The organism is Scytonema sp. NUACC21 (assembly GCF_054684315.1).
Genome location: NZ_BAAFZH010000094.1, coordinates 1 through 57,671, shown reverse-complemented (window position 1 = coordinate 57,671; position 57,671 = coordinate 1). Strand labels below are relative to the sequence as shown.

At 42.4% G+C, this 57,671-nt stretch carries 34 protein-coding genes and 5 pseudogenes; 22 read left to right on the top strand and 17 right to left on the bottom strand.

The genetic code is table 11. The features are described from left to right. Positions 1 to 219 precede the first annotated feature (219 nt). Positions 220 to 342, top strand: coding sequence for a hypothetical protein (locus ACYRY3_RS26835; protein ID WP_460204672.1), 123 nt, complete (start codon positions 220 to 222; stop codon positions 340 to 342). Between the two features lie 7 nt (positions 343 to 349). Here the strand turns inward: ACYRY3_RS26835 and ACYRY3_RS26830 are convergent, their stop codons facing one another. Beyond that, positions 350 to 499, bottom strand: a complete 150-nt coding sequence (locus ACYRY3_RS26830; RefSeq protein ID WP_460204671.1) for a hypothetical protein — start codon at positions 497 to 499, stop codon at positions 350 to 352. Between the two features lie 637 nt (positions 500 to 1,136). On the opposite strand from ACYRY3_RS26830, the gene ACYRY3_RS26825 reads away from it, so the two are divergent. Then, on the top strand, positions 1,137 to 1,259 hold the full coding sequence (locus ACYRY3_RS26825; protein ID WP_460204670.1) for a hypothetical protein: 123 nt from the start codon (positions 1,137 to 1,139) through the stop codon (positions 1,257 to 1,259). A 53-nt stretch (positions 1,260 to 1,312) separates the two neighbouring features. Here the strand turns inward: ACYRY3_RS26825 and ACYRY3_RS26820 are convergent. The 3 genes and pseudogenes from ACYRY3_RS26820 to ACYRY3_RS26810 form a co-directional block, all read right to left on the bottom strand. Continuing rightward, positions 1,313 to 1,513, bottom strand: a pseudogene (locus ACYRY3_RS26820) (ISNCY family transposase); the annotation flags it as partial. Positions 1,514 to 1,691: 178 nt separating this feature from the next. Then, positions 1,692 to 2,744, bottom strand: coding sequence for a bestrophin family protein (locus tag ACYRY3_RS26815; protein ID WP_460204669.1), 1,053 nt, complete (start codon positions 2,742 to 2,744; stop codon positions 1,692 to 1,694). A gap of 336 nt (positions 2,745 to 3,080) precedes the next feature. Beyond that, on the bottom strand, positions 3,081 to 6,626 hold the full coding sequence (locus ACYRY3_RS26810) for a caspase family protein (protein WP_460204668.1): 3,546 nt from the start codon (positions 6,624 to 6,626) through the stop codon (positions 3,081 to 3,083). A gap of 1,510 nt (positions 6,627 to 8,136) precedes the next feature. Between ACYRY3_RS26810 and ACYRY3_RS26805 the strand changes: the two genes are divergently transcribed. Further along, on the top strand, positions 8,137 to 10,104 hold the full coding sequence (locus tag ACYRY3_RS26805; RefSeq protein ID WP_460204667.1) for an ATP-binding response regulator: 1,968 nt from the start codon (positions 8,137 to 8,139) through the stop codon (positions 10,102 to 10,104). 103 nt (positions 10,105 to 10,207) lie between these two features. On the opposite strand, the gene ACYRY3_RS26800 is transcribed toward ACYRY3_RS26805, so the two are convergent. Beyond that, the gene (locus tag ACYRY3_RS26800) at positions 10,208 to 10,822 is read right to left on the bottom strand and encodes a hypothetical protein (RefSeq protein WP_460204666.1); all 615 of its coding nucleotides are present in this window, start codon (positions 10,820 to 10,822) and stop codon (positions 10,208 to 10,210) included. 1,195 nt (positions 10,823 to 12,017) lie between these two features. Here ACYRY3_RS26800 and ACYRY3_RS26795 point away from each other — a divergent pair. After that, on the top strand, positions 12,018 to 12,269 hold the full coding sequence (locus tag ACYRY3_RS26795; RefSeq protein WP_460204665.1) for a hypothetical protein: 252 nt from the start codon (positions 12,018 to 12,020) through the stop codon (positions 12,267 to 12,269). A gap of 42 nt (positions 12,270 to 12,311) precedes the next feature. Here the strand turns inward: ACYRY3_RS26795 and ACYRY3_RS26790 are convergent, their stop codons facing one another. Beyond that, on the bottom strand, positions 12,312 to 12,500 hold the full coding sequence (locus ACYRY3_RS26790) for a hypothetical protein (RefSeq protein ID WP_460204664.1): 189 nt from the start codon (positions 12,498 to 12,500) through the stop codon (positions 12,312 to 12,314). Positions 12,501 to 13,070: 570 nt separating this feature from the next. Between ACYRY3_RS26790 and ACYRY3_RS26785 the strand changes: the two genes are divergently transcribed. The 9 genes and pseudogenes from ACYRY3_RS26785 (at position 13,071) to accD (ending at position 23,412) form a co-directional block, all read left to right on the top strand. Further along, the gene (locus ACYRY3_RS26785) at positions 13,071 to 13,913 is read left to right on the top strand and encodes a response regulator transcription factor (RefSeq protein ID WP_460204663.1); all 843 of its coding nucleotides are present in this window, start codon (positions 13,071 to 13,073) and stop codon (positions 13,911 to 13,913) included. Positions 13,914 to 14,811: 898 nt separating this feature from the next. Continuing rightward, positions 14,812 to 15,882 carry a 3-deoxy-7-phosphoheptulonate synthase gene (gene aroF / locus ACYRY3_RS26780; RefSeq protein WP_460204782.1) on the top strand — a complete coding sequence of 357 codons (1,071 nt, stop codon included), beginning with the start codon at positions 14,812 to 14,814 and terminating at the stop codon, positions 15,880 to 15,882. Between the two features lie 268 nt (positions 15,883 to 16,150). Beyond that, positions 16,151 to 17,401 (top strand): NAD(P)/FAD-dependent oxidoreductase, encoded by a 1,251-nt coding sequence (locus ACYRY3_RS26775; protein ID WP_460204662.1) that lies wholly within the window; start codon positions 16,151 to 16,153, stop codon positions 17,399 to 17,401. 96 nt (positions 17,402 to 17,497) lie between these two features. Further along, entirely contained in the window at positions 17,498 to 18,226 is a 729-nt protein-coding gene (locus ACYRY3_RS26770; RefSeq protein ID WP_460204661.1) for a thiamine pyrophosphate-binding protein, read from the top strand. Between the two features lie 477 nt (positions 18,227 to 18,703). Continuing rightward, positions 18,704 to 19,240 (top strand): Crp/Fnr family transcriptional regulator, encoded by a 537-nt coding sequence (locus tag ACYRY3_RS26765; RefSeq protein WP_460204660.1) that lies wholly within the window; start codon positions 18,704 to 18,706, stop codon positions 19,238 to 19,240. Positions 19,241 to 19,347: 107 nt separating this feature from the next. Next, positions 19,348 to 21,012, top strand: a pseudogene (locus tag ACYRY3_RS26760) (copper-translocating P-type ATPase); the annotation flags it as partial. Positions 21,013 to 21,186: 174 nt separating this feature from the next. Continuing rightward, positions 21,187 to 21,927 (top strand): annotated as a pseudogene (locus ACYRY3_RS26755) (prepilin peptidase); the annotation flags it as partial. 95 nt (positions 21,928 to 22,022) lie between these two features. Further along, entirely contained in the window at positions 22,023 to 22,238 is a 216-nt protein-coding gene (locus tag ACYRY3_RS26750; RefSeq protein WP_460204659.1) for a hypothetical protein, read from the top strand. A 208-nt stretch (positions 22,239 to 22,446) separates the two neighbouring features. Continuing rightward, positions 22,447 to 23,412 (top strand): acetyl-CoA carboxylase, carboxyltransferase subunit beta, encoded by a 966-nt coding sequence (gene accD, locus ACYRY3_RS26745; RefSeq protein ID WP_460204658.1) that lies wholly within the window; start codon positions 22,447 to 22,449, stop codon positions 23,410 to 23,412. A gap of 36 nt (positions 23,413 to 23,448) precedes the next feature. On the opposite strand, the gene ACYRY3_RS26740 is transcribed toward accD, so the two are convergent. Together ACYRY3_RS26740 and ACYRY3_RS26735 are read right to left on the bottom strand one after the other, a co-directional pair. Then, the gene (locus ACYRY3_RS26740; RefSeq protein WP_460204657.1) at positions 23,449 to 28,026 is read right to left on the bottom strand and encodes an nSTAND1 domain-containing NTPase; all 4,578 of its coding nucleotides are present in this window, start codon (positions 28,024 to 28,026) and stop codon (positions 23,449 to 23,451) included. Positions 28,027 to 28,269: 243 nt separating this feature from the next. After that, on the bottom strand, positions 28,270 to 29,736 hold the full coding sequence (locus ACYRY3_RS26735; RefSeq protein WP_460204656.1) for an MFS transporter: 1,467 nt from the start codon (positions 29,734 to 29,736) through the stop codon (positions 28,270 to 28,272). Positions 29,737 to 29,897: 161 nt separating this feature from the next. On the opposite strand from ACYRY3_RS26735, the gene ACYRY3_RS26730 reads away from it, so the two are divergent. Further along, positions 29,898 to 31,175, top strand: a complete 1,278-nt coding sequence (locus ACYRY3_RS26730; RefSeq protein ID WP_460204655.1) for an ABC transporter substrate-binding protein — start codon at positions 29,898 to 29,900, stop codon at positions 31,173 to 31,175. Positions 31,176 to 31,511: 336 nt separating this feature from the next. Beyond that, entirely contained in the window at positions 31,512 to 32,345 is an 834-nt protein-coding gene (gene menH / locus ACYRY3_RS26725; RefSeq protein WP_460204781.1) for a 2-succinyl-6-hydroxy-2,4-cyclohexadiene-1-carboxylate synthase, read from the top strand. Positions 32,346 to 32,605: 260 nt separating this feature from the next. On the opposite strand, the gene ACYRY3_RS26720 is transcribed toward menH, so the two are convergent. Then, entirely contained in the window at positions 32,606 to 35,266 is a 2,661-nt protein-coding gene (locus tag ACYRY3_RS26720) for an NACHT domain-containing protein (protein ID WP_460204654.1), read from the bottom strand. A 495-nt stretch (positions 35,267 to 35,761) separates the two neighbouring features. Here ACYRY3_RS26720 and ACYRY3_RS26715 point away from each other — a divergent pair, with 495 nt between their 5' ends. Next, entirely contained in the window at positions 35,762 to 36,211 is a 450-nt protein-coding gene (locus ACYRY3_RS26715) for a tetratricopeptide repeat protein (RefSeq protein WP_460204653.1), read from the top strand. A 203-nt stretch (positions 36,212 to 36,414) separates the two neighbouring features. Here ACYRY3_RS26715 and ACYRY3_RS26710 read toward each other — a convergent pair whose 3' ends face one another. After that, positions 36,415 to 37,077: a glycoside hydrolase family 24 protein gene (locus tag ACYRY3_RS26710; protein ID WP_460204780.1), complete on the bottom strand. Its 663-nt coding sequence runs from the start codon at positions 37,075 to 37,077 to the stop codon at positions 36,415 to 36,417. Between the two features lie 123 nt (positions 37,078 to 37,200). Next, the gene (locus ACYRY3_RS26705; protein ID WP_460204652.1) at positions 37,201 to 37,860 is read right to left on the bottom strand and encodes an NAD(P)H-binding protein; all 660 of its coding nucleotides are present in this window, start codon (positions 37,858 to 37,860) and stop codon (positions 37,201 to 37,203) included. Positions 37,861 to 38,067: 207 nt separating this feature from the next. Between ACYRY3_RS26705 and ACYRY3_RS26700 the strand changes: the two genes are divergently transcribed. Continuing rightward, positions 38,068 to 38,751, top strand: a complete 684-nt coding sequence (locus tag ACYRY3_RS26700) for a DUF1997 domain-containing protein (protein ID WP_460204651.1) — start codon at positions 38,068 to 38,070, stop codon at positions 38,749 to 38,751. A 61-nt stretch (positions 38,752 to 38,812) separates the two neighbouring features. On the opposite strand, the gene ACYRY3_RS26695 is transcribed toward ACYRY3_RS26700, so the two are convergent. From ACYRY3_RS26695 to ACYRY3_RS26675, 5 genes and pseudogenes are all read right to left on the bottom strand, one after another. Beyond that, complete coding sequence (locus ACYRY3_RS26695) at positions 38,813 to 39,283, bottom strand: DUF4079 domain-containing protein (protein WP_460204650.1); 471 nt, start codon at positions 39,281 to 39,283, stop codon at positions 38,813 to 38,815. Between the two features lie 654 nt (positions 39,284 to 39,937). Then, positions 39,938 to 40,492, bottom strand: coding sequence for a hypothetical protein (locus ACYRY3_RS26690; RefSeq protein WP_460204649.1), 555 nt, complete (start codon positions 40,490 to 40,492; stop codon positions 39,938 to 39,940). A gap of 141 nt (positions 40,493 to 40,633) precedes the next feature. Next, entirely contained in the window at positions 40,634 to 42,232 is a 1,599-nt protein-coding gene (locus ACYRY3_RS26685) for an ArnT family glycosyltransferase (protein WP_460204648.1), read from the bottom strand. A gap of 487 nt (positions 42,233 to 42,719) precedes the next feature. Further along, positions 42,720 to 42,944, bottom strand: a pseudogene (locus tag ACYRY3_RS26680) (cytochrome d ubiquinol oxidase subunit II); the annotation flags it as partial. Then, positions 42,932 to 43,849: pseudogene (locus ACYRY3_RS26675) on the bottom strand (cytochrome ubiquinol oxidase subunit I); the annotation flags it as partial. The pseudogenes ACYRY3_RS26680 and ACYRY3_RS26675, both read right to left, overlap by 13 nt. A 47-nt stretch (positions 43,850 to 43,896) precedes the next feature. Between ACYRY3_RS26675 and ACYRY3_RS26670 the strand changes: the two are divergent. Together ACYRY3_RS26670 and ACYRY3_RS26665 are read left to right on the top strand one after the other, a co-directional pair. Then, a complete protein-coding gene (locus ACYRY3_RS26670) occupies positions 43,897 to 44,250 on the top strand; it encodes a cholesterol oxidase substrate-binding domain-containing protein (protein WP_460204779.1) in 354 nt (117 codons plus the stop codon). Between the two features lie 422 nt (positions 44,251 to 44,672). Then, positions 44,673 to 45,965 carry a ribulose bisphosphate carboxylase small subunit gene (locus ACYRY3_RS26665; protein WP_460204647.1) on the top strand — a complete coding sequence of 431 codons (1,293 nt, stop codon included), beginning with the start codon at positions 44,673 to 44,675 and terminating at the stop codon, positions 45,963 to 45,965. 958 nt (positions 45,966 to 46,923) lie between these two features. On the opposite strand, the gene ACYRY3_RS26660 is transcribed toward ACYRY3_RS26665, so the two are convergent. Continuing rightward, positions 46,924 to 47,172 carry a hypothetical protein gene (locus ACYRY3_RS26660; protein ID WP_460204646.1) on the bottom strand — a complete coding sequence of 83 codons (249 nt, stop codon included), beginning with the start codon at positions 47,170 to 47,172 and terminating at the stop codon, positions 46,924 to 46,926. 968 nt (positions 47,173 to 48,140) lie between these two features. Here ACYRY3_RS26660 and ACYRY3_RS26655 point away from each other — a divergent pair. From ACYRY3_RS26655 to ACYRY3_RS26645, 3 genes are all read left to right on the top strand, one after another. Continuing rightward, entirely contained in the window at positions 48,141 to 48,944 is an 804-nt protein-coding gene (locus tag ACYRY3_RS26655) for a response regulator transcription factor (protein ID WP_460204645.1), read from the top strand. A 401-nt stretch (positions 48,945 to 49,345) separates the two neighbouring features. Then, entirely contained in the window at positions 49,346 to 56,245 is a 6,900-nt protein-coding gene (locus ACYRY3_RS26650) for an SDR family NAD(P)-dependent oxidoreductase (RefSeq protein WP_460204644.1), read from the top strand. Positions 56,246 to 56,415: 170 nt separating this feature from the next. Beyond that, positions 56,416 to 57,671: NAD(P)/FAD-dependent oxidoreductase (locus ACYRY3_RS26645; RefSeq protein ID WP_460204778.1), on the top strand; the 1,256-nt coding region annotated here is incomplete at its 3' end.

Genomic DNA, 57,671 nt, shown 5'->3' with positions numbered 1-57,671 from the left:
GGTGGGCTGCTAAACTTGGAAGCAGTGGCACGATACGAGGTTGATGTGCAGCAATTTAGGAGCTTCCAAGACATAAATTATCCCGGAATGTGAGGCGGACATCCCTAAGAGATCAAACAAGTAATAGCTCGTGTTGCCCGCCTTTACAACAAATAATTGGATTTTTTTATTTGGAAGCCTCTTAGTTTAAGCATTGCTATGGGCAATACCAGTGCCCTAATGCAACGCAGGCGCGGGTATGTAACGACATTTAATGAAGAAAAAGGGTTTGCCAATGCAGTCGAACGCATTATTTTGGGCAACAACGGTTCGCAGCCAGCCCTCGATCAAAACTCGAGGTAGCCAGCAATTAGTAACCAGTAGTACTAAAACAACCACTCCAGTCAAAAGTTGTCCTTGCTGCTCCCATCAACTGCTGCAACACATTCGTAATAATCGTCTGTACTGGTTCTGCCGAAGCTGTTGGCAAGAAATGCCGTTGCTGAATGCAGAAGCCCATAAATCATTTCCAGTTTCTGTTGCAAGTAATAAATTATATCATGCTTTGTCAATTGACCATAATCCCCATACTACTTCTTCCCGCCTCCGTCACCCCTCTCAATAAATTAAGTTACCCATTACCCATATCTTTACTAACTCTCTTCCCGTCCTAAACATTATCCTTATATGACTCGTAGCAGAAAATTAATCCAAGATAAAATGAAATTTGCATCATAATCTCTTCATCAATTGTAATGAATTAACAGGGATTTTTCATGTCAGATTAATTTTTGTCTCTTTCTGTTTAAATTTATAATATTAATTCTGTAATGTTGATGGAACTTACTATTAACGTCTATTTTGACTTGTATTCAGTCATAAAAGCAATTAACACCTATTAATCTGACTCGAATAGCATCCTTGAGAAGTTCATCTATAGGAGTAAAAGTGCGATTTTAAGACGCGGTTCAGACAATTAAACTCTTACAAGACGTGAACTCCTCACTTCCTTATTTAGCAAGCTTAATATCACAATCTTTCAGTCATCAAGTCTTTCCTCACCGCGTCTTTGCGTCTCTCCATCTCCGCGTCGCACTTCTTAGTGCCATTCGTTTAAGTCCCCCACCATAATCTATTGATTTGGTAGCAAGCCATTGGTGAGTCCAGAGAAAGTAGACGGGTTTCCGCGACCACCGGGACTGGCGTATAGCCCTTACGGGCATAGCCTGCGGCAACGCGAAGCGTCTCCGATAGGAGATACCCGAAGGGTAGTGGGTTGAAGCCCCTACCATACTGCACACATAGCTGCCATCTGCCATCTGCCGTCTTCACCTCCTAACACACCGGCGTAGTTTTCATTTGTCTGTGAGTAAACACCTCTATCTGTAGTCACAACTTTCGGTGGTGAACCAAAATTTTCTATATCTTGGTTAAGACTTGGGATTAATTGTTGAGTATCATGAGAATTCCCCTTGAAAATTCGATAATTGCTGATAATTCCACCGTCAACTTCATCTAACCAAACTTTATGTCCTTTCATAGCTCAAACCACCTCTGTAATGGTTTCGGGTTTCGCGCTCCTAACTAGTCTAAACTCCAGTTACACGGAAATCAGATTAAGTAACTGTAAAAACCCGGTTTTATCGAATTTACTCAATAAAACTGGGTTTTTTAGCCGCAATTGAGAACACTGGCTCGGCTTTCTAGTATCATTAAGATATGTTTGCTGTAGGGCTGTTTCTCCTATGTACTCCTAAGAGGTGCCAGTCACGAATTTCGCTAGGAGCCAGCCTGATTAATTCTTCAACATTGCGTTGCATTGTATTGCAAATTCCATTTAATGGGAGGTCATTTGGATCGTGCCCGAAAGGTTCTTCAATTTCCGATCCAATTTGTTCAATACTCAATAACGTGAAACTCACAAAAGCTATTACTAGTCCAGTCCACCAAGTTAAATAACTGGCTATTTCTAAAGGCAATACCAAGCAATAAATTAATACCAATTGCCTGAGTTTAATGGCATATATTAAAGGCAGTGGAGTTTTCAAAATCCGCTCACAGCCACCCAAAATATCTACCAGATCATCTACCAAGTTATGTAAGTTAGCCAACTGATAGATATTTAGACAATCACGGTCATACTGATGCTGTAAATAATCCCTAATCCAAAAAGCAATTTGTAGTGGGGGATGATTGGTATCTTTGAGCTTGAGATACTGTGATTCGCTCATTAATGATTCTAACTGCTTATCCAATGGCTCTGCCCTTAAATGTAACTTCATTGCAATTGTAAAAGCAACTACTAGCCGAAGGATTGCCTCTTTGTCTACCCTATCCTGTGGTGACTGCTCTTTAACTACTATGTAAATACCTTGCGATAAGTTTCGGACTGTATTCACTAAAGCTCCCCATAGCTTACGACCTTCCCAAAATCGATCGTGCGCTGTATTTGTCCGGAAAACCAATAATAAAGTTAAGCCAACATTGAAACTTATGACGGCATTGGTAAGAACACGGTTACCCTCCGGAAATGTTACAGGAAACCCAAAATAGTGAAGTAATGACACTAAAAAACCGTAGGCACCACAAAAAAGTACCCAAGGAAGAATGACTGGAATGATTGAACTTTCAAGTCTGACGACTACTTGAATCCAATGCAGTTGTTCACCTGTGTAGAGGTGATACTTTCCTCTAAAGGAATTCTTGACTTTGCTAAGAAACTTTCTGCAAGTTTCCAATGCATTTACAGGATTGGAACGGCTCATGTATTAAAATTCCAATAGTTATATGTGTTGTGTGAGATTACTGTACCGATGCTCTAGGCTGCATAACGGCTAGAGGATTAGGTACAGGAAACGAGTTCTCAATAGGTATAAATTGGCTCTTGCCAGCGTTGTAATCTGATTGCACAAGGGTTAATTGAGTATTGATTTTGGGTCAAAATCTTAGTACATATGAACGCGTTGAAAGGGCTGGCAGTGCCCACCCTACAAAAATTGGTAATTTTACTGATAAAAACATAGCCATGCTGTAGGGGCGAACGGTTGTTCGCCCTTGTAGAGAACGGTTGTTCGCCCTCCAAAAGCATTCCTCCAGTACCATTAAGAATTGCTACTTGAGACAAGCGCTTCAGACAGCGCCGCTAACCCAGCAGGATGAGTAAAGTAGGTAAGGTGATCGCAGGCAATATATGGTTGCAAGATTTTTGGTTGGGGTTTTCTGTCACTACTGACACTTGTGATACTAGTAAGAGTGACGGCAATATCATTAGGTTGTTTGAAGAAAGCTAAATCGACAACAGTATCTACCGCTTTGCCAAACAGCTTTTGCATCAATCGAGATATTGGATTGGATGTGTCGTCTGAAATCGCCGACATGAGCGATCTGTTTCCTACAACAATTGTGTACGGGACTTGAGGATCTGGATTAGTGGCGATGGCTTTGAGAAATGGCGAATCTGGCTGCATTTGCTCCAAAGAGAAATCGTTACTTTCCAGAAGCTTGAGTAACAGAGCAACAACTTTTGTGGGCCAAACAATTGCTGAGAGTTGATTCAATCCTATACCAAGAGCTGCAAATACCCAATCTTGGACAGCGGGCCAAGGGGAACCTGCGTTTGGTGTGCCTAACATCACTAAGTGTTGTACGACTTGATTTCCGCCTTCACGCTCAATAAACCACCGAGAAACCAAACCGCCCATAGAATGAGCCACAATGTGCAACTCTTTGCCATGATTCGGACCCAAACCAACTTCTTGCAGCCTTTGTCCTAAAAGCCGTGCATTCTCCTCTATAGTCGTTTGGATATTTTCGTAATCAAAAGTCAAAGCTAAGTCATAGTGTTCTCTCAAAGTTGACTCTTGACCATCTACCTTGACTTTGGCTTTGTTGATACAAGGAGCAATACTTTCCGTATCCCCAATAATACCATGAATGAAAAGAATAATGTTCTGGGCTTTGGCAACTAGCGCTTTAATATTCTCTTTGTTAGCTTCGTAAGTCACCTTATCTTGAACATCAAAGTCTGTAACCGCACGCAACAGCGGGTAATGGTATTCTCTTCCCAGCTTTTGATAGACAACTTTTTCAAAGAAAATTTTGACCGAACCTTGCAAACTGCGACTGCTGGAAGATGGTTCGGGTAATCGTTCCAAAACAATCTCAGTTTTGCCGTTGTCTGTCCTTATTCCTCTTCCTAAGGGTAAGAAAAATTTATCCTCACCGTCATAAGCAAATGGTAAGAGGTATTCATTCTCTCCTAATTCTTTGTCAACCACTAACTTCAAAGGAACTTCTCTGCTGACAGCAGTATAGTCTTCTATGTCACTCAACTCTAAAGCACTCAATCCCGGATCGCTCCCCCGGCTGCTTGTAAACTCAAAAGATTCGGTAATCCGAGGTTGTTGACGCAGGATAGCAGGCAAAATTAGGTTGCCTAAATCCCGGCTTGCTTGCGGTACTGTGGTCAAATTCACCTTAGCACGCAAACTGGGATGGGGTTGTACCTCAATTAAACCATCTTGTAATAAGGTGCTGGTGTTAGACTTAATTGTTCTGGCATCTTGGGGTCGGATGATAGTCACCGTCACTTCTTTTGTCATCCAATCATCATAAGTGCCTTGCGCTCTTACAAGATTGCGACTGGTAACGCCATCAAGCAAACGATCTAAGCTTCCTGGGTATTCTTCTGTGGAACGCGATGGTGGAGGAGGGTTCAATCCATCTTGCTGGAGTAAACTTGCATTAAATTCTGTCGTGCTCGCAATTAACTTAAAGATGTCTTTGTACTCTGTTATCCCCTGTGCCAAAAATGCTTCTGGTATGTAGAAAGCCAGTTCCTCACTTTCGACAGTCGTGACTCCTCCACTGTCACCGGGTGACAACCGGATGCTACTATTGAACTCAAACAAGTCGGCATTCACAGCGTAGTCTTCAGAAAGGAGTACGACATTGGCGTAGAGAGTTCTACGACTGCGATTTGTGATTCTCACTTGAATCACTGGTCCTTGCCACTCATCATTTTCATAGGTATACTCTAAACGGAACTCAGAGCTTGATGTGGATTCTTGCTGACCGGAGACAATGAGAATCTCTATGTCTACATCTTCCTGTTTGATGCGACTCGTAGCCGGAGTGGAAAGTTCTAAAATATTCTTCCAACGGGCAATATGTTCTAAACGGACTGCGAGATCGAAGGCAATTTGAGATGTGTAACCTTCCTGATTGGGGTTTTCTGGGATTGGGGCGATAGCAGGGCTTAGGTCTTCAGGTTGTAGAATCCAATATTGATTTTTATCAGCTACTATATAGTAATCAGCATCTGTGGCTTGGTCTACTTGACGCACGTACAATGAAGGTTTTTTACCCGCTCCAGATGTTTGTAATGCTGAGAGCGCCAACTCTATGCCCGCAGCATCACTCTCATCAGTCTTTAAGTAAACTTTCAAAGGTGGTAATGGTAAGCTAATTGCTACGGCTTTATAGCTTTGGTTGATATCCAAGCTTTCTTGGCCACGGATGATTTGCACTTTGCTCCGTTGGGGAAGCACTTTGCTCACTTTCACCTCAGCTAGAGCAGCATCTAGGTTGCGTAACTCTTCTGTTGTAGTTACCAAGGGAAAGACCGCCAGTACCGTGTCTCCCTGGTTAGAAGATTTAAGACCGTGTAGAGCACCACCATCAATGACCCAACTATTTTCATTTTTGCTATGAGTCAAACTAAAGAATACATCGCGATCGCCAATAGCACCACCTAAGAAAGCTCGATTTAATTCCTTGGGATCGGTTGCATCAACTTGCGGCGATTGTTCCTTCACTTTACCGGTGACGATCGCATTGATATTTCTTGCTAAGTCCCTGTAACTAATTTTACCATTGGTTCGCTGGAGCGTTTGTAAAAAGAAGTAGGAGAAAGCCCCTCTAGGTTCGCCGTCATCTCCTTTGTATTCCTTTGCCAACTCATAGTCTCTACAGGCAGAAAACATGATATGCTTACCTTTAGGAGGTAAAACAACACCAGTTGTCTTCTTACCCGAGCTACGAGAAGAAGTTAACAATTCATCCAATACTCCTTGGTCTTCAGCAAACAGATAGCTATTTAAATCCCGTTCCCGAGAGTCTACTGGGGCGCGACGCACCCTAATGTCTGGAGATAAATCTCTCGTTCCCGAACCGGAGTGACAGCAGTCAAGTACAATCAAGACATGAGGGTCTTGCTTTGCTACTAGAGAGATAAGATATGATAACTCCTTATCTGCAAGGTCTTTTCCATTTGCCGAGCGGCTATCGTAGCAAATCAAACTTTCATTAAGTCGGTCTGGCTCCAAGTCCCAAAATTCCTCGGGCGCTTTCTCTTGACCCCCATGACCGGCATAGTAGAAGAGGACAACATCATTACTTTCAGCTTTACACAAATGCTCCTTAAAGCCTTTGATAATTGCTTCACGAGTTGCTTGTTCATTCGTCAGAATCCACGATTGGTCAGCTGGTTTTATCAGTTCCCATTCGCCATCTTTGGTTCGCTCTTCAAGATATGCTTGTGCTGCCTTAATATCGTTAACGCAACCTTGTAATGTAGCTATTTGGGGATTTGATGTGGGATCGTAGCGATCGATACCAACGAGCAGTGCATAAATGCTTTGAGCCATATTTATCCACCCCAGTAAAGTTTTTTATTGTAAAAGCTTGCTAAATGCTGTGTTTGTTAATAATAAATCTCTAACAATTCCTCAAAGGATGAGTAACTCATTTCGAGTCAGAGGAATTCATTATTGTACAACAGATAAATTATCCCCTTGTTGGTTGTATTTATGACAACTATTCTAAATTGTAGTTATAAAAAATACATTGTCAATAGCAATCTTAGCAAAAATACATATAATCTAGATAGATATTATGGCTTTTCGCCTTTAGGTTAGACGATCTCTTCTTTTTAAAGAAGAACGACAAAACATTCGAGCGACCCAAATTTTTATATAAATTTAGATTTGGCTTGCTTTTTATCAGCCAAAAATTCTTCAAAAAAAATTTAGATGTTCAATAGCGTTTCTCAACTGATATCTTGCACCTTCTCAAGAAAGACTACGATATCATCAGCTTTTTGGGCTTGGATTTTTGCAATTATTTGCAATAAGTTGATGGTGCAGGATATGAGGAAAGGTACAATATACACTTTTATTACCTCATACGATAGCAACCCTAAATCATCTTATTCCTAAGAGATGAGAAAATTAGTATCAATCTTTAACGCATTGTAAAAAACACTGTTTTAGGATTTTAGGATTGATGAAAGATATGAATCACCAACCATTGTCCGCATTTTTCCAGATTTTGCTTCTGAGCTTTTTGTACATAGACAGCGATAAAATCAGAATTTTAGAACCAACCGCTGTATGGGCGGCTGACCCAAATGTGTTTTAAATTTATATAGCAACTCGATCGGATGAATCCACTCCTACTACTTTGGTATATTCTCTACTTTAACTATTAATTATAAATGCCATTATGGCACAAATTTAGAGAAAAATAAAAATATATACTAAGTTATTCATTTTTTTCTAGTAAAAATACTGGTTTTTTTGCTCTCGCTTTGCACTTAACTCAAGACATTTTAGTTAAGGGTCTCTGAGAGGGATAAACCCTTTTTGATTTTTACCATAAATCAGATAAAAGTATAAAAAAATACTATTATTAGTACAGTAGCTGTAATTTGCCTATGTATGGTGTGACTGTAGGAACGAAATTGCAGGCTATTTCTCGAATAACAAAAACTTTTTCAATACGTTTAAATGTTATATATTATACATTAAAAAATGTTATTCAATATTTATCGATTGTCTTTTTTAAAGAAAGGTTTGCAAAATCTGAGTGTTTACTTCAATTGAATTTATTTTTAGTAAACTATTTTAACTTTCCATTACATAGTGAATACAAAACTGACATGGTTGACCGAAATTAATTGAATAGCAAGTTCAACAGGAGTGGTGGTTTTCATAGACGATGTACAAAAAAGCATAGGTGTTCCTCTACCTACGGCGCTGAGTGTAAAGTGCTTAGGTTGACTGGTACAGTCCAAAGCTTTTTACCTGTGAGTCACTCTCAAAGAATATAAAGAAAAACAAATTAATCAATTTTTTTAAACATTGTACAGAGGTTTCAATGAAGATTAATAACAATGAAAATACTCTCTTAATTGTAGATGACAATGCAACAAATCTAAAGATATTATTCGATTTATTATCATATGCTGGCTTCAAAGTTTTAATGACTGAAGATGGAGAAACTGCAATAAAAATAGCAGAATCTTATGAACCAGATCTCATATTATTGGATGTTTTAATGCCAAATATGGATGGTTTTGAAACCTGCCGTCGTTTGAAAAGTCATCCAGCTACTCAAAATATTCCTGTCATTTTTCTCACTGCCCTCTCACAAACAGCTGACAAGGTCAAAGGTTTAAATATTGGGGCAGTTGATTACATCATTAAGCCACTGGAACATGAAGAAGTCCTAGCAAGAGTTAACATCCATTTGAGTTTGAGAAATCTGACTAAAAAACTCACAGAACAAAATGCACGTTTGGAGACAGAAATTTGCGATCGCAAGCAAGCAGAGAAGAAAGTCCAGGAACAAGCAGCTTTGCTCGATATTACGACAGATGCAATTCTTGTTCGAGACTCAAACAATAAAATTCGTTTTTGGAATAAAGCGGCTGAACAACTTTATGGATGGACTGCCGATGAAGCAATTGGCAAAAATGCTAACGAACTTTTATACAAACCAGAAATGCTTTCTCAACTTGAGAGTATCCAAAACACCTTGACTCATGTTAGCTCTTGGCAGGGTGAACTACATCAAGTCACAAAAGCTGGCAACTCAATTATTGTTGCTAGCCGGTGGACATTAATAAATAATTTGTTTGGGGAAGCCAAATCTATCCTTACTGTCAACACCAATATTACAGAGAAGAAACAACTCGAAGCACAGTTTCTTCAAGCACAGCGAATGGAAAGCCTTGGGACTCTGGCAAGTGGCATTGCTCATGACCTCAATAATGCTCTTACTCCAATGATGATGATAATTCAACTGTTAGAAACAAAATTTGCCGATGAGCAAAGCCAGCAATGGATTTCTGTACTAGAAAAGAATGTGACACGGGCAGCAGATTTAGTCAAACAGGTCTTGTGCTTCTCACAAGGTAGTGAAGCCAAATTTATAAATTTACAGGTGAGGCATCTGATTTTGGAGGTTGAGCAGATTCTCAAACAGACATTTCCCAAAGCTATCAACATCCTCATAGATATTCCAACACCAAACTTATGGAGTATTTATGGTGACGCTACCCAACTGCACCAAGTGCTGATGAATCTTTGTATCAATGCTCGTGACGCAATGCCTGTAGGTGGTAACTTACAAATTTCTGCAAAAAATGTCTGGATTGATAGCGACTATGCAAGCAAGTATATTGATGCTAAAGTCGGTCCCTATGTTGCGATTGCTGTAGCGGATACAGGAATAGGTATTCCCAAAGAAATTGTTTCCAGAGTTTTTGACCCATTTTTCACAACAAAAAAAGTAGGTCAAGGCACGGGGCTTGGTCTTTCCACTGTCATGGGAATTGTCAAAAGCCACGGTGGTTTTGTCAGCATGGAGAGTACGGTAGGAAAAGGAACAACATTCCAGGTATGTTTACCAGTCAAGCAAGCAATAGAAGCAGACAATACATTAGCAGAAAACAATGATTTACTGCCAGGGCATGGAGAATTGGTTCTTGTTGTTGATGATGACGATTCGATTCGCGAGATGACTAAAACTTTGTTGGAAAGAAATGCTTACAGAGTTTTAGTTGCTCGTGATGGAATGGAAGCAGTAGCCTTATATACACAACATCTCCAAGAAATCCATGTTGCATTGATTGATATGATGATGCCTTCTATGGATGGTCCAACAACTATCCGAATCTTGCGAAAAATTAACCCTAAAATTAAGATTATTGGGTTCAGTGGGCTGGTTTCAAATCATGAGATGCTGAAATTTTTGGGAGGTAGTGTTGCAACCTTTTTACCAAAGCCTTTTTCTCTCGATGACTTGTTAAAAAATTTACAGCTTGTTCTCAATACAAACTAGACAGTTTGGGCGGGCATTGCCCACCCTACTAACCACTGTACGGGAAGGTTTACAGTCATATTGTTTGACTGCTATACAACAAGCTCATAGCTAAAAAACGCTCCTACTTAGTAGGATTTTTCGATATATTGATATTAATTGTAATAGCGGTACCTTGGAATTTACTACCTGTCAGGGGATGGTATGAAACAAAGCCGCGATGGGGTTGATCGAAGAGATACCCACGGGGTAAAGGCGGAACCTTACCTTGTTTAACTAGGGAAATAAAAGCTTCTAAATATCTGCGTATGCTTTGACGATTTTCCTGACCTATACTACTGACATTTTTCTCAAGAAGCATTATGAACAAGTCCAAACTACGGTTTTCTTGACCGTCAACCAGTTTACCGTTTTCTAAAAAAGAACTTGCTATGAGTTTTCCGCCAGTTTGTTGTACTTTAAACAGCGTATAGTAGCGCCATTCTTTTTTTGGATCGCTGATATAACAAACCCAAGAACCATCTGAATCTTGTACAAAGCCTTCCTGTGACAGGTAGGAAAGTGGTGAACTAGTTTGTTGACTTGCTATCGGAGGTAATAATTTTTCTACTGCATCAAAAGAGCACAGTTTCTGCTGCAGGATCGTGGTATTTTCTTGTGCTATTGCAACATAAGATACACCAGTTAACGCAAACACGTGAATAGCGAATGCGCTAAAGTATTGAATAATTATATTCATGTTTTTTACTTATTAAGTAACTAATGAAACTTTCTTGCGATCGCAAGGAAGCGCCTCTTTATAATTTCTAGAGCATCGGTACATGACTCCTTTTCCACTCTATAATTACCGATTTTTGTAGGGTGGACACTGCCCACCAGTAACCAACGTGCGGCATAGCCCTACCTGCGTCTTTAGGTAATCTTCTGGAGGGAAGAGTGTCATCTCAAAAACCCAGTTGTTTCGTAAAGACTAAGCTTGACTAATCTCTACATTAATGAAACATCAAGCTGTATCGGTACTCTAGTTATTCTATTCATTTGTCAAATAAAAATACCGGATTATTTTCTTTAAACTTTATCTATAAAATCAATCTGTAAATAACAGGAAATTTTGTTTTACTTGAGTTTAAATTAAGTGTTTAAAAATTTTCAAGATTTGGTTAAAAGTACTTTAAGATACTGTTTTTTATAAAAAGATAAAACTGGTGAAATATAGCAATCCTATTTATGAAAATTGCCCACTTGGTTACCGGGTTTCTCAAATTTCACGAGTGATGTGCTTTCTTGTTATATAGCGGTTCTCATTTGAGTCACCTACACCACCATAAATCATGTAGAGACTACTCCTTTTCTGCTCTAAAATTACCGATTTTTGTAGGGTGGGCACTGCCCACCATCTTGGCGTTGTGGTGGGCTTTAGCCCACCCTACATCTACATCTATGTGTTTAGGTAATCTTTTGGCGGGAAGGGAGTAAACATATTCATCTCTACATTGATGTCTTGCTAAAACTCTTACCAATGACTGATGACAAACGACCAATTACATAGCAGCGAATCTTCGGTCAGTGGTACTGAAATGGCTTCGCTCTACCTGCCTAAAATTACACCGTCATAAATTGTATATAAATATACCAAGTATAGCAGAACCCTGGTTGGCGGCTGATATCTTGCATATTCGAGTGGTATGGGGCGGTGGGCAGTGCTACTTGGCAAGACTTGTTTATCTCAGCGATTCGTTAAGAATTTTTACAAAAACATAGCTTTGTGTGTAAAACTAACAAGGTGATTTAGTTAAATATTTGGCACTGAAAGTCCAAAACCCCTGACTTTTGTCTGTAAACTTACCTCTATCGCTGTAACCAGTGGTATGATCTGACATGAGTATAATTCAAATCCAAAACTACTAACTGCACTATCTCTTGGAGCACCTCACTTGTGTGTCATCATAAAATCTGGTATCCTTCCGAGGGGAATTAAGCAACTCCATCAAAAATCTGCTGTGGCAAATCGCACCGTAGCAGAAGTATTTAAACCAGGGGAAGTAGTGATTGGTTTGATGGGTGTAACGCCCAAGTCCCTCCTCTACAGATACAAAACCCAAGCCCTGAACTTTGAGAAATCTGTACCGATAGTGTTCTACCAGTCAGGGACTCGCTCGTTAGGCTGCCAGCCTTATGCCTTCTAGCATTGACTGTTGCGGGTTAACGAAACGGAACCAGTCTCAGTGCTATTCAGGGCTATGTTTGGAGACAATGTGAATAAGCTTACCTTTCAGGTGCTCACTAGCCCCAGAGCCCCCAAAATCAGGTAGCTTGAGCAAGCACGAGTCAAGACGCAACACCCTGCGTTTGTACAAGCCTGCATCTAGCAACAGTACTGAATCCAAACACCCAACGAGGCTAATAACTAGGTTCATAGGGAGATGCTTTAAATGCTGGGTGAGGTGGTCTACCTCTTCCTTAAAAGTTCTGCAAGACCTTATCTCTTCAGAACAAACATTTTGGGTGAAATGACAACCGAAATTCTGGCGGTCTTTTTAAGTTTCCCCGACCTTGTGAAATGACCATAACTTTTGTTAGTTTAAAGATAAGTCAGAGGTATGAAGTATAAAGTAAACTCTACGAACGAATTCAGGCGGCAGCACGTTGCACGGAGAAATTGGATTGAAGGTTTTCCTCGATCCAAATTATGCCAACATGGCATATGCCTAGCGCGTGCTTGGCGTTTAGCTTCTTTACAGGAAGTTCGGCAAGACTTCACTGTTGTAACACCTTTCGTTGGCTTAAAATGTAGATTCTATGTTCTGCATACTGCCAGAATAAGTTCGGGAGCTTGTGCTGGATTGAGTACTTTTTTATCCTTTATCCTTCATCTTTTAGACTTTATTGTTCATATCGGGAAAGCTCTACATAGTAAAGTAACTTGTCACTATCAACAAGTGGTTTGTCACTGTACACCTGTGAATTGTCCATAAACCCGTATTTGGATGGCAAAGGAGACGGTGAAAAAAATTTTAGTGATTGAAAATAAAGCAGAAACCCGAAAACTTTTTCTTTCATGCCTAAAAGCTGAAGGTTTCCATGCTATGAGTGCTGAAAACGGCACAATTGGTGTCCAGCGGGCACAACAAGAACTACCTGATTTAATCATCAGCGAAATTATGGTGCCAAAACTTGATGGTTTCGGCGTTCTTACCAAGCTGCGCCAAAACCCTGCTACAGCTACTATTCCTTTGATTTTTGTCACTATGAAAGTCAGCCGAAGTGATATTCGCAAAGGTATGGAATTGGGAGCTGATGATTATATCACGAAACCTTGTACGGTAGATGAATTACTTAAGGCGATCGCGACTCGCTTGCAGAGACAAGCCACTCTCCAAAAGTTGTATGCTGTATCGCCCAACTCAGTTCCAGAACCTGCCCACCCTACCATCGTGAAATCGGAAAATCCTCAGTCAATTCTGCCGTCCGACCCTGAATTGAGAGAGGTTTTCCGCTTCATTGAAACCAACTACAATCAACAGATTACTCTAAGTGATGTAGCTGAGGCAGTTGGTTATTCTCCGGCTTATCTCACTAATTTAGTGAGACGCCAAACTGGACAAACTGTACAAGGCTGGATTATAGAACGCCGGATGGCAGCGGCACGTTCCTTACTCTTAGAAACTACTGAAAGAGTGGAGGATATTGCTGCCCAAGTAGGGTATTATCACACAGTTCATTTCTTCCGTCAGTTTCGTCAGTATCATGGAACAACTCCTCAAGCCTGGAGAAGGTCGCAGCTGGCTCAGCATAAAGCTCAATACAAGCAAGAGCAGCAAAATGGTTAGCTCTATCTACAGATTGTTAATTGCCACTACATTCTTTATTTAAATCAACTTGTGAACAATTACAATCTTCATTTAGGAGCGGTACAAACACATATCTTAAGTACAAGTAGAATTTACCCCCCTTATTCCCCCCTGATAAAGGGGGGAAACAAGAAATCCAATTCTCTCCCCTTTATCAGGGGAGAGCGAGGGAGGGGTGAAACGAACATAAAATCAAAAACATAAATTAAAAAACAAAAAATATAGCACTCCTAAATCATGCTTGAAAAAGCTCTAAGGCACTGCCCAACCTGTTCAATTGGTGGGCAGTGCTACCTCATAGGACGCCCGTCCCACATTCGGTGGGTCATCTATTTCTTGGAAATTCCTAAGGCACTGCCCAACGTTGTTCAACTTGGTGGGCACTGCCCACCCTACTTATATTTCTGAGTAAATGTAAACAGAAAATCAAAATAAATTTTTCACACAAAAAATTGAAAATTTTCCGGATTATTAAATATTATTTTTTAATAAAGAAAATAGCGATTTAATTTTTTATTGAATAGACTTTCCTTCGGGAATCTAATAGCAAACAGCTAAGTTTGAAAACTGTAATAGATATAATCAAGGGCATCCCTTGCTCTTGCAGATGTTCTCATTTATATAATCTTCTTCATGGAAGAAGCGAAGAACAATTTTACAGCTAACGCAGTTTCTCGACATCAAGAATGATTTGAAATCGTTCTTTTTCAAATTAAACACTAGCGAAAGAATTGTTACTTTTCAAAAGATAGTTTGTTGGCAATACCTTTTTAACTACAGTAAGCTTTAAGAGAAACAGTTGAAGGAGCCTAGAAAAGAACTGGCAGCTACTTCATCGTTAACGCAATCAATTACTTTCATTGAGGAGGGTTCATTTATGATTGTTGTCATGAAATCTGGTAGCGTATCAGAAGAAATTGAGCGTATTATCCAAGAAATCCAAAGTTGGAATATAACGCCAGTAAAATCTGTAGGTCAGCACAAAGTGGTGATTGGGTTGATAGGTGAAACAGCGGAAATCGACCCGAGGCAAATTCAAAATTTAAGCCCCTGGATCGAACAGGTTGTCCGGGTTAAAAAGCCATTCAAACGAGCTTCTTTAGAATTCCGCTCCAGTCAAACAACGGAAGTGGTAGTGTCTACACCAAATGGGCTTGTTTTCTTTGGTCAAAACCATCCTCTAGTTGTTGTAGCAGGATTCTGTTCTGTAGAAAACGAGGAGATGATTGTAGAAACAGCCCAGAGAGTGAAAGCAGCTGGAGCCCAGTTTCTCCGTGGAGGGGCATACAAACCCCATACTTCGCCCTGTACTTTCCAAGGTGGTGATAGTGATAGCGCTTTATTATTATTGGATAAAGCACGGGAAGCCACTGGACTGGGAATTATTACAGAAGTGATGGATACAACCGATCTGGAGAAGGTTGCATTTGTCGCGGATGTGCTGCAAATCGGGGAACGCAATATGCAGAATTTCTCTCTCCTCAAGAAGGTGAGTGCAACAGGAAAGCCAATACTCTTGAAGCGTGGGTTGTCAGCCACTATTGAAGAATGGTTGATGTCAGCCGAGTATATTTTGGCTGCAGGTAACCCCAATGTTATTTTGTGCGAACGCGGAATCCGTACTTTTGATAGCCAATACACGCGCAATATTCTTGATATATCTGCAATTCCAGTGTTGCGATCGCTAACTCACTTGCCAATCGCGATCGACCCCAGCCACGGTACTGGCAAAGCAGAGTTTGTGCCGACAATGGCAAAGGCGGCTGTCGCAGCTGGTGTAAATGCCCTAATGATTGAAGTTAACCCGAACCCAATCAAAGCGTTTGCAGATGGTTTTCGATCCCTGACACGAGAAGGATTTGAGGAATTAATGCAAGATCTCCCCGCGATCGCCAAAACTTTTGGTCGTTGTCCTCAACGCAGGAGACATCTGTCAGTAGTTAGCTAAATCCACTTAATTAAAACACATTTAATTTGCACGAACCCGTTTTTGAAGCTAGGAGTGGTATCGGAGACAGGAGCCGCCCAGATCGTACACTTAAATACACGCAAGCTTAGGTTTTGCACCCTTGCACAACTGTTTCACCAAAATAAAACTTCTCTATCAAGGAAAGCGATGTTCTGCCCAAATAAAAGGCTGATACTGCCTTGCTCAAAGGAGAAGCCAACCTAATTCATTGTTCTCAGAACTCTCTTTCAAGGACAAGAATTCTGTTATGCGTATTATACCAAAGTCCACTCAAATCTTAGTCATAGGTGGCGGTCCAGCTGGATCTACTGCTGCGACTCTCTTGGCTCGCGAAGGTTTTGATGTGACTCTGTTAGAGCGAGATATTTTTCCGCGATATCACATTGGTGAATCTCTCTTGCCATCAGCTTTAGAAATATTTGATTTGCTGGGTGTGCGCGAAAAAGTCGAAGCTTGGGGTTTTCAGCGCAAGCCTGGAGCTTATTTAGAGTGGGGAAACAAGAAGTGGAGCCTCAATTTTAGCGACTTGACTGGAAACCACACTCATAGCTTTCAAGTTCGTCGGGCTGAATTTGACCAATTGCTCTTAGAGCATTCAAAGAGCCAGGGAGTAAAAGTTTTTGAAGGAACAGAAATTCGTCAAGTCTCCTTCAATGGTACTCGCCCAACAAGCGCCACTTGGTCTCAATTTCACGGAGCGACTGGAGAGATTGCTTTCGATTACCTGATTGATGCATCAGGTCGTGCAGGTGTCATGTCAACACGCTATTTAAAAAATCGCCGGAACCACAATGCCTTCCAGAATATAGCTATCTGGGGCTACTGGAAAAATCTTAAAAGACTACCCCAAGCTCAAGAAGGAGCGATTACCATCGCTTCCATTCCAGAAGGTTGGTTGTGGGGAATCCCTTTAGATAAGAATATTATGAGCATCGGTGTCGTAATGCACAAAGACATTTACAAAGAAAGACGGACTAAGAAACTGGAGGATATTTATTCAGAAGCCATCCTAGACTGTCCTTTGATAGCAGATACGATCGCTCCTGGTAAGTTAGTTTCAGAGGTAAAAGTCGAGCAAGACTATTCGTACACCTCTGACTTCTTCTGCGGTCCCGGCTACTTTATGTCCGGAGATGCTGCTTGTTTCTTAGATCCCCTGCTATCAAGTGGAGTTCATCTTGCCACTTACAGCGCATTGTTAGCCGCTGCAAGTATTACAAGTATCATAGAAGGTAAGGTGACACAGGAACAGGCTACGAACTTTTACGATAAGAGTTATCGGCTAGCATATCTGCGTTTTCTCATGTTTGTATCCGCTTTCTACGACCAGAACCGTGGTAAAGATTCATATTTCTGGCAGGTACAAAAGCTCAGTCGCCACGATTTTAGCGGTGCTGACTTGAAGCTCGTGTTCTTGAACCTGGTGTCCGCAACTGGGGCTATTGACGGTTTATATGTTACTACTCAGCCACACATAGGCTTAACGTGGGTATTATAAAAGCGTCAAACACGATAGTTCTTACAGCCGCAAGCATAAGTACTTCTTTTTCATCCTTTATCCTTAATACTTCATCCTTTATTTCCGAGTTTGATTATGAAGTTAAACGATGCACTAGTTAAAGCCCTGATGTCCCTGGATGTACGCTATATCTTTGGTTTCAGTGGCGCAAATATTGAACCCCTTCACGATGCCATCTATAGATTGGGAGCTGGAAAACTCAGATTGATTATGGCTAGGAGTGAAGATGGAGCAGCTTTTATGGCAGACTGTCACGCACGGGTTCACCATACGTTGGGTGTATGTTGCTCAACCTCTGGGGAAGGTATGATGAACTTGCTTGCGGGCATTGCTGAGTCTTATACTGAGTTAGTGCCAGTGCTAGCACTAGTTGGACAGCCACCATCAAATCTTGAGGGAAAAGGAGCTTTTCAAGACTCTTCAGGTGTTGGTCGCACGGTAGATAGCATCAAACTTTGGGGTACAGTTGCTAAATACGTAGCAAAGATAACCAATCCAGAAGATTTTTGGTATCATTTAACAGAGGCTCTCAAAGCAGCATATTCCGGGCGTCCCGGACCAGCTGTGCTTTTATTCCCGCGCAACGTCTTTGAACACGAGGTAAACAGTTGTCCGCAAAACTGGGTAAATCAGATATCACGGTTCATCTATCCAACTCCTGTGACCTCAGACATGGTTCGTCCTCTTTTTGAGGAAATTCGCCAAGCTAAGAATCCCGTGCTTGTAGTAGGGCAAGGGGTGATATGTACGGCATGTGTGCAATGCGTCAACAACTCCTCTTTGAGTCGAGACTGGAATGTGTAAGCTATGCACCTGTAAATGTATCTCTCATTGCTAGGGGATTTGGCAACCCTGACAGACTGTGGGTTGGAAGTGCTGATAAAATTGAAGAATTGGTCTGTTAGGTTGGGGTTTATCACAAGTATCATCTCAATCTTCCTGGTGTTCTGGAACTCCGCCTTGTGGGCGAAGAAGCCCCACCATTTACACCTTTTCTCCCCGAATATTTACCAACCGTTGCGGTTAGTTATCGGAAATCAAAAGCACTTTCTCATACTCAACGGTAGCGCGATACGCCTGAAGGCGTTAGCGAAGCTATCGCAGCGCTAGCAACAAACACGCGTTTTTGTGACACTCAATGAAGTTGACAAAAACTTTGAACAAAGTTTCGCGCCCTACCTTTTGCCAGTACCATCACCCCACAATTACGAGGCAAAGGTAAGCAACGCCCAGCCAACCTTGGATGTGTTTATCCATTAGAACTTTTTGCTTGCAAGAACAATGAACACCACCGATAACAATATCTTGAGCCTGTTTAACGATTTACCATTCTTCTCACTCCCACAAACCCAACAGCAAAGACTGTTTTCATTTGGCAAAGTCCGTAAAGTTCCAGCTAGGGAAAGCTTAATTCAAGAAGGCACAACAGATCCAGTACTTGTAGTACTCTTAGAAGGAGCGTGTCAAGTTCGTAAACTCGTACCAGAATCGGAATTTAGCCCATTGAGAGAAGTTACCCTGCGGCGTACATTTGCACCCTCCATTTTTGGCGAAAAGTCTTTTCTTGAGAGTAGACCTCATTCCTCTTCTGTAGTGACCACAACACCTTGTCAAGTATGGGAATTAAGTTTTGAAGCTTTTCAAAAATTTCTTAACGGTGATATTAATCTCGCTATTTATCTCAAGCGCAGTCTCAGCCACGTAGTTGTACAGCGGTTGTACGAGAGTGAGACAACATTAGCCACCATACTCGCATATAAAGACACGTTTTACCAGAAATATGAAGAAATTAGTTTTGATGATGGATCTCCATCCTAACATTACTATTAGTTAGAAAGACGCGTCCCTGGTTCTCTCAACATAAAAATTGTCAATTTCTTGATGGCTGACAACTGTTGAATAAAATTTTTGGGGGTTAATCTTACATGGACACATTTAAAGATGATGTAGACCGTGAAATTGATTTTGTAAAATCACGTCGAATGACACGCAAATTTATATTTGCAAGTATCCACAGTATCCAGATTATCTTAGGCTCGATGCCAGCTATGCTTGGAGTGCGATCGGATTTCATCCCACCAGTATTGGGAAATCATTGGTTACAACTAGTATTAGCAACTCCCGTACAATTTTGGTGTGGTGCTTCTTTTTATCGTAATGCTTGGAAAGCCTGGAAATGCCATACAGCAACGATGGATACATTAGTGTCAGTAGGCACGAGCACAGCTTATTTCTATTCACTATTTGTAACTCTTTTTCCCGATCTGTTTACAGCTAGTGGTTTAACATGTGATGTGTATTATGAAGCATCTACAGCCATCATTACCTTAATTTTATTAGGTCGATTACTGGAAAACTATGCTAAAAATAAAACTTATGAAGCTATTGGCAAATTGATTGATTTGCAACCTCAAAATGCTTGTGTTATCCGCAGTGGTTTAGAAGTCAATATTCCAAGTCATGAAGTTACTGTTGGTGATGTAGTATTGGTGCGTCCTGGAGAAAAAATTCCGGTGGATGGTGAAGTCATTGATGGAACTTCTAGCGTAGACGAAGCCATGCTTACAGGTGAGAGTATGCCTGTGATAAAACAGCCGCCAGATGAAGTCATTGGAGTTACAATTAACAAAACAAGTGTTTTGATGTTTCGGGCAACAAGAGTGGGATGCAACACTCTACTGTCCCAAATTGTTAAGTTAGTACAACAAGCTCAAGGTTCAAAAGCACCAATCCAGCGCTTGGCAAATCGAGTGACAGAATGGTTTGTGCCAACCGTCATCGCGATCGCGATCGTCACTTTTCTCATCTGGTTTAATGTTATAGGCAATCTCACTCTTGCGTTGATAACTGCAATAGGAGTGCTAATTATAGCTTGTCCCTGTGCTTTAGGTTTAGCAACTCCCATATCAATCATGGTAGGAACGGCTAAAGGTGCAGAACATGGTATTTTAATGAAAGGAGCCGAAAGCTTAGAACTAGCACATAAAATCCAAACCGTTGTACTGGATAAAACTGGAACCCTAACTGAGGGAAAACCCACTGTAACAGACTATGTGACTGTCAAAGGAACAAAAGCTGGCAATGAGCTTGTACTCCTGCAATTAGCGGCGTCTGTAGAACAGAATTCCGAACATCCTTTAGGTGAAGCGATTGTCAATTATGCCCAATCCCAAGGAGTGGAATTACAAAATTTCCCCTCTCTCAAGGTCGGCAATTTTCAAGCATTTCCAGGTATGGGCGTTCAAGGTATTGTCTCAGGTTCTCTAGTCCAAATTGGAACACAACGCTGGATGGAAGAACAAGGCATTAATACCTATCCCCTACACAAACAAAAAACGATTTTAGAAACAACTGGTAAAACCCTTGTGTGGATTGCTTTAGATGGAGTTCTTCAGGGATTGATGGGAATTTCAGATGCGCTTAAACCTTCTGCACAAACGGTTGTCAAGACACTGCAAAGAATGGGTATACAAGTCGTCATGCTAACTGGAGACAGCCGTTATTCAGCAATAACGATCGCCCAACAAGTAGGTATCAAGCCAATATTTGCAGACGTCAGACCCGAGCGAAAAGCTGAGGTGATTCAGTCCTTACAAAGGCGGGCAATGGGGAGATGGGGAGATACACAGACCCGGAGAGAGAATATATCTCAACCGCAGATGCACAGCCCCCTCAACTCGGGGAATCCCCGCACCCAACAGCCTTCTCTGCTTCCCACTCCCTGGGGACCTCAAGTTCTCCCTATCCCCGCGTTCCCCTATCCGCGTGCCCCGCACCATCTGTCAGTACTTTGGCCGCCGTCTCGTTGTCCCCACTGCTTGAACCAGCTCAAGCCCTACGATAATGTACCAGTGCTAGGGTGGCTGTGGTTAAAGGGACGGTGCCGTTATTGTAAAAATAAAATTTCTCTCCGTTATCCTCTGGTAGAAGCGGTAACGGGTATTATTTTTTTACTGGTTTTTTGGGTATTTCAATTTTCATTCCTAACAATAGGTTACTGGGTATTTTGCAGCTGGTTGTTAGCGCTATCGCTTATAGATTTGGACACGATGACCTTACCCAATCCACTCACAAAGTCAGGGCTAGTGTTGGGGATCGTTTTTCAAATGATTATCGGTTATTTACCCAAGACCAGCTGGGTGGAATCCGCAAACCATTTTATGATGGCAGTTATAGGAGCAGCGCTGGGTTTATGGCTGTTTGATGCGATCGCCATCATTGGTTCAATTATCTTTCAGAAAACAGCAATGGGTGGGGGTGACGCCAAATTAGCAGCCATGATGGGTGCTTGGTTGGGTTGGAAGTATCTGCTTGTAGCGAGTTTTCTTGCCTGTGTTGTGGGAGTATTAATAGATGGGGGGCAAATGCTGCTGTCACAACGCAAATTGGGACAAAAGATACCTTTTGCTTTTGGTCCCTATCTAGCATTAGGAGCATTCATCACCACATTTGGTGGTGAAATAATTTTGTCTAGCTACTTGCGATTGTTTTTACCCACGAGTTAAGGCAAAGCTAAGCAACATCTCGTTACACTCCCGTTACACTACAACTGTTACTTTCATCACCCCATGTACCTTTAAGCTTCTGATAAGATTGTATTGTGACTTGGATTACCCTCTTAACGACAAGTGCCCGTTGGCAAGCAGAACTCATGCAACAAATGCTTGCAGCTCATCACATACCAACAAGAATTATTGATTTGGGGGTGAAGTCTTATTTAGGGGCTGGTACTCCAGCGGCTTTGCAAGTACGTTTGAAAGATAAGTGGGCTGCCTTGTTGCTGTTAAGTCCCCTTGAAGAAGAGCAAGAGACTTGAATTGGATTACGTATTTTCGTTAAGCTGGCAACCAAAGATGCACTTAAAAGGTCTGATTTGCTTACAAGACAAATTTGAACAAATAGTCATGAGTCATTTGTCAAGAGTCATTTGTCAAATTTATTTACAAAGGGCTCTTGACAAATGAGTCAGGACAACAAAAGCTATTTGACCTATTTTCGACATACTACCCTCTAATAAGATACAAATGGCAAACAACGAAGAATCACGCGGTTTAAAGTCTCTTTTAGATTGGTTTGCAAATCGACGGAAATCAGGGTCCACTCACCTGGAACGTCAAGAACGCGAGATTGCTGATGGGTTATGGCACAAGTGCCCTAGTTGTGGTGTCTTGTCCTATACCAAAGACCTCAAGGCTAACCAAATGGTATGCATTGAGTGCGGATATCACAATCGAGTTGACTGCGATGAACGCATTCGTCAGTTAATAGACCCAAACACTTGGGGACCGATAGACGAGCGTTTGCGCCCCACAGACCCCCTACAATTTCGCGATCGCAAATCCTACAGCGATCGTTTACGAGAGACGCAGGAAAAACTGAATTTAGTAGATGCTGTTAAAACTGGTTTGGGTCAAATCAACGGTTTGCCCATTGCCCTTGGCGTCATGGACTTCCGATTTATGGGTGGAAGCATGGGGTCTGTCGTAGGAGAAAAACTTACCCGTTTGATAGAGCTAGCCACACAGCGGCGATATCCCGTGGTAATTATTTGTACTTCCGGTGGGGCGAGGATGCAAGAAGGGATGCTTTCTCTGATGCAGATGGCAAAAATATCCGGAGCCCTGCAACTTCATCGCGACGAACGGCTGTTGTACATACCCGTGTTGACCAATCCTACCACTGGTGGCGTCACCGCTAGTTTTGCCATGTTGGGAGACATCATTTTGGCAGAACCCAAAGCAACGATGGGTTTTGCTGGTCGGCGAGTGATCGAGCAAACCCTGCGAGAAAAACTGCCAGAAGAGTTTCAAACAGCGGAAGATTTACTCAAGCACGGTTTTGTAGATGAGATCGTACCCCGTACTCAGTTAAAGACAACGCTAGCACAGTTGATTGCCCTGCACCAGCCACCTACACTGACAACAACTCAAACACACAATAGTGTAGTCGTGTGGGAGACAAGACCTTTGAGTTCTACTGTTGCCGAATAATACTAAACTAGTAGAGATGCGCTTAATGCGTCTCTACTAATAAACATCATCACAAATCCGTCGCCTGCGATCGTCCTGACTCATACCATTGTTCGGATTGCTGAGATAACTTCGCACCCAACTGCAACCGCGTTTTAACAAATCATCAAGATTCAAATTCCATAAAATGAGAGTTTTATCATCACTGGCAGAAGCAATCGTCTGCCCGTCAGGGCTGAAACTCACACTAGTGACTGAAGCCATATGCCCGGTGAGAGCAGTAATTAAAATCCCATCCCGTCTCCATATTTTTACGGTTTTATCAACACCGACAGAAGCGATAGTTCGCCCATCCGGACTAAAACTCACGCTATAAACCGCAGCACTATGCCCGGTAAGGGTAGTTATTAAACTGCCATCAAGAGATTTCCAAAGTTTGATAGTGTTGTCATCGCTAGCAGTTGCAATTGTTTGTCCATCAGGGCTAAAAGTAACAGAATATACCTTAGCCCCATGCCCTGTGAGGGTGGTAATGAGACTGCCATCCCGTGTCCAAAGCTTCACGGTTCTGTCCCAACTTGCAGAAGCGATGGTTCGCCCATCCGGGCTAAAAGCAACTGCTCGTACTGCTTTGGTATGCCCAATAACGGTTTTGTAGGGCTGAGTCTCAAATTCACCCCTTTGATTGCGTCGCCAAAGATTAATATTTTTGTCAGCACTAGCAGAAGCCATCGTCTTGCCATCAGGACTAAAAGTAACGAAGAGAACCTCATCGCTATGTCCCGTAAGAGTAGAGATTAAGCTCCCATCACTCGTTTTCCAAAGTTTGATAGTTTTGTCCGAACTTGCAGAAGCAATTATCTTGCCATCGGGGCTGAATGCAACTCCCCAAACCTCATCCCCATGCCCTGTAAGAGTGTTGACCAAGTTGCCATTGCTAGTGTTCCAAAGTTTGATAGTTTTGTCTTTGCTGGCAGAAGCAATCGTTTGACCGTCAGGGCTAAACGCTATCAACCGAACTGCTTGACTGTGACCCCTAAAAGTGTTGATAGAATTTCCACGAGGTCTCCAAAGTTGAACTATGCCATCAGCACTTGCAGTAGCGATGAGCCCATAGCTGTTAAAACTGATACCAGTGACTCCAGCGCTGTGCCCATTCAAAGTTGTTATCAAGCTACCATCACGCCGCCAAAGTTTTACACTCCCATCCCAACAGGTAGAAGCAATAGTCTGACCTTCAGGACTAAAGCCAACACTCGTGACCCTGTCCAGACATCCCGTAAAAATGGTATTAGATAAGGTACCATCCAATTGCCAAAGTTTTAAAGTTTTATCATCGCCAACAGAAGCAATGGTTTGTCCATCCGGGCTAAAAGCAACTGACCGAACCTCAGCGTTGTGCCCGGTGAGGGTTTTGTAGGGACGAGTTTCCAACCCACTCCCAGCATCCTTTGCGTTCCAAAGTTTGACAGTTTTGTCCGAACTAGCAGAAGCAATAATTTGCCCATCCCGGCTAAAACTGACACTCATAACCCGATCTTGATGCCCAGTGAGGGTATTTATTAAACTCCCATTGCTGACTTTCCAAAGTTTAATAGTTTTGTCAAAGCTAGCAGAAACAATTGTTTGACTATCGGGGCTGAAAGTAACGCTTCTAACGCCAGCAGTATGCCCGTTAAGAGTGGCTATCAAACTGCCATCACCGACTCGCCAAAGTTTAACAGTTTTGTCCAAACTAGCGGAGGCAATAATTTGCCCGTCTGGGCTAAAACTGACACTGTAAACATCAGCTTTATGTTCCGGTAGAGTGGTTATCAAAGTGCCATCGCGCCACCAAATATTGACAGTTTTGTCAGCACTTGCAGAAGCCAGCATTTGACCATCAGGGCTGAAGGCAACGCCCCAAACAGCTGCACTGTGTTTGGTGTGGTGGTTGAGTTCTCTCGTTCCGTACAGGATTTGTTGCAATGCTGTCACCACCTCTATCTTGGTATCAGGTTCCGCATTGCCGGATTGTTCCAGGACCCGCAGTTGTTTTGCGGCTTCTAAAGAAGCAGTCAATCCCTCCAATTGCAAATTGGAAGCAAAAATAGCTCTGGAACTAGCGCTAGCTGCTTTGATTTTAGCGTTGGTTTCGCTGATATTTGTCTGCCACCAGGCAAATCCTGCAGCACCAGCAAAAAGAAGAGCAACCACCAAACTGCCAGCTAGCCCTAAAGTCATGCCCCTACGCAGGCGATCGCGTTGCGTGCGTTCTCTGTGCCTTAACGCCAAACTCGCTTCTATAAATGACCTTTCCAAAGTCAACTCATTTGGACGCTTTTGCAACCATTCTTCAGCATCAGCCAAAGGCTTTCCCCGCAATAAACCCCCATCATCCCAGCCATTCATATGCCACTGTTGGATCGCCGAACGCAATCCCTGCTGCCAAGTCCGGAAATCCCGGTCCAGCTCAATCCACTGACGCAGGCGGTCCCATTCCCGAATCAAAGCCTCATGAACAATTTCTACAGTTTCCTTCCCCGTTGCCTCATCACGCCCCGTCACAACCAAACGATCTGAGGCAAGACGCGTCACCAAATTCCAGTTATTTTCCCCTATCTCCGCACGGGTAGCCAAACGCCGCGTATCCTCAGTTCCTTCCCCAAGACGCACTAACTGAAGGAAAATTTGTCGTGCTTGTTCTTTTTCCGACTCATTCAACCTAGCATACGCAAGTTCTGCGTAACCAGCCACTGCCGTTTTTACACCACCAATACTATTGTACGCAGCGTGAAGAAGTTGAGCATCCTGCTGTTTTGCCCAAAGTTCCTGCAGGGCAAACTCTAAGAGTGGCAAATCTCCTGCAGAGGCAGTGACTGCTTCGATAATACGTTCAGTTAAACCAGACTCCAGTGTCACCCCAAATAGCCCTGCTGGTTTTTCCACCGCTGCTTGCAGTTCTTCACGATTCATCGGACCCAGTTTTAAATCCCGATATTGCAACGCATCAGCAAAAGGGCGGTAAGAAAGAGACTGTGCTAAAAAGTCAGCCCGCAGTGTGAGCAGAAAGGTAAAATTGACCAAGTTGGTGGCTTCGAGCAATCTATCTAAGAAAACTTGGCGTTTTTGGGTGTCTTGACATAAAGTGTACAGTTCTTCAAACTGGTCTGCTACAAGCAACAGGCGTTTTCCAATATTTTTTTTTATGACGCTTTGTAAGACAAAACGCAAACCATTGTCTTCACAGCGCAGATAGTTGGCTAGCTGAGTAATTTCCTCCAACTGGTCAGATGGACTCATTTGGGGTTCTTGTTGGGAAATGAGTGCAGCAGCTAGGGAGTGAAAGGGTTTTGACCCCGGTCTAAAGGAAATAACAAGCCAATTCCCTTCTTCTCGCAAACGGGGAATCAAACCGGCGAACACAACAGAGGACTTTCCACTGCCAGAAGGACCAATCGCCGCCACTAGGGGTTTTGTATGCACCGCTTCTACCAAAATTTCCGAGAAAGCTTCTCTGCCGAAGAAAAACGGCGCATCTTCCTCTCGAAAAGCAAACAAACCACGATAGGGACACTCCCTGGTGGGACGCCGTCCCAAATCTTGCCAGGTAGAAGACATGATGGCAGGATTTTGAAAAATCACTGGTAACCAGCTTGCACAGGGAAATTGATATTCCAGTCCGTGCAGTCTCAAGCGTGCTTCCCGTTCTGCCAAGTATAAAGATTTACCACTAGCGAAAGCTGGAAGAAAATATGTCACAAAAGCTTGAGCTACAACATCTGGCACTGGTTCCCGCATCACAATAATTTGGGGAATTTGCAATTGTTGTAGTTCAAATGCCAATTCCATACCATCGCAGGAGTTAAATATTGCCAGTTGCAAGCCGTTGTCAACAGCATTTCTCAGGGCGTATCTCAGTTCTTCAATAGTTAAACTTTCTGTTTGATTAATACAAATACGACCCCTTTCTCCTTCTGTCCCGCTATGACCGGCAAAAAACAGAATATCCCACGGTTTTTCCCAGAGGTAGTCGTTGATTTCCTGGCACTTTGGTTCTACAAGGAAGGTTGTTTCAGCATTAGGTAAATTTTCCAGGACTTGTCGGTCTTGTTGAAGATCGATACCAAGACTGTTGCCTAAAATAGCTAAGATTTTAACTTTACCTGGCAATGTAGGTGTTCTCACGGTTGTCCGAGATTCCGCATCCGGTGCGCTGAGAGCAACCTCGGCAAAAGAGTTAGCATCAACCAAATCCCATAGATGCCAGGGAAGTTTTAATAATACATGATTGGAAGTACGAATGAGCACTCGTACTTCATCAGGGGGCATCAGTTGTTGCAAGCACTTGTCCCGGATGGGACGAAAGGACTCTGACAAAAGCCATTGGTTGAGTTTTTGCCGCAACTCACTTGCCGATTTATTGCAGTTGTAACGCCATTGCCTTGCTGTTTTAGTGGCTTCAATTCGGGAAGACTTACCCGCACTGAGGTAGTTTAACCTCCAGTCGTCAATTGCTTTCGCTAGATTTGAGTTTGGCGGCAAATCGCCAGTAACTTCTGCCCCCAAGCGGTTCTCATCTTCCTCTATGGTTAGCGTTACCCGCACGCCTTTTTCTAGATCGCCATCTAGCTTTAGGACAAGTAACTTCCGCATTGCCAGCACCTAACATGATTCTTCTTTTCTAAGTAAGGGTTAGTAGTTAGTCGTTAGTAGTTACTGGTAGGATTAATCTCCACTAACCACTAACTCATAACCAAACTCATTTAGAACATTTGTTCTTAACTAGGTACTGAAGTGATACTTGATGCAGAAAGTTGTAAATATTTACACAATTTAAAACATATAAGTTAATTGACACAGGTGCAATGTGTTTCATAAAATGCTAGTGACAAACATTTATTGGATTGGAACAGTTTTTTTGCGGAATATCCATAACGTTTGCATCATCTGAGTCAAAGATAGCCCTCGTTGTTCCTGCACAAAAAATAGTGGGACAAGTGCTATGAGTCTGAACAAGGCAGATACCGCAAACAACCCTGGAATGCCACCAAAGAAAGAACTCTCTGCAATAAAGCCCCCTATAGTAGTACCCAAGGCACCACTAGCACCCCCAATGGCGGCTGTGATTGCAAAGTAAATGGATTGTTGCTTGACTGGTGCAACACCCAGGTGCATATTATTGTTACACAAGTCAACTGCTGCTGCCGTACCTCCAAACAAAACGTGCAGTAGTGGTAACCACACCCAGATATCAAAAGAACTAACGTCAACCCCAAGCCATAACAACGGTGCGATCGCAACTAGAATTCCAACCGACATTAAAATTAAGCGATTGCCTACCTTATCTGATAACTTGCCCCACACAATCAGCATTACCAGATTTGCCCCAGCCTGAATGCTACCGTAAAGTGTTACCAAACTAACATCTAATTTCAACGTACCCAACATATAAAGGTTAAAATACGGGGCACTTAAGTTAACAGCCAGCATCCAGGAACTGAAATAGAAAAGAAACATTAAGAAATTAGAGTTATTTAAAATGCCTTGTACTATGTTCTCGTCAGATACAGGCTTAACATTTTCTGATTGAGTCAGTGTAGCATTTTCTAAATTAGCAGCACTGGCAGGAACATTTTGCATCCGTGGATTCATATCCGCCTGCAAAGACTGGCACCCCGTGCTCATAACTCCTGAAATAATCCCAAAGAATACAAGTATTCCATAACCTTGGAGCGATCCACCAGACCACTTAGATACCAATAAACCTGCTAAAGGAACACAAATCAAATTTGTCAGACTCGCAGCGCTGTTGCGAAAACCAAAGTACCGTCCCCGCAGCTGTCGGGGAACGAGTGTGGCTATCCAACTCAACCAAGATGCACTTCCGAGTCCTCCTAGAAGACTGGTTAACAAGACAATCGTCATCGTTAACACAACCAATTGGTCAGAATTAATCCGTCCCAAGTTCAAAGCGACAATGCCAACGACGAGAAACAGCCAAAGCAGTCGAGCAACGCCGTGAGTTAATAAAGAATAGCGAAAGCGGCTGGTTGTGCGTTCTGAGAGGTAAGCACCCAGAGGTTGGATAAGATTCACCACCATTGGAATGGCGGATATCATTCCAAAAACAATTGGGCTGGCATGCAATTCCACCAGAAAGTTGCTCAGCAAAATACCTGTGGTGGTAATTGAGAAGACTGTTGCAAAAATGCAATCTGCAGTAGAGGCTTTTAAGCTACTACGAATAGCATCCTTCTTTAAAACTGCAGGCTTGGAAGTTGGGGTCGTAGCTAGTTCTGACATTGCAATTTGAGGTATTTTTGGAGCTAAAGGAGCAGCTTTCTCCAATGGCATCGATTCCATATTTACTTCCACGGATGGATAAATTGAAAACTTTAATTTGTATTTGAAATTCTTCGTTATTCTAGCTTGCATTTCTCAACAAAAGTTTAAAAAAAGAAAAGATTAGCCCTTGGTAATAACGGCAATATATTAAGTAAAAGCATTTTTCATCTAACACACAGATGAGAACAAATCTGGGAAAATTTTTGGCACTATTCATTGCGATCGCCCTCACTGCGATCGGGTGTCAACACCTGCCAACCGCCTCCACAACACCTCATGAGGTAACCATCAAACTCGGCGGTTGGATAGCCAGCCCCACAGAGCAAAAACTTTTGAAAGAAGTATTGCGTGAATTTGAGGTGCAGCATCCCGGCATAAAAGTGAAGCATGAAGTCATCAACGACCAATACATGGATGTCATAAAAACGCGTCTCGTTGGCGAAGCAGCCCCCGATGTGTTCTACTTAGATGCGTTTGAAGCTCCTTTCCTCATGAGCCAGAATGTTTTAGAACCCCTTGATGCATACGTTACTCCCGAATTTGACTTAAGTGACTTTGAAGAAACGCTACTAAAAAGCTTTAAATATGAAAATCATATATACGGTCTTCCTAAGGACTATTCAACACTTGCACTGTTTTATAACAAAAAAGCTTTTGCTGCCGCAGGATTGAGTAACCCCCCAACGACTTGGGATGAACTCCGTACCTATTCTCAAAAGCTAACTGTAGACCGTAACCACGATAGCAGAACTGACCAATATGGCTTCGGTGAAATCCCTGAATTAGCACGTCAAGCATACAAAATGAAAGCTTTTGGCGGGCAAGTTGTAGACCAAAACGGCTATGCAGCATATGCCAGTCAGCCCAGCCTACAAGGATTGCAGCTGGCAGTAGACCAATATCGAAAAGACCGTTCCTCAGCACAAAAATCCGACGTTGGGACAAACTCAGGGAGTGAAATGTTCGGTCAAGGTCAAGTGGCAATGGTGATTGAAGGGAGTTGGACAATTCCCTACCTGACAGAAACCTTTCCCAACTTAGAGTTTGCCACCGCAGAAATACCTAGCATCAATAATAAAAAAAGTACAATGGTTTTTACCGTCGCTTACGTAATGAACCAGCGATCGCAGCACAAAGCCGAAGCATGGGAATTAATTTCCTATCTAACAGGCAAAGAAGGCATGGCAAAATGGACAAAAACCGGTTTTGCCCTACCCTCACGCAAATCCATTGCTCAAAAATTGGGATACGACCAAGACCGCCTGCGCTCTCCACTCCTAGCAGGAGTAAACTACGGTATGCCTTGGCAAATAGGAAAATATCCAGCACCCATTATGAATAACTTCGACAACCAATTTGTCAGCGCTTTGCTAGGTCAACAACCCCTCCAGCAAGCAATGCAACGGGCACAGGAACAGGCAAATCAATTAGTACAAGCGATTGCAATGGACTCGTAGGGGCGAACGGTTGTATGCCTCCAACGTCTGCCCGCTTCGCGATCGCCCTCCTATTTTTTGTCAAACCGCGTTCGCGAAGCGTGTCCGTAAGGACATAGACGCGAAGAGCACGAAGAGAAAACAAAGTAGGGTGGGCACTGCCCACCGCCTTATTATTTCGTAGGTTGGGTTGAGGAACGAAACCCAACATTTCATCGAATTGTTTTGTTTCATTAATAAAGAGGAGCAATAACGTAGGTTGGCTTGAGGCACGAAACCCAACATTTCATCGAAATTGCTCCAATATTCAAATTTGTGAGCAATACCCACCCAACAGACGAGATAAATCCTCCACTTATGAATCTTGAAAATTATCAATTTCACTACTCCTTCACTAATTCATCAAACAAACCACTGATTCTTTTTTTGCATGGATTCATGGGCAATAGTCATGAATTCGATGAAGCGATCGCATTACTATCCAATGAATTTTCTTGTCTAATAATTGACCTTCCCGGACATGGAAAAACGCAAGTTCTGGGTAGCCCTGAGTGCTATACAATGGCAAACACTGCTCAGGCTATAATTCATTTACTAGATGAGCTAAAAATTTCCCAATGCTTTTTGGTTGGTTATTCAATGGGTGGAAGACTAGCTTTATATCTCACCTTACATTTTCCACATTATTTTCCAAAAGTCGTTTTAGAATCCGCTTCTCCGGGTTTAGCAACAGAAGCAGAACAAGTAGAAAGAGTGAAACGTGACGAGCAAATTGCCAGAAAACTAGAAAGAAGTGTTGCTAGAGATGATTTTGAAACCTTCTTATCCAACTGGTACAAGCAAGCAATCTTCGGCTCAATTAAAAATCATCCTCAATTTCGACTTTTGATAGAAAGCCGCTTACAAAATAATCCAATTGAATTAGTGAAATCACTGCGTTTGATGGGAACGGGATGCCAACCATCATTGTGGGAAAAACTAAAAGAAAATACAAATCCTTTACTTTTACTAGCTGGGGAGTATGATGAAAAATTTATAAATATCAATAAGGAAATGGCTAAGGTTTGTAAATTATGTCAATTAGAAGTCATTAACAACGCAGGACATAATATACATTTTGAAAATACTTTGCCTTTTGTTAAAAGTATCAAACAATTCTTGATTAATGACGAAGAGCAAGAAGAAATATAGCGATTCTTCAATAGATGCAACAACGACAATATGTTTCTTTATACTAATTTGCTTACCCACCGCCCAACATAGATACTCCCTTTCCGGTGTAAGATTAGTAATCTTATTTTTTCTTTTTCTTGGTGTCCTTGGCGTCTTGGCGGTTATTTAATTAGATAATCTTCGAGCAGAATCGGAGTTTTTTAGGTGAGGACTTCGCTTAACATTTCCGTTTGAAACAAACTCAACTGCCTGGAGTGTAAATCTTTTGGATGTGGCTCTTAGTGTGAAGTGTGAACTGGAGGGCGATCGTCAAAAATTGCACCTCGTTGCTCTAAGTTATACTTCATATCCTCTGTAAGACCTTCAACCCTTCCAAACAAGGCATTCTTAACAATAGCACCACTCAGATTGGCACCCCTCAGGTTGGCATTGCTCAAGTTGGAATTGCTCAAGTCGGCATTAATCAGGTAGGCACCGCTTAGGTCAGCACGCCTTAGATCGGCATTAATCAAGTCGGCATTAATCAGACTGGCACTGCTTAGGTTGGCATAACTCAGGTCGGCATCCCTTAGGTCAGCATAGCTTAGGTCGGCATCACTCAGGTCGGCATCACTCAGGTCAACATAGCTCAGGTTGACACCGCTCAGGTCGGCGTATCTCAGGTCGGCATCGCTAGCTCTATGATTAACAATTCTCCAAACTAAATGCCATTTTTTATCAATTTGTGGATTCTTACCAATTTTTGCACCGCTCAGGTTGGCATCGCTTAGGTCGGTATCGCTCAGGTTGGCATCGCTCAGGTTGGCACGATTGAGGAAAAAGCGTGTTATCTCAATGAAAGCAGTGGTACTAATACAGTAACTATAGCCAATCACAAGAAGTAGTCGTTCTTTATCAAAAGAATCTTCTTTTCCGCAGGGATGGAAAAGAATTCTCTCTCTCAAATTCTCTTCATCTTTTGCATAGCAATGCAACTTTAGAAGTAAAATCAACACATTTAGACCCACGTACATATCTACTTGTCGCAGCCCCAGTTGAGGTTCTCGGTCTGGTAATTGAGTCTTTAGCATTTGCATCTTTAACTGAGGCAAGTTTTCGCTGGGCGCTGCATCAATAAATTCTCCTTCACACCAAGAAAAGTAAAATTCCTCCAACCGTTCAAACAACTTTATTGGCTGAAATATTTTATCTTCAGTCAATAATGCCATCAGATAGTCCACAATCTCAGGCGTTAAATTACCGTAACCTAGCAGATCGTAAATCTGCTTATTCATTTCATTTTTTGAAATCAAATATTCTTCACGCTGATGCCTAGTTTTCCTAATATCAGTCCAATCCAGAATACTTTCTTTTAACCGCTCTGCAAATAAAAACTCGCCAAAACTCTTATGAGCAAACTCTATAGAACCGTCTTTATCTCCAGAAGCAGGTTTGATATAGAAAGAAGTCAATAGATTATTAAAAAACCTCTCCTCATCTTCAATAGAGGTTGCACGTCTTGCCTTCTGAATCAATTCAGCAATTGGATTGTTATTGTCCTCAAGTCGTGATTGTAGCATTGTAACTGGAGCAGATTCATTCCCTGACTGTACAACGCACAAAGCTGCTTCACCCAAAGCTTGTCGCAAATAGTGTTCATCAAGTCCAGTTAAACGTTTATTTTCGTTTTCGCGCTGCTTTTCAAGTACCCAACTAACCGATTTATCGTAGATACGAATTTTTGCTTTAATCCCCTCAGCTTCAGCAAACATCTGCACATTGAGATACTTCTCTTTATGCATTCGTGCTAGTAGATAGAGAAGTAACGGCTCTCTTGCTAGGTTGTCTTTAACATCTGGTGGGCAAGATTCTAAAAACTGCTGAAAGTTGTTAGCTTCTTCTTCTCCCACTTTAGCTGCCCATTTTTTTAACCATGTTTGTCGAATCGAATAATCCATTAACTGAATTTCGGCTCTTGTCAAACTTTTGGTTTGGGCGATCAAACGGTCAATTCCTTGCAGTGCTAAAGGACGACCAGTGACCAAAAAACGATGATGACTGCTCTGTTGGAATTGCTCTACCTGCTGCAAAAATTCCTTAATTCCACCACTAGCACGTCCTTCTAGTAACAGTTCATCAAATCCGTCTAAGAAAAATAAAAACCGAGTATTTTTATCGCTCAACCAGCTTGGATTACCCCGAACAAATTCACAAGCTTCTAAATAATTTTCTAACGTTTTAGTTAGATTGTTTTCCAATACTTTAATATACCTTAATTTAATTATAATTGGGGTCAATTTTGGGTGCAGATTACTCCGAAACCAATCTGCAAACATTCGACAAAAGACGCTCTTTCCTCGCCCCGCATCTCCTTGAATAAACAAAACTTTTTTCTCTTTCTGCTTGTCATCAAGAATATTTTTAACCCATTCTTCAAGCTCGATAGAGTCTTGCTCCTTAATTAGATTACCGCTTTCATCAAGTAAATTGACCTTCAAGGGCACGTACAAGTCTCGAAATGTAATCTCTGTTTCATCAAAAATATTTTCATCTGGCTTCGGTCGAATTTCCCTTTCGAGGTAATATTCAATACCAGTCAGATTTCCCGAATTCTGCTCTTGCTGCCACTCAGGGAATTTGATGTCCCACAACCATCGGAAAGCTTGTTCCCAAGGACTTTGACCTTTAGGTTGTTTCCCCCGTGTCGCTTTGGCAAATGAACAACCATTCTTTTCTAAATCCTTACAGATGTTCTTCAACTCATCTTGGAGTTTTTGCGCTTTATCTTGAGGATCTCCATTCCAGGAAATATCTGTTGCTAGGCGCTTATTGTCTTTGCTGAAGTTTTCCGGGTCAAAGCGCTTGAGAAACGCAGACCCCTTATCACCAAAGAAGCCGTACTGTGTTGCCATTGCTTCTAAAAATTGGTGCTGTGGTTCGTTACTGGCTGAAGAATTCACGCTTTACTGGTTGTATCCGATTGTTACTTCTATTTATTTCTATTTGTAGGCAATCTTATCTCGATTTAGCAAATTTTCAGGGCGATGGCTCATCTGAGTGCTTCTGAGTTCCAAAATTCTGTGGGATGAGCTAACGGTGGGCAGTGCCCACCCTACGTTTTCTGGGGGCGATCGCTCATCTGAGTGCTTCTGAGTTCCAAAATTCTGTGAGATGAGCTAACGGTGGGCAGTGCCCACCCTACGTTTTCTCAGGGCGATCGCTCATCTGAGTGCTTCTGAGTTCCAAAATTTTATGGGATTAATGGGCTATTGCTTGTTACAAAACTTTATACGCCGGACTCACATAGTGTTTCAGTCTTTGCTCTCTAGATACATCCAATTTTGACTTCTATTTATTTCTATTTGTAGGCAATTTTATCTCGATTTGGCAATTCCTAATATGAAATAGTCTGGTTTTGACCAGCGATTTGTCCATTAATTTTTTAATTAAATTCTATGACTAGAAATCAAAATTCTCAACAACTTAGTTGGACTCTATCCGATCGCATTGCTGTAGCTGGCTTGGCTATTACAGTTTTGGCAAGTATTATTGGTGTGGTTAGTCCAGAAATTCGTTGTTCTATTGGGTTACAGTCAGAAGTTTGTTTTGCATCTCACTCTATTGACGTTAAAACCTTTTACGAGCAAGGAAAAAATTTACTTAAATTAGAGAGATATGATGAAGCACTCACGCATTTTGAGCGAGTTATCGAAATCGATTCTAGCAACGCGAATGCTTGGAGGGAGCGAGGAGTGACTTTAAATTTTTTAAACCGTCAAGAAGAAGCCATTGCCTCTTTTGAGAAAGCTCTCTTGCTTAATCCCAATGACGAACTTGCCAGACAGTATCGGAAAAAGCTGTTGCACGAGTCAAAGAAAACAATTGGTCGTTTTAAAAGGTTTTAGCATCATTACCCCTCCCTAGCCCTCCCCTTATAAAGGGGAGGGAATTCGACTTCTTATTTCCCCCCTTTATAAGGGGGGATTAAGGGGGGTAAATCCTTTATAAGGGGGGATTAAGGGGGGTAAATCCTTTATAAGGGGGGATTAAGGGGGGTAAATCCAAATATTTCTCAACAAAATATAACTATTAATCGACAGAAACCCTGCTAACCAGCACCTTTTAATTCCTCTTGCAACATTTTCTGATAAATCTGAGGTAAATATCGGCTGACAGAATTAGTTTCAATACCATATCCCAAACTCGTCCAAGTAGGAGATAGACGACGCAAAACGTCTTTGACATTTCCTTGACGCAGTTGTTGAGATATGTCAACACCCCATACCCGAGAATCGCTCAGCCAACGGTGAACTACGATATCCTGATACTCTGCTTCAAAACTATAAGAAGACCAAAACATAAACCGCGTAGGGTTTGGGTGATAGCGAGATGCAATTCTATACCAAGTTGTATTAATAACCTGATATCGACCTGCAGCTGTAGAACAGTTTCCTTTGTTTGGACCACTTACAATTGTGACGCATATCTCAGGATGGCGACTTAGGTTATTGACATGCTGTCCACCGTACAAAAGGGAATAGGGGCGGTTGCCACTGGCTTCACTGGCTGAGATGGTTCGCATGAGGGCACGAAGGTAAGGATCGCCCCCTCGCATAACGAGTGGAGGCTGTCTTTGGTTAAATATCGGATCGGGTCGCGATCGCAAGTCCCCAAAGACATACCACTGTATCAAACATATAAAGCCAAGAAGAGCAGCTATTGGTCCTATGAGTTGTTCAACGCCACCTTTCCGTTGTTCTAAGCTTTTCAGAGTCCCACTCCTTCAAATTGCCTGCTATTGTCATTCAAAATATAACAACAATATCCGACGCAGTCTTTCAGCACAAAGTTCTGTCAACTTGTAGAAAAGTGTTCTAGCACGTTTTTACCAAAATTAGGCAACGTTAGCAAATAATTCATCAAAACTTTTTGCGATCGCCTCTTCCTTGGCAACAATTTCCACAATTTTATTTTTTGCTGCTGGCTCAAAAAGGGCTTCAACACAAACTTGGGCGACCTTCTGCCGGGGGATGCTACCTTCAAACAAGGTATCAGCGCTTTGCATGACAATTTTGTCAGAGTTATCTTCATTCTTCAAACCGCCCGGTCGGACAATCGTATAGGTCAACCCGCTTTTCTGGAGGTACTCCTCAGCTTGCTTTTTCCAAACCAGAATGAGCCAGAACAAGTTCAGTGGGTGGAAAAACTGTGAAGTACACAGCGAAGAAACGAAAACAAAATGTTCAATTCCCTTTGCTTTTGCTGCTTCTACCAAATTTTTAGTTCCTTCATAATCCACTTTGTAAGGTCCGGTGGGATCGAAGCTTGGTCGGGCACCAGTGGCGCATAAAAGCACAGTGCTATCTCCTAAAGCGGTAGACAAGCTTTCTGGGTTTGACACATCACCTTGCACCAACTCAGCATCCGTCGGCAAAATACTCCTTGCTATCTCAATATCCCTGACTAAAGCACGCACGGGAATATTCCGCGCTATCAACTCTTGCACTATCCGGCGACCTGTTTCACCTGTTGCCCCTGCTACAAATGCTTTCATGGTAATTTGAGAAACTAGTACTTCTTGACACTCTCCATCGTAAATGCGCGGAGATTCTTAGTTAAATTAATTCTGTTCTCTATTTTAGAGATTCTTCATGGCAGATTTTTATGATTTAGGTAAAAATGGTGATTTAGTGCGAAACAGTTCACCCAATTTGGGAAGTATAAATTTAGGCAACTTTTTCCGCTTATAAAGAATGGTTATATGATTTCAAAAAACCCGGAATATCAGTCGTTTGACACAACTGAAGCCGTTTTTTCCGTACCGTCAACCTTAGAAGAGGTTCCGGAAACAGCACACGAAATAACCGTAGGGACACCAAGCACGTTTTACGGTTGTTACAGCGACTGTATGGAAATGCATGCTCCGTCTCAAATAGTTGCTGAATATCTAGACAATCACGCCTCATGGTTTTCGCAGTGTGGTGAACCCATGAAGGTAGAACTTCTGGGTAAAGATGCCTATGCTTTAAGCATTGGTCGTTTTGGTGCTTTTGGTTACGACGTAGAACCAAAAATCGGTTTGCAATTATTACCGCCAGAGAACGGCGTTTACCGCATCCACACTATTCCTATTCCTAACTATCAAGCTCCCGGTTACGAAGTAGACTATAAGTCTTCGCTACAGTTAGTCGAAAGCTTTACCAGTGATTCTTCCAATAGTTCTAATATAATCACGCGGGTAGAATGGGAATTGCATTTGACCGTCCACATTTACTTTCCCAAGTTTATTCAGCGACTACCTAAATCCATTATTCAATCTACAGGCGATCGCCTCCTTAACCAAATTGTCCGTCAAGTTTCCCGTCGTTTAACTCGAAAGGTTCAGGAAGATTTTCACAAATCTTTAGGCATTCCCTTTGACATCAATCCTAAGAAAAAGCGGTAAGTCAAGAGTCAAAAGTCAAAAGTCAAAAATTGACTCTTGACTAATGACTAATAACTAATAACTAAGCTTGACTGATAATTCTTTGGACAATCTGTACCCCGGTGATAGCTTGCCAAGTAAAAAGACCTAAAAGTGCAAAATTTAGGAGAATGTGAGTTGCACGCGCCCAATTTGCTCCTTTTTGCATAAAAGGAGATAGGGAAGCAGACAAGGCAATGAGAATTGTCATACCCAGCCCCGCTAGTAGGTGCGGTCCCACAAACAGCTTACCGTTATTGATGTAAGTAACAGCCATACCACCAACAGAACCTGCCACCATAAAAGCTAGCAGTATAGACCCAATTTGGTGGTGTTTGACATTGTATCTACCTTTGATTAATTCTTTCTTTTGTTCACCCTCAGCATTTCTGGTACGCTGTACTTGCAGTCCCAAATATGCTGCGTAAAGAGATAGGAGCAGTAGCGCCCACATCATGATTGGGTGGAAAAAATTTAACCAATACTTAACCGACGGCGAAAGCTCCAGATTCATCACGTTCTCCCCAATTGTTAAATCTTAATAAAAATTAGCATAATGCCACAGCTAATGGGGAGATGGGGAAATAGGGAGATTGAGAGGCAAGGGGATAAAAAGACCAGGGGGTAAGTGAATAATAAAAGTCTTGACGAGTGACTCCTAACTAATGACTAATGACTAATGACCAATGACTAATGACCAATGAGTGCCAAGTTCTCAGCTTTATCGTTCACAAACCCAACAGCAGCAGATACTAAGGCTGGTTAGTTGGAAATAATTGTGAGAAAGCTGTAAGCAATTAATTTATCCTCTAATGGACGAGGTAGAGAATTCTACCTCTGTTTTTTTATGTAATTTAAATAACAGAATTTTTACCCCTCCCTAGCCCTCCCCTTAGAAACTGTCTCTAAAGAAATGTAAAGAAGATGTACAAAGAGCGATCGCAAAAAGTGAGTATGAGTAAGAATACGGTATGTTGATGTTGTTTGTCGCACAGAACCTGAGTTTCACGTATTACCGAAACATTGGTAGTTATCGCGTACATTTGCATGGTGGAACCAATATCACGGTATTAGTTCAGATTAAACCACCAAAAATGAACATATGTGTTTGATTTAAATCAACGTTTAATTTGGACGCTTTTGAGGCTAAAATACCTGAAATCACTGTTTAAAAAACTTTGTTGTAGATACCTAAAAAATTGTTTAACTGAATATCCCAATCAACAATTAATATTTTTTGAAACCCTTGTATTTGAGCATATTTAGCTGCTGCTGCTAAAGGATTGAGTAAACAATATCCATGCCCCCAATCTGTATGAGCATGATGTCCTGGTAGACTAAAACAGTAAGCACGCTCTAATACTCCCTTTTTCATGCGATCTATTGCTTCGAGTAATCCTCCCAAGCTGTACAAATAACTAGGTAGACAATATTCTAATCCTTCACATTCACCACCACTTCTTGGCAATGAATTATCAATTTTATCAGGTTGACTTAAAGCTTTAAAAACTAGATGTTTCAGATAAATATCTCTATGAACTTGCAGATAATCAGTTAAATGAGCTTTTCGTATTGGTAGTATTGGATAATTAGTTAATTGTTGGGCTAATTCAAGTCTGACTTGGCTGTAGTATGGGAATGAATAACCTATCCAAGAAATAGTATGACTTGGTTTAGATGTGTAACAAGTATGTGGATGTAGGTAAACTGCAAATTTTGTCATAACTATTTTTTATAGGTTCATAGCAATATTTAAGTATCTTTTCTACCTAAAAAATCAGATGAAATAGGGACCTCTACCGCTCGTTATTTTTATTGTTGATTATTTTATTTTTTGGAAGTCCCTAAGTAGTTTGCAAAAAATTTAACGCTTTAATTTGTAAAGTTCTATTTCTTGACTTTGAACTTCTGGAATTTCTCTTTCCATATCTACAAAAGTTTTTTCTAAATAATAGTCTTTTAAATAATTATCCAACTTCATAGATAAATCCCATCCCTGTACTTGCTGTTTAGTTTTTATGACATAAACTGGTTTTTTTGCCATAATATTGTCTAATTCTTCCAGGGGATTAATACCAGCGATATTTGAGAGATACGAAGTTAGAAAAAGTGGAAAAGCATATTTTGTTGGAACTTTTGCTGGAACCAAACAATATACAACAGCATAATAATCAAAAACATAAATATAATCTTTTGAGCTAACTCGCTGTTCTAAGTACTTGGCAATAGAAGCTGGAGTGTTGCCCCAATTTTCTACTCCTCTCACATAGCGGAAGTAAATATATTTCCCACCTAGTTTCATTGTAGGATACAAACTATGAAATATTGGAAATCCTAAAATTAATGACAGAATTATAAATTTATTAATCTTATTTATTACATTGGCCGTTAATACCGTATTTTTAATTAAATAAGCAGTCAATAAACATAAAGGAGGTAAAAGTTGCAAAAAGTAATGGCTGTAAAAGCTTTTTGGGGAAGCAACACCTAAAAATGCCATAAATACCCATAAAAACATATACAGTAAAAGTTTAGTTTCCCTTGAACGATTTCTCTGATAGTACAATATTGTTAAGAATAGCCCCAATCCCAAGAACAAGTTTCTCTTGATTTGCATTAATAAACCCGATCCAAGGCTTACAATCGTCAATTTTGCATCAGAGATTCGCAATAAATTTGCAGTAAAATTGGCGTAGATATATTCTTGAAAGTAACCGGAAAACCAGAAATATCCTGAAACTAAGACAAAGGGAATAATAAACCCAAGCAGTAGAATAATATAACCTTGAAATATTTTTTTTAAAGTATATTTATAGCTATTAGGTTCTGAAAACCGCAAAATTATAAATGTTAATATCAGTATTCCTATAAATTCAAATATAATGACCTGTTTAATGGTCAGAGCAATACCCATTGATAAACCAATTGCCAACAGTCTTAAAAAATTTTGACGAATTGCTCTTTCAGAATTCTTAAGAAGAAAAAGTTGATGAAATGAAAATAAAGTAAAAGGAATAAAAAATAGCTCTGTGTTAGCTGCTAGTTCATCAGTCCCAACAGAAAAAACAGCATAAAATATCCCTGCTAAAAGTCCGATATCATTACCTTGACCAAAAATACTGCCTAACTTATATAGTAGCCAACAAGATATAGAGACTGCAATACACGCAACGATCGCGATTGAAACAACTGAATTCCCGAATAAAATGAGACCTAAAGCATAAAACAGGTATATTCCTATAGGCTTATTGTCCCAAGTTTCAGTATAAGGAGGCTTTCCATTTATCAGGTCTCTTGCCATCAAGAAATAAAGACCTTCATCACCATTATTGCTGACACCAAATTCAAAGAAGGAAGGAAACCTGAGAAAAAATACTAGAGCAGTGAAGAACAATAAAACTAACCAATCCCTTTGTTTAACTTGCTGTGTCTTCCTCGTTTGCTCAACTTGTTGTATTTTCATGTCCGGTAAGTAAGAGATATATGAATCTTTAGCTTGCAATAGACGGTCAAATTACACAAAAGCGTACAAGTAGGTTGGCAGAAATAAATGGCAATTTTGCTCAGTTAATAAGATTGGGTACGAACAAACTTTTTATACTATGTTGGATATATGACCTATAATAAAATCTGTCTGTGGGAAGAATTTTGTCAGACCAACTCTCAGTAGTGTTGCGATTGGTATTTAGCGATCGCCACTCATCAACCAGATACAATCCTTCCCACAGTTCAATTTCTTAGGAAAGCTCAACCAGGTAAAAGCACTCTTACAGAAATGCGCTCTTTGACAAAGTAAGAGCGCGTAGTTCATACCATTCATCTGATTTTTGAGGTGCTTTGTGCATTTGTACTAAAATTCAATTTGGTAAGGATTTTGGAAAACTTTTCGATCTACTGAAAGTTGTCAATTCTGACTCATTAATGTCCTCATGATAGAACAGTGTTAATTTTCATCCTTCGTAATGACCGCCAGTGACCTTACGGAGGAAAACAACATACTGATAGATGTTGTAGAACAACATTACGGGGATAAGAGCACCAATAAAGATAACCATGAAGACAAGCGCACTTGGGTCTGCTGCTGCTTCATAGATAGTAATCTCAGTTGGGATAATATAAGGAAAGACGACTAGTGCCAACCCGACAAAGGTAAGTAAAAAAAGGAGAATCTTCCAGTTATCCACTGCAAGATGCTCCACAACATCACGAACGCCATAAAAAACCCAATGGCAACCATAATGCGGAAGGAGTAGTAGATTAAACCTACTAAGTGGGGTCTATCTTCGGGTTTCCATTCTTTCAAGCCACGAACCGGTTCAGACAGATTTTTCTTGAGTTCTAAAATGTAGCCTAGTGCATTGGGAACTGCAATTTCCCAATCATTTTTTTCTGTCTTCTTGTTGGGTATTGCCACAAGGCTCCAATTTGCAGGCTGTCCGGCTGGAAGTGTGTCCCACTGAGCTTCCATTGCTGCTAGTTTGGACGGCTGGTAATAATACACTTGTTCGGCACTCAAATGCCCAACATAGATTTGCAGTGGAGCGATCGCGATTGCTGCTGCTATAACAATCTTCAAAGATTTAGAAAAGAAAGCTGGTTGGCGATTATTGAGAATGTACCAAGCGCTAATGCCACCAATGACAAACAATCAGGTCTCCAATGTACCCAAGAACATATGAAGAACACTCGTTGGCATGGATGGACTAAACATCGCTTGAAAGTAATCGTCAACCACAAACTTGCCATTGACCATTCTCCCTCCTGCGGGAGATGCCATCCAGGAATTTGCTGATAGAGTCCAAAAAGTTGAGAGGTTTGCGCCGATGGCAACCATAATAGTGGAGAAAAAGTGAATTGTAGGATTAACTCTTTCCCAGCCAAACACCATGATGCCCAAAAAAGCAGCTTCCAGCATGAACGCCCAAGACGCTTCAAACCCGATAACACTGCCAAAAAAATTGCCTACCGCCTCAGAAAATGGTGCCCAGTTTGTCCCAAACTGAAACTCCATTGGAATACCAGTTGCCACACCGATACCAAAGTTGAGAACATAAAGCTTTGACCAGAAGCGGGCATGGTACGGCTATACCAACCCCTGCTGAGAATTTTCCTTCAGGCTACGGTTCCATGAGCAACCGTATCCTCGAATTTACTGCTGTAGTCACTGACCCTGACTCTAAAACTGATGGCTACACACTGCGTACTTTTTCCCGCAGTGAAGCAGATGCGAAAGCCTTTGTTACCCATTTGGGGCGAGCACTCTTGGTCGAGGTGGTATTGGAAGCGATCGATAACTATAACTTGCGTTGTATAAGTCGCATGGATATAAGTGCGTCTGACCTTTTTTGTGCTCCATCCCCTACATCAAACACAAGTTTTGAGTATTTCCTCAACAATTATGGACGGGTCGAAACGATTTGGTATCCTTTCACCGACAACCCGTGGCTCAAGGTGGCAGATTGCACTACAAAAGCCCAGTGAATCTCGTCAAGTATATACACCCTATAATTATCCATTCTCAGATTGACTGAATTAGCGAATGCATAATTAATCAGCACAAGTAATTAAGTAGTCCAATTTAAAACAAACGTAAGATGTGGGGTGTGTTGCCTAGCCCAAAGCACCCCAATAGACGATATCAAGATGGTGCGTTATTGTACCCAATACTTACGAACATAAGAAAGCGGGATTGACGAAATAAGTAAAGAAAATTGATTTTTCCTGAGATAGATGAAAAATAGCCGCCAGAAAAATTAATATTGTTTTAAGGAAACTATCTGAAAAATTAAGAGTAAAGTATGAAGGCTAAAAATTAAGTAGAATTACTTATTCATTTAAAAACCTTGATACTTTATTCTTCCCTTAGCGATCCCTAGTGGGGATTGAAACAATCGGAGCCGTTCATGAGTTATTACATTTCTCCTCGCTTTTTGGACAAAGTTGCTGTCCACTTGACCAAAAACTATCTCAACCTACCCGGTATCCGAGTTCCCTTGATTCTGGGTATTCATGGTCGTAAAGGCGAGGGCAAGTCTTTTCAATGTGAGTTAGTCTTCGAGAGAATGGGCGTCGAGGTGACTCTCATATCCGGTGGTGAAATGGAAAGCCCAGATGCTGGCGATCCAGCACGTCTCATTCGTCTGCGCTATCGAGAAACAGCAGAACTCATTCGCGTGCGCGGTAAAATGTGCGTGCTGATGATTAACGATTTGGATGCGGGTGCTGGGCGTTTTGATGAAGGCACTCAATATACGGTAAATACTCAGTTGGTGAATGCCACACTAATGAATATTGCTGATAATCCAACTGATGTGCAACTACCGGGTAGTTACGACGCCACACCTTTACATCGCGTACCCATCATTGTGACAGGCAATGATTTCTCTACCCTCTACGCCCCACTCATTCGTGATGGCAGGATGGAGAAGTTTTACTGGGAACCGGATCGCAGTGATAAAGTCGGCATTGTTGGCGGAATATTTAGTGAAGACGGTCTTTCGCAACGGGAAGTTGAACAACTTGTGGATACTTACCCAAATCAGTCGGTCGATTTCTTCAGCGCTTTGCGTTCCCAAATCTATGACGAACAAATCCGCCACTTTATTCATGAAGTAGGGATTGAGCGTGTGTCCCAGCGTATAGTCAATAGCGCTGAAGAACCGCCACAATTTAGAAAGCCTGATTTTAGCTTGTCTCACTTACTTGAGATGGCTGGCTTGATGGTTGGCGAACAAAAACGAGTTGATGATTCTCGATTGGTTAGTGAGTACAATCGCCGGATGCGCTCAAACTATCAACCTGCTTCTCCCTCTCCTGTTGCAACACCAACTCATCAGCCATCAGCTAATGGTTCAACTCAGCCTGCAACATCAACAAATGGGAATGGCTACTCAACACAACAAGTATCCAACACAAAATTGCAACCTGAAACATTAGAACAAGTACGTCAGATAATAGCTCAAGGTTACAAGCTCGGTGTGGAATACGTAGATGAGCGCCGTTTCCGTACCGGTTCTTGGCAAAGTTTCGCCACAAGCCAAATTTATGGCGAACAGGATGCTATCTCAACTCTAGAATCTTGTCTGACAGAACATCGCAATGAGTACGTGCGCTTGGTAGGAATCGATCCAAAGGCGAAGCGGCGAGTTGTGGAAACGATTATTCAACGCCCGAATGGGAAAGTCGGAAGTCGGTAATCACAATGAGGTTTTAGGTTGATTGAAGCCCCGAGAAGTACACAAAACGAAGTAATTCGTAGTAAATCGAAGTAATTCGGTTAACTGACTTCACAACTTTTGCGAAGTCGGGGCTTTTGCAGCTCGAGTGCGATAGCCTCGCTCCTGCCCGGAGGGCAGATCGCTTATCTAGAATGTTTTTGACTCGAACCCCCATTATGCACCCCAGATATCACACATACAAAAAACACAAAGAAGTAGTACATATTAACTAAATGAAGAGTAGAGCGCAATAGAAATTTATTTATAAAATACGTTAGAAAATGTATTACATTCTCACTGCTAATAATTGAGAATGACTTGGATGTGTTAGCTCCCAGTCTTCATCACGCTTTGTCCGCTGTTTTTACTGTAGTTACGGTACAATTTTATTCCTTGATAATTCCCGTGTATGACAGTTAGGGTGAGGAATGGGGGTTGTAATGAATTGTGTTTGAGAACGGGCATTTTTTTCATTTTTACCCACCACCGCGTATCGTTAGTTTGCTACGAGCATTGTTTATACTTTGCGCGGATGAAGCCTCATGTAAATCATTCTAAAGACAGAAGTTGATATTATTACTGTAATATAAACTGATTGCGAGAGTCATTTGTCAGAGCAATTTATTACTGCGTATAGCAGCGACTGGTTTAGGCTCAGCTCCTGTGGCTTATAGGTTAACCGTATATAATGTAAAGCTTGTAACAACTTGTTGGTTTTTAAATTCTTGATTCTGAGTCTTAGGCAGAGTTTTGCAAGGAGTATCCAGACGAATGTCTATCTCGCATTATAACGGAGAAACTGCTGTAGAAAAGCAAGGTTAGAGCTTACGCATGGATTCCAAGGTTAAAGCTATGAGCCAAGAATTGAACTAGAGATGAGCTATAGCAATCCGGAACTATTTGTAGCAAACTAATGAGGATGGCAAGGATGCAATTATTAAAAAATTTTATCAAAATGAGAGGAGAAACTACCTCTTGTAAAAGTTTGCCTGTTAAAATGCTGAACCAAATTTCGACGCTTATTGAGCCATGAACAGTGCTTTGGGGTAATATGAAAGACAATTTTGTGTTTGGGATTGGCAAGAAACTCGGCGCGAGTTTCCATCGATTGCAGGATGCCAGACTTGCCCTTAACACCTAAAGTTTTCAGGGGAATTCCTTCCTGATTGGTAATCCATCGTACCAAAGATTCTGATTAGTGGATGTTTAGACACTCCATAATCAAATGCCACTTGCTGGCATTTAGGTCAGAACTAATTAAGCGTTGACAATATATGGTTAAATTTTTGACCTTCCTAAGGTTCACGAATAAAGTGTTTTCTCATCAATGATTTAGGATTGCTATAAAGATAAGCCGTCAAGTTATGTAGTACAGGTGAATATAGGAACTAAGTGGTAGGTAGAGTATGCCGCGATTTGCCCTCCGGGCAGGATCGAAGCTATCGCTAGTACACATTTTTAGAACTTACGTACTGTACACAAAAACTGGATTATACATAAAGTACGCGAGCGTCAGGGAAGCATTGTCTGTATCTGCAGATGAATTGCAATCTACAATCCACGTTCCATCTTATTAAGTGCATAATTTGATTTCACTTACACCTATATAAGAAGTAGGAGGGCGTATGTTCTCTAGGTTAAAAACCCTACTAAGTTGACTTGATTTATGTCTACTATTGTCGTTACCACATAATCAAATTTTTTGCAATGTGCAAGTTCAATCTTTAGTTTTTTTATTTTACAAATGCATTTTAAAAAAAATGTTAATAAACATTACAAACCCAAACATTTTGCGTAAAACTAATAAACAGGAACGGAGTTACCACAGAGGTAGCAGTTGAAGACCCGAACACCTAACTTTTAGCTATAGTCATCACTACACAAGTGCAATCTGGTAGTAACACACAGCGCTATGTCAATCATAGCCACCATAATTAATTGCACTATTTTTAGAGGAATGTAATCTATGAATGTCGCGCACCATATTCATCCTCAAGGGCTCTTCCCTCGTTCATCTTTGAAAATAACCGTTTGGATAGACATCCAGCTTAAAAGAAGAATAAGTTTTATGTCTACTTCAATAGTTGGCAGGTATTCCACTGACTACTTTGCTCATTTTTATAACTGACAATAATTAAATATCAAAGGAAGACAATGACAAAGATTTTGGTTATTGAAAGTGAGGAACAAACCCGCAACAGGTTTTTAAAATGTATGGAGAAAGAAGGGTTCGAGGGGATCGGTGCAGAAAATGGTCTTGTCGGTGTTCAGGGGGCACAAGAGCACTTACCCGATATAGTAATCAGCGAGATTATAATGCCAGAACTTAATGGTTATGGTGTTCTAAGAGCGCTGCGTGAAAACGCTGCCACAGCGATTATCCCTTTTGTTTTTGTTACTGCCAAAGCAACTCGGGCTGACATTCGCAAAGGCATGGAATTAGGAGCAGATGACTATATTACGAAGCCCTGTACATTAGAGGAATTAGTGAGGGCAGTTATAGCTTGCTTGGAAAAAAGAACTGTCCTCCAGCAGGGGTACAATGCACTGTTCCAGTCAGCCCTAAAATTACCCGAAACTCAGACTACGAAACCGACTACACCTCAATTGATATTTCCGTCCGACCCCCGGTTGAAAAAGGTCTTCCATTTCATCGAGGCTAATTATCACCGACAGATTACTCTCAACGAGATAGCCCAGGCAGTTGGTTATTCTCCTGCTTACGTCTCTAAACTAGTGCGACGTCAAACCGGACAAACCGTGCAAAGTTGGGTTATTCGGCGTCGAATGGCAGCGGCATGTTCCTTGCTTATAGAAACTTTAGAAACAGTGGAGCAGATTGCTGCATTGGTGGGATATCAATCTGAGGTTCATTTCTTCCGCCAGTTTCGCCAATATCACGGGACAACTCCCCAAGCCTGGAGAAAAGCAAAGACGTGTTGCAGCTATATTAAATAAATACGCTACTTATACCAATTCCCCATGAAGAAGAGCTTAATATTTTGCAACTAATTTACCTGTAAAGCTTACGCAATGTAGTTGTTTGTCAGCCAAGATTAAGCTCAAGTTTACAGAGAATTGGTATTACTAACAGTAGGACAATAATTGTTAGTTTTTTCACCTAAATAGTTATTGTCTATCGTTCTTAAATATTTTAAAATACGAAAAGAAAATGAAAATGAAATTTTGTCTTACTTACCCACTCCCAAGAGGAAATTTATATTTTCCTATCCTTAATGTCGAGTCAGAAAAGCGCGACATAGCCTGAAACTTTGCGGATTCCCTAAACCTTACTGAAGAATACTTTTAGCCACAAGAATCTGTTATTTTTCATAAATCCTTTTCGCTTATCCTAAATTATGGACAAACACATCGAAGCATCTGCTCCTGCTATTGCAGTTATTGGAATGGGGTGTTGGTATCCCGGTGCACGAAATCTACGGCAACTGTGGGAAAATATACTTGCTCGACGGCAAGAGTTTCGACAAACACCAGATCGGCGATTGCCGCTTTCCGATTATTACGATCCAGATTCCACAGTGCCAGACAAAACCTACGGAAGCCGTATGGCTGTCATTGATGGATTTGAGTTTGACTGGGTCAGTAAGCGAATTCCCAAAACAGTTGTAGAGACTGCAGATATTGCTCACTGGGTAGCCTTAGAAGTGGCACTGCAGGCTTTAGAAGATTCTGGCTACACACGTACAAGCGTTCCCATTGAACGTACTGGTGTGTTAGTTGGAAACACAATGACAGGAGAGTTTTCACGATCCACCAACCTGCGGCTGCGTTGGCCCTATGTGCGGCGTGCATTGATTGCGGCAGCAGAGGCAAAAAGCTTACCACCACAACTTGTAACCTCCTTAGCAGAGACGATGGAGGAGTATTACAAGTCTGTGTTCTCACCAATTACCGAGGACACGCTTTCAGGTAACCTTTCCAACACAATTGCAGGTAGAATCTGTAACTTCTTCAACTTCCACGGTGGCGGTTACACGGTAGATGGAGCCTGTTCTTCTTCACTCATTGCGGTGGCTAATGCTGCTACGGCTTTAAGCAATGGTGATTTAGACCTTGCCTTTGCCGGTGGCGTAGATATTAGCCTGGACACTTTTGAACTGATAGGATTTGCTAAGACAGGTGCCCTGACTGCCGGGGATATGACAGTTTACGACCGAAAGGCCAGTGGCTTCATACCGGGTGAGGGGTGCGGTTTTGTGGTTCTCAAGCGTTTAGAGGATGCCAGAGCCGAGGGTAACTATGTTTATGCCGTGTTGAATGGATGGGGGATATCCTCTGATGGAAAAGGCGGTCTCACAGCGCCTAGCAGCGAAGGACAAGCTGGGGCGTTGCGTCGTGCCTATGACCGAGCTCATTACAGTCCCCATACCGTCGATTTTATTGAGGGGCATGGCACTGGTACATTTGTCGGCGATCGCGTAGAACTCGAAGGTATTTCCCTGGCAATGAATTCTTACGGTGAGGCACCCCCTCGCTCCTGTGGTGTCACCTCCTTCAAATCCATCGTCGGTCATACCAAAGCGGCGGCAGGTGTTGGGGCTCTAATTAAAGCAGTTATGGCGGTAAACCGCCGTATTTTACCACCGTCGGCAGGCTGCAATCAACCAAATGCAGTATTTGAGAGTTCCGCTCGCTGTCTTTACCCAATCCTCCAAGGAGAAGTGAAAAGCCAGAAAGAGAGTTTGCGTGCAGGAGTGACCGGCGCGGGATTCGGTGGCATTAATTGTCACGTGACCCTTGAATCTGGCGATGCCCCAGCAGAGCACCTTCAACCATCTATTGAAGAGAGGTCTCTGTTAAGTTCTTATCAAGAAACAGAAATCTTCGTACTGTCTGCTCCATCTGTGTCTGATTTGCTAAGACGCACATGGACTCTGAAGAAAACGGCCCAAGAATTGAGCGTAGGCGAACTTATTGATTTAGCAGCGCACTTGACTCGCGAACTGAAACCACAGCTGCCCATTCGGGCAACGCTCGTTGCGTGTACGCCTGAGGAGCTGGTTGAACGCCTGAGTCTTTTAGAAAAATTGTTGCGTGAAACGCCCCCTTCTGAAGGCAAGGTGGTTGTCACTCCACATAAAGAAGTCTGGGTTGGCAATGCCGTTCGACACAACCGAGTTGGCTTTCTATTTCCCGGACAGGGTTCCCAGCGATTGAATATGGCTCGCTCCCTCGTAGAGCGTTATAACTGGGCACGGGAATTGGTGGAGCGTGCAGATGGCTGGTTGCGCGAGGTTGGAGGCAACCAGGTTAGCCAATTTATTTACCGTTCACTAGACCGTGCTGTTAATCAAGAACAGGTAGAAGAGTGGACGAAGGCACTGGCACAAACCGAAGTGGCTCAGCCAGCCATTTGCCTTGCTTCACTGCTTTGGATACGCTACCTCAATCGTCTCGGGGTGAAGCCAGTTGTTGTTGGTGGTCACAGCCTTGGAGAACTAACTGCTTTTCACGCCGCAGGTGCCTTTGATGAGTCAGTTCTCCTACGTCTAGCGGCAGTTCGAGGACAGTGTATGTCTGCATCTGGGAACGGCAACAGCGCAGGCGCTATGGCGAGTCTGACTTGCTCCCAGGAAATAGCTGTTGCTCTGTTAAAACAAGTCAGTGGCTATGCCGTTCTGGCAAATATTAACAGTCCGCAGCAGATGGTAATTTCTGGTGAACTGGCGAGTATTGAGCAGGCGATTGCACTTGCCACAGATCGAGGAATCCAAACACGCCGGCTTCCGGTTTCTAACGCCTTTCATTCTCAATTGGTCTGTGCTGCGGCCAACCACCTTCAACAGTACGAATTGGTACCAGAAACGCTCTCTCAGATTACTGTGCCCTTATTTTCAAGTATGGACGGGCAGCAGCCACCACAGGGACTTCCACTACGTCAATACTTTGGAAATCAAGTGGTCTCGCAAGTGGACTTTATCTCTTTGGCGAAAACGCTGATGCAAAGCTGCGACTTGCTCGTGGAGGTAGGTCCTGGGAAAGTGCTTTCCGGTCTGGTACGCGATATTGTAGGTTCAGAGCAGCCAAATTGTTTTCCTGTGGAATCGAAACCTGGGCAGGCTCAGGATCTCAACGTTATGCTGGCTGCCCTATTTGTTCACGGCGGTGAAATTAACTGGGAAGCGCTTTATGAAGGCCGTCTTGTCCGTCCCTTTGTACCCGCATCAGAACGCGTCTTTATTGAAAACCCCCTAGAAAGACCTTTCCAGGTTTCCGCAACGAGCGCATCTCCAGCAGAGCAAATGTCTGAGTTTTCGCTTCATTCAATGCTCACGCAACAGAACCAGGTGCCGTGGGAGATGCTGTCCAATTACCTTTCACAGCGTGGGAAGTTTCTTACAGAAGTCATCCGAGCGGACTTACAAACCTTGCCGGAGCTTTCGACTTGTCTCAATGGCTTAGGAATAGCGCAGTTAGATAACGTGTCCCGTGTCTCTACTCCTGAAGTACCTCTGTCGGTGCCAAAGCAAGGTATTCCAGCCAGCCGTAACCAAGCCGCTAGTATCGAAGACCTCCTTGTGAGTCTGATTGCCCAACAAACAGGGTTCCCACAAGAGAGCATCACGTTACAGATCAGACTGCTAGATGATTTGAACCTGGATTCAATTAAAGCGGGAGAAGCGATCGCGACTGCAGCTAAAGAAGTTGGTGTTGCAGGCATAATTGACCCAACAACTCTGGCTAATGCAACACTTCAAGAGATTGCTGACACGCTTCGGGTAGCTATTTCAGAAAGTAACGGGAGCAGCAACAATAAAGCTACAACTGCAGTACTGAACGGTGCAAATGGATTTCAGCATGAATCAAGGGTTACTTTAAGAATCGAAGATTTACTGATAAACCTTATTGCCCAACAAACAGGGTTCCCACAAGAGAGCATCACACTGCAGATTAGACTACTCGACGATCTCAATTTAGATTCGATTAAAGCAGGGGAAGTGATTGCTACCGCAGCCAAGGAAGTTGGAGTCGCAGGCATAATTGACCCGACGACTCTGGCTAACGCAACGATCCAAGAGGTTGCGGAGGCACTGCGGATGGCTGTGCCTGACAGTAATGGAACCAACGGTGCAACAGCAGCACTAGCGGTACTGAACGGGGTGAATGGAGCTAAGAACGGGTCAGGCGTTGCGTTGAGAGAAGCTAGCGAAGCTAAAAACCTGACTGTGCCAGTAGGAATGCCTGAGAACAAACACCAAGTTCAGGTGCGGGACTACATTGTGCAGGCGGTTGTCGAGGAAATGACACCAGTTACCCTTGGCAAACATCCAGAGGAAAAATGGCAAACTGCAAACGTACTTATCTTCTGCGAATCCAGTGAGCTAGGCATAGCGGAAGCATTGTGCGCTCAACTCCACACTCAAGGGGCTCAAGCTCAAACTGTGTCCTTCGCACAAGCCAGGGTTCAAGGGCTGATTGAAAGCATTGAGTTCACGCACTTTATTGCTGTGCTTCCGCGTACAATAGGCGGAGAGTCATCAACAGACGCTCATTTGCTTGATATGATTGAGCGTTTACGTAGCGTAGCCACTCCACCTCCAGCTGCACGTGCTTCCCGTATGCACACAACAGTAGCGTATATCCAGTTTGGTGGCGGACATTTTGGCACACAACTACCGCTACCTAATATTGAGCAATGCTGTGCGATTGGTTTTGCCGCCAGCGTCCACCTTGAGCGGGCTGATTTAAAAGTGCGAGTGATTGATTTCTCTGTTGAAGTCAGTCCAACCAAGCTAGCAGAATGTGTGGTTAAAGAACTCTCAAGTGCACACGTTTATTTGTCTGCAGGTTATGACGAGCATCTCACTCGCCGTGTTCCTCGACCTTTGGTACAAGAACCTGTAGAGTACCAAAACCGTGGAATCATTTGGACATCTAATGATGTCATCCTTGTGACTGGTGGAGGAAAGGGCATCACAGCAGAGTGTGCTTTAGCTCTAGCGAGGAATACAGGGGTTCGGATGGCGCTTGTTGGACGCTCACCGCACCCTCACGGGAACCTTGAAAGACGTGGAGGCGGAAGTACAGAGATAGCCCGTACCTTAGAAAGATTCAATGCCGAAGGATTAACCTGCCAGTACTATGAGTGTGACATTTCTGATTTTGACGCGGTAGGATCTGTGTTGAAGCAAATACGGCAAGATCTGGGGGAGGTCACAGGAGTGATTCATGGGGCTGCCCTCAACAAACCTCGTCTAGTAGAACAGGTATCTGCAGAATCGGCGTTTGATGAAGTCAGACCGAAGCTCAAAGGCGTCCTGAATCTGTATCACGCGTTTGCCAACACACCGCTGAAGCTTTTTGTTGGGTTCTCGTCAGTCATCGGCATTACAGGCATGCAACGCAATGCTTGGTATGGCTTTGCCAACGAAACTATGGATCTGATTTTACGCCGCTTTCAAGCCCAACACCCAGAAACTGCTGTGAGCACAATGGCATTTAGTGTGTGGGAAGAAGTTGGTATGGGTGCACGTATGGGCAGCGTTCGGAACCTTGCAAAGATGGGGATTAAGGCGATCCCCAAAGATGCGGGCATAGCGAGATTCCTTCATCTGATAAAGAACGACCCTGGAGATACCCGGATTGTAGTCGCAGCCCCAATGCAAGCCCTATCTGCTTTTGAGTCAAGCGGCTTAGATACTTGGTATCCACAAAGATTCTTACCTCGTGCTGAGTTAAAATTTCTGGAACAAATCCTTCTATGCGAACCAGGAGTGGAGATTGTTGCCAGAACCCACTTATGTCTGGAGCGCGATCCGTACCTGTTGGATCACCTCTACAAGGGGTCTTACCTCTTCCCAACTGTCTTTGGCTTAGAAGCTATGGCACAAGCAGTTGCCTATGTGACGGGAGAGCGGAACTTCTCGGCGGTCCGCATTGAAGATGTTCGCCTTGAGCGTCCTATAGTCGTAGATCCGGACAAAGGAGTAGACATTGAAATTCGGGCGGAGGTACCGGAACGAGAGTTTAAGAATTCTTTGCGACGGGTATATGTGGTCATCAAAACAGAGCAGACAGGATTCGCCATCAACCATTTTTCTGCTATCTTTGTATTGGGTATCGAAAACAACCCACCAAAGGAATATATCGAACTCCCAGAAGCCCCTCTAGATATTCAGCCACAGGCGGATCTCTACAGTTGGTTGCTGTTCCAGGGTCCAAGTTTCCAACGCTTGCAGCAGATTTATACTCTAAATTCCCGAGAGTGTGTATTCCAAACACAAAGAAACTCGTTCTCATTAGACGGTAAACAAGACAGTTTAAATCGGGCACAGGGACCATTCTGGCTGGGAGATCCGTATTGCAGAGACTCACTACTCCAAGTTGGACAGCTTGTCATTCCGCAAGACATTTGCTTGCCCGTCCACATCGGGAGCATTGAAATCTACCAACCAAATAGTGATGTTTCGTCTTATATAGGCGTCACTCAGCCTCAAGGTCGGGAAGGCAAACAGTATAACAATAGTGTTTTTGCCACTACTGTAGATGGGCAAGTTGTAGAAAGGCTCAATGGGTATCAATTGCGGATACTAGAGCACCGCAAAGATAATCCTACTGTGGAAGAACTGGCCGATCCCAGTCAAAGGGATGAGTGGATTCTCCGCAGAAAATTGAGCAATCAAGCCCAAATTTTGGGAGTTGCCGCCCCAGAGGTTTCCTTGACCTATGTTCCTGGTATACATGCTCTATCGCCAACAGAGCGTCACGAACGAGAACTGCCGTTATTCCACAAAACTATCAGTCAACTACTTCGCAGCGATGCCAATTTGATAGCTAAAATCCAGATGAAGTGGACGGAGTCCGGAAAACCAGTGGTTGATGGACTACAAGAGCAGGGAGTGGAAGTTTCTCTTTCCCATGATGAGCGTGTTTGTATTTGTGTTGCAGGACGAGGAGCACAAGGTTGTGATATTGAGCCAGTAACACATCGAACAAGGGAAGACTGGACGGCTTTACTAAGTAATTCGAGAGATGTGCTAATGCAACAGTTACTTGCTGCCAAAAGTTCGGTAGCGCATGCTGGTACGCGAATTTGGACGGCTGTGGAAGCTTTACGTAAAGCTACTGATGCCAAGCCGATTAACTTAGTCATCGATCGTATAGAAGGAGACAGCGTTCTGTTCTGTGATACTGCTTCCAATGGTCAACTCAAAGTCCTCACTTTCCCAGTGAGACTGACACGAGGTCTGGAAAAAATGGTTGCTTTGGTAGTGCAGGATATCAAGGCGGCTTCTTAAGCAGCACTTGTCTTGCTGCAAGCGTGAAGGTGACAAATCAAGCGTTGTGTGATGGTGTTTTAGAGCCACAGAACGAGCTTGCTCAAAGACCTCATCTGACTGAAACACCATCACCCTCAACCCCAAAATTTTACCAACTTAAACTTTTAGTAAGTGAAAAGGAAATGTCAATGAACAACACTCAGTCCCAAGTCTACGATGTTGTGATCATGGGCGCTGGCATAGCGGGAGTATCTCAAGCTCGCCATCTGTTGCTCAATATTCCAAACATTAAGGTTGCCTTAGTCGATCCCCGCCCGGAAGAGCGGACAGACAAAGATTTGAAAGTTGGGGAATCAACAGTTGAAATCTCCACACTTTTTTTTGGCAAGGAGTTGGGTCTTTATGATTACTTGATTGAAAACCATCCTCCCAAGTATGGATTGAACTTTCATTGGCCTAAACACTCGGAAACAACACAAACCATTGATGACTACCATCACATTTGGTGTACTCGGCAACCTTCGCTGGCTTCCACATTGATGAACCGTGCCAAGTTCGAACGGGACGTACTAAAAATGAATAAGGAGATGGGGGCTAAGTTCTACAATGGTCGTGTCGTTGATGTAGACCTAACCCCTAACGATGCCCTCAACACTGTGAAAGTCAAAGTTGATGAGGGGTACTTAGAACTTAAAGCAAAACATGTTGTCGATGCTGCAGGTCGCAAGTTTATCGTTGGTCGCAAGACAGACAATCTCATCTTTGATTCTGAAGACCTGTACGGGGTCAACAATGGCTCAGCATGGGTACGTGTCAAAAATGTGGATCGCACCATTTTTCACGGTGGTTATGACCCGTTAGGTGCGACATGTAGCCATTACTATGCCACCAATCATATGATGGGACACGGGCATTGGGTGTGGCTAATTCCGACAGATACTCAAACAATGGAATTGTCAATTGGGATAGCCCACCATCATCAAGTCATCCCACCTCAAACTGTCAACACTAAAGAAAAGTTTTATGCTTTTCTAGAAGCAAATCATAACCTGGTCTATCAGCTAATCAAGAGTGGAGAAGAAATCGATTTCCATTACTTGCCAAGATTGGCGCATAAGAGTAAGACTTTGTTTTCTCAAGACAACTGGTACGTAGTCGGTGATGCTGCAGCTATCTTCGATCCATTCTATTCCTTAGGAATGGTGATGATGTCATTTGGTATTGAGAGCATCACAGAAATCATCCGTGCGAAGCTAGCAGGGGAGGCGGATGCCGAGAAGAAGCGGGCTGTTTATAATGCCTTCAATCTTGGAACTATACGCTCTAACAATCATCTCATCCACGCTCATGACAGACAATTAGGTCACGCCAGTATCATGAGCTGGCGCATATTCTTAGAAAATATGTGGGGGTTCGGGATTATAGTGCCTGTATATGTAGGCAA

Bases quoted from the DNA above. Each gene is read 5' to 3' on its own strand.
- ACYRY3_RS26770 (WP_460204661.1), top strand. From the start codon at position 17,498: ATGAAGTTAAACGATGCACTAGTTAAAGCCCTGATGTCCCTGGATGTA.
- accD (WP_460204658.1), top strand. From the start codon at position 22,447: ATGGCAAACAACGAAGAATCACGCGGTTTAAAGTCTCTTTTAGATTGG.
- ACYRY3_RS26765 (WP_460204660.1), top strand. From the start codon at position 18,704: ATGAACACCACCGATAACAATATCTTGAGCCTGTTTAACGATTTACCA.
- ACYRY3_RS26740 (WP_460204657.1), bottom strand. From the start codon at position 28,026: ATGCGGAAGTTACTTGTCCTAAAGCTAGATGGCGATCTAGAAAAAGGC.
- ACYRY3_RS26685 (WP_460204648.1), bottom strand. From the start codon at position 42,232: ATGAAAATACAACAAGTTGAGCAAACGAGGAAGACACAGCAAGTTAAA.
- ACYRY3_RS26695 (WP_460204650.1), bottom strand. From the start codon at position 39,283: ATGAATCTGGAGCTTTCGCCGTCGGTTAAGTATTGGTTAAATTTTTTC.
- ACYRY3_RS26830 (WP_460204671.1), bottom strand. From the start codon at position 499: ATGGGCTTCTGCATTCAGCAACGGCATTTCTTGCCAACAGCTTCGGCA.
- ACYRY3_RS26775 (WP_460204662.1), top strand. From the start codon at position 16,151: ATGCGTATTATACCAAAGTCCACTCAAATCTTAGTCATAGGTGGCGGT.
- ACYRY3_RS26790 (WP_460204664.1), bottom strand. From the start codon at position 12,500: ATGAACCTAGTTATTAGCCTCGTTGGGTGTTTGGATTCAGTACTGTTG.
- ACYRY3_RS26705 (WP_460204652.1), bottom strand. From the start codon at position 37,860: ATGAAAGCATTTGTAGCAGGGGCAACAGGTGAAACAGGTCGCCGGATA.
- ACYRY3_RS26690 (WP_460204649.1), bottom strand. From the start codon at position 40,492: ATGACAAAATTTGCAGTTTACCTACATCCACATACTTGTTACACATCT.
- ACYRY3_RS26665 (WP_460204647.1), top strand. From the start codon at position 44,673: ATGAGTTATTACATTTCTCCTCGCTTTTTGGACAAAGTTGCTGTCCAC.
- ACYRY3_RS26655 (WP_460204645.1), top strand. From the start codon at position 48,141: ATGACAAAGATTTTGGTTATTGAAAGTGAGGAACAAACCCGCAACAGG.
- ACYRY3_RS26810 (WP_460204668.1), bottom strand. From the start codon at position 6,626: ATGGCTCAAAGCATTTATGCACTGCTCGTTGGTATCGATCGCTACGAT.
- ACYRY3_RS26715 (WP_460204653.1), top strand. From the start codon at position 35,762: ATGACTAGAAATCAAAATTCTCAACAACTTAGTTGGACTCTATCCGAT.
- ACYRY3_RS26835 (WP_460204672.1), top strand. From the start codon at position 220: ATGCAACGCAGGCGCGGGTATGTAACGACATTTAATGAAGAAAAAGGG.
- ACYRY3_RS26815 (WP_460204669.1), bottom strand. From the start codon at position 2,744: ATGAGCCGTTCCAATCCTGTAAATGCATTGGAAACTTGCAGAAAGTTT.
- ACYRY3_RS26805 (WP_460204667.1), top strand. From the start codon at position 8,137: ATGAAGATTAATAACAATGAAAATACTCTCTTAATTGTAGATGACAAT.
- ACYRY3_RS26730 (WP_460204655.1), top strand. From the start codon at position 29,898: ATGAGAACAAATCTGGGAAAATTTTTGGCACTATTCATTGCGATCGCC.
- ACYRY3_RS26785 (WP_460204663.1), top strand. From the start codon at position 13,071: ATGGCAAAGGAGACGGTGAAAAAAATTTTAGTGATTGAAAATAAAGCA.
- ACYRY3_RS26800 (WP_460204666.1), bottom strand. From the start codon at position 10,822: ATGAATATAATTATTCAATACTTTAGCGCATTCGCTATTCACGTGTTT.
- aroF (WP_460204782.1), top strand. From the start codon at position 14,812: ATGATTGTTGTCATGAAATCTGGTAGCGTATCAGAAGAAATTGAGCGT.
- ACYRY3_RS26700 (WP_460204651.1), top strand. From the start codon at position 38,068: ATGATTTCAAAAAACCCGGAATATCAGTCGTTTGACACAACTGAAGCC.
- ACYRY3_RS26650 (WP_460204644.1), top strand. From the start codon at position 49,346: ATGGACAAACACATCGAAGCATCTGCTCCTGCTATTGCAGTTATTGGA.
- menH (WP_460204781.1), top strand. From the start codon at position 31,512: ATGAATCTTGAAAATTATCAATTTCACTACTCCTTCACTAATTCATCA.
- ACYRY3_RS26670 (WP_460204779.1), top strand. From the start codon at position 43,897: ATGAGCAACCGTATCCTCGAATTTACTGCTGTAGTCACTGACCCTGAC.
- ACYRY3_RS26735 (WP_460204656.1), bottom strand. From the start codon at position 29,736: ATGGAATCGATGCCATTGGAGAAAGCTGCTCCTTTAGCTCCAAAAATA.